At 33.7% G+C, this 57,671-nt stretch carries 69 protein-coding genes (1 of these 69 running past the window's edge); 8 read left to right on the forward strand and 61 right to left on the reverse strand.

The window, feature by feature from the left end; translation table 11 throughout:
* Positions 1-393: 393 nt before the first annotated feature.
* From BK821_RS00005 to BK821_RS00035, 7 genes are all read right to left on the reverse strand, one after another.
* The gene (locus tag BK821_RS00005; RefSeq protein ID WP_046835621.1) at positions 394-1,458 is read right to left on the reverse strand and encodes an Mrp/NBP35 family ATP-binding protein; all 1,065 of its coding nucleotides are present in this window, start codon (positions 1,456-1,458) and stop codon (positions 394-396) included.
* 172 nt (positions 1,459-1,630) lie between these two features.
* A complete protein-coding gene (locus BK821_RS00010) occupies positions 1,631-3,076 on the reverse strand; it encodes an MDR family MFS transporter (protein WP_046835622.1) in 1,446 nt (481 codons plus the stop codon).
* Between the two features lie 80 nt (positions 3,077-3,156).
* Positions 3,157-3,612 carry a SepA family multidrug efflux transporter gene (locus BK821_RS00015; protein WP_046835623.1) on the reverse strand — a complete coding sequence of 152 codons (456 nt, stop codon included), beginning with the start codon at positions 3,610-3,612 and terminating at the stop codon, positions 3,157-3,159.
* Between the two features lie 210 nt (positions 3,613-3,822).
* Positions 3,823-5,166, reverse strand: a complete 1,344-nt coding sequence (gene sdrM, locus BK821_RS00020) for a multidrug efflux MFS transporter SdrM (RefSeq protein WP_071330944.1) — start codon at positions 5,164-5,166, stop codon at positions 3,823-3,825.
* A 187-nt stretch (positions 5,167-5,353) separates the two neighbouring features.
* Positions 5,354-6,040: a PAQR family membrane homeostasis protein TrhA gene (gene trhA, locus BK821_RS00025; protein ID WP_046835625.1), complete on the reverse strand. Its 687-nt coding sequence runs from the start codon at positions 6,038-6,040 to the stop codon at positions 5,354-5,356.
* 18 nt (positions 6,041-6,058) lie between these two features.
* Complete coding sequence (locus BK821_RS00030; protein ID WP_071330945.1) at positions 6,059-7,246, reverse strand: UTP--glucose-1-phosphate uridylyltransferase; 1,188 nt, start codon at positions 7,244-7,246, stop codon at positions 6,059-6,061.
* A 114-nt stretch (positions 7,247-7,360) separates the two neighbouring features.
* Positions 7,361-7,864: a metal-dependent hydrolase gene (locus tag BK821_RS00035; protein ID WP_046835627.1), complete on the reverse strand. Its 504-nt coding sequence runs from the start codon at positions 7,862-7,864 to the stop codon at positions 7,361-7,363.
* Positions 7,865-8,040: 176 nt separating this feature from the next.
* Between BK821_RS00035 and BK821_RS00040 the strand changes: the two genes are divergently transcribed.
* Complete coding sequence (locus BK821_RS00040) at positions 8,041-8,301, forward strand: SunI/YnzG family protein (protein WP_046835628.1); 261 nt, start codon at positions 8,041-8,043, stop codon at positions 8,299-8,301.
* A gap of 169 nt (positions 8,302-8,470) precedes the next feature.
* On the opposite strand, the gene BK821_RS00045 is transcribed toward BK821_RS00040, so the two are convergent.
* The gene (locus tag BK821_RS00045; protein ID WP_046835629.1) at positions 8,471-9,796 is read right to left on the reverse strand and encodes an APC family permease; all 1,326 of its coding nucleotides are present in this window, start codon (positions 9,794-9,796) and stop codon (positions 8,471-8,473) included.
* 1 nt (position 9,797) lies between these two features.
* Entirely contained in the window at positions 9,798-10,598 is an 801-nt protein-coding gene (locus BK821_RS00050) for a carbon-nitrogen hydrolase family protein (protein WP_071330946.1), read from the reverse strand.
* 388 nt (positions 10,599-10,986) lie between these two features.
* On the opposite strand from BK821_RS00050, the gene BK821_RS00055 reads away from it, so the two are divergent.
* The gene (locus BK821_RS00055) at positions 10,987-11,301 is read left to right on the forward strand and encodes a heme oxygenase (RefSeq protein ID WP_046835630.1); all 315 of its coding nucleotides are present in this window, start codon (positions 10,987-10,989) and stop codon (positions 11,299-11,301) included.
* Positions 11,302-11,422: 121 nt separating this feature from the next.
* On the opposite strand, the gene BK821_RS00060 is transcribed toward BK821_RS00055, so the two are convergent.
* From BK821_RS00060 to BK821_RS00090, 7 genes are all read right to left on the reverse strand, one after another.
* A complete protein-coding gene (locus BK821_RS00060) occupies positions 11,423-12,796 on the reverse strand; it encodes a YjiH family protein (protein ID WP_046835631.1) in 1,374 nt (457 codons plus the stop codon).
* Between the two features lie 200 nt (positions 12,797-12,996).
* Positions 12,997-13,959: a FecCD family ABC transporter permease gene (locus BK821_RS00065; RefSeq protein ID WP_046835632.1), complete on the reverse strand. Its 963-nt coding sequence runs from the start codon at positions 13,957-13,959 to the stop codon at positions 12,997-12,999.
* Positions 13,956-14,990, reverse strand: a complete 1,035-nt coding sequence (locus BK821_RS00070) for a FecCD family ABC transporter permease (RefSeq protein ID WP_046835633.1) — start codon at positions 14,988-14,990, stop codon at positions 13,956-13,958. The genes BK821_RS00065 and BK821_RS00070 overlap by 4 nt, the downstream gene beginning before the upstream one ends.
* Positions 14,991-15,002: 12 nt before the next feature.
* Entirely contained in the window at positions 15,003-16,013 is a 1,011-nt protein-coding gene (locus BK821_RS00075; RefSeq protein ID WP_046835634.1) for an ABC transporter substrate-binding protein, read from the reverse strand.
* A 90-nt stretch (positions 16,014-16,103) separates the two neighbouring features.
* Positions 16,104-17,165, reverse strand: coding sequence for an alanine/ornithine racemase family PLP-dependent enzyme (locus BK821_RS00080; RefSeq protein WP_046835635.1), 1,062 nt, complete (start codon positions 17,163-17,165; stop codon positions 16,104-16,106).
* Positions 17,166-17,167: 2 nt separating this feature from the next.
* Positions 17,168-18,925 carry an IucA/IucC family protein gene (locus BK821_RS00085; RefSeq protein ID WP_071330947.1) on the reverse strand — a complete coding sequence of 586 codons (1,758 nt, stop codon included), beginning with the start codon at positions 18,923-18,925 and terminating at the stop codon, positions 17,168-17,170.
* A complete protein-coding gene (locus BK821_RS00090) occupies positions 18,922-20,097 on the reverse strand; it encodes an MFS transporter (RefSeq protein WP_046835637.1) in 1,176 nt (391 codons plus the stop codon). Before BK821_RS00090 ends, BK821_RS00085 begins: the two co-directional genes overlap by 4 nt.
* A gap of 104 nt (positions 20,098-20,201) precedes the next feature.
* Here BK821_RS00090 and BK821_RS00095 point away from each other — a divergent pair, with 104 nt between their 5' ends.
* Entirely contained in the window at positions 20,202-22,154 is a 1,953-nt protein-coding gene (locus BK821_RS00095; protein WP_071330948.1) for an IucA/IucC family protein, read from the forward strand.
* 69 nt (positions 22,155-22,223) lie between these two features.
* On the opposite strand, the gene BK821_RS00100 is transcribed toward BK821_RS00095, so the two are convergent.
* From BK821_RS00100 to BK821_RS00125, 6 genes are all read right to left on the reverse strand, one after another.
* Positions 22,224-22,739, reverse strand: a complete 516-nt coding sequence (locus tag BK821_RS00100) for an Asp23/Gls24 family envelope stress response protein (RefSeq protein WP_046835639.1) — start codon at positions 22,737-22,739, stop codon at positions 22,224-22,226.
* Positions 22,740-22,804: 65 nt separating this feature from the next.
* Positions 22,805-23,044 carry a DUF2273 domain-containing protein gene (locus BK821_RS00105; RefSeq protein ID WP_046835640.1) on the reverse strand — a complete coding sequence of 80 codons (240 nt, stop codon included), beginning with the start codon at positions 23,042-23,044 and terminating at the stop codon, positions 22,805-22,807.
* A 12-nt stretch (positions 23,045-23,056) separates the two neighbouring features.
* Complete coding sequence (amaP, locus tag BK821_RS00110; protein WP_046835641.1) at positions 23,057-23,593, reverse strand: alkaline shock response membrane anchor protein AmaP; 537 nt, start codon at positions 23,591-23,593, stop codon at positions 23,057-23,059.
* Positions 23,594-23,746: 153 nt separating this feature from the next.
* Positions 23,747-25,306, reverse strand: coding sequence for a BCCT family transporter (locus BK821_RS00115; protein WP_046835642.1), 1,560 nt, complete (start codon positions 25,304-25,306; stop codon positions 23,747-23,749).
* Positions 25,307-25,552: 246 nt separating this feature from the next.
* On the reverse strand, positions 25,553-26,560 hold the full coding sequence (locus tag BK821_RS00120) for a zinc-binding alcohol dehydrogenase family protein (protein ID WP_071330949.1): 1,008 nt from the start codon (positions 26,558-26,560) through the stop codon (positions 25,553-25,555).
* Positions 26,561-26,582: 22 nt separating this feature from the next.
* A complete protein-coding gene (locus tag BK821_RS00125) occupies positions 26,583-27,590 on the reverse strand; it encodes an NADP-dependent oxidoreductase (RefSeq protein ID WP_046835644.1) in 1,008 nt (335 codons plus the stop codon).
* A 148-nt stretch (positions 27,591-27,738) separates the two neighbouring features.
* Between BK821_RS00125 and BK821_RS00130 the strand changes: the two genes are divergently transcribed.
* On the forward strand, positions 27,739-28,740 hold the full coding sequence (locus BK821_RS00130; protein WP_071330950.1) for an LLM class flavin-dependent oxidoreductase: 1,002 nt from the start codon (positions 27,739-27,741) through the stop codon (positions 28,738-28,740).
* Between the two features lie 51 nt (positions 28,741-28,791).
* Here the strand turns inward: BK821_RS00130 and BK821_RS00135 are convergent, their stop codons facing one another.
* The 36 genes from BK821_RS00135 to rpsJ all read right to left on the reverse strand — a co-directional run bounded on the left by BK821_RS00135 (position 28,792) and on the right by rpsJ (position 49,611).
* Positions 28,792-29,664 carry an alpha/beta hydrolase gene (locus BK821_RS00135; RefSeq protein ID WP_083390141.1) on the reverse strand — a complete coding sequence of 291 codons (873 nt, stop codon included), beginning with the start codon at positions 29,662-29,664 and terminating at the stop codon, positions 28,792-28,794.
* Between the two features lie 549 nt (positions 29,665-30,213).
* Positions 30,214-30,606 (reverse strand): 30S ribosomal protein S9, encoded by a 393-nt coding sequence (gene rpsI / locus BK821_RS00140; RefSeq protein ID WP_046835646.1) that lies wholly within the window; start codon positions 30,604-30,606, stop codon positions 30,214-30,216.
* A 19-nt stretch (positions 30,607-30,625) separates the two neighbouring features.
* The gene (gene rplM, locus BK821_RS00145) at positions 30,626-31,063 is read right to left on the reverse strand and encodes a 50S ribosomal protein L13 (protein ID WP_046835647.1); all 438 of its coding nucleotides are present in this window, start codon (positions 31,061-31,063) and stop codon (positions 30,626-30,628) included.
* A gap of 205 nt (positions 31,064-31,268) precedes the next feature.
* Positions 31,269-32,072 carry a tRNA pseudouridine(38-40) synthase TruA gene (gene truA, locus BK821_RS00150; RefSeq protein ID WP_046835648.1) on the reverse strand — a complete coding sequence of 268 codons (804 nt, stop codon included), beginning with the start codon at positions 32,070-32,072 and terminating at the stop codon, positions 31,269-31,271.
* Between the two features lie 4 nt (positions 32,073-32,076).
* Positions 32,077-32,883 carry an energy-coupling factor transporter transmembrane component T family protein gene (locus BK821_RS00155; RefSeq protein WP_071330951.1) on the reverse strand — a complete coding sequence of 269 codons (807 nt, stop codon included), beginning with the start codon at positions 32,881-32,883 and terminating at the stop codon, positions 32,077-32,079.
* Positions 32,873-33,736 carry an energy-coupling factor transporter ATPase gene (locus BK821_RS00160; RefSeq protein ID WP_071330952.1) on the reverse strand — a complete coding sequence of 288 codons (864 nt, stop codon included), beginning with the start codon at positions 33,734-33,736 and terminating at the stop codon, positions 32,873-32,875. Before BK821_RS00160 ends, BK821_RS00155 begins: the two co-directional genes overlap by 11 nt.
* Positions 33,733-34,542: an energy-coupling factor transporter ATPase gene (locus tag BK821_RS00165; protein ID WP_046835651.1), complete on the reverse strand. Its 810-nt coding sequence runs from the start codon at positions 34,540-34,542 to the stop codon at positions 33,733-33,735. Before BK821_RS00165 ends, BK821_RS00160 begins: the two co-directional genes overlap by 4 nt.
* Before the next feature lie 1,164 nt (positions 34,543-35,706).
* Positions 35,707-36,075: a 50S ribosomal protein L17 gene (gene rplQ / locus BK821_RS00170; RefSeq protein ID WP_046835652.1), complete on the reverse strand. Its 369-nt coding sequence runs from the start codon at positions 36,073-36,075 to the stop codon at positions 35,707-35,709.
* A gap of 18 nt (positions 36,076-36,093) precedes the next feature.
* On the reverse strand, positions 36,094-37,038 hold the full coding sequence (locus BK821_RS00175) for a DNA-directed RNA polymerase subunit alpha (RefSeq protein WP_046835653.1): 945 nt from the start codon (positions 37,036-37,038) through the stop codon (positions 36,094-36,096).
* Between the two features lie 76 nt (positions 37,039-37,114).
* Positions 37,115-37,504: a 30S ribosomal protein S11 gene (gene rpsK / locus BK821_RS00180; RefSeq protein WP_046835654.1), complete on the reverse strand. Its 390-nt coding sequence runs from the start codon at positions 37,502-37,504 to the stop codon at positions 37,115-37,117.
* Positions 37,505-37,527: 23 nt separating this feature from the next.
* Entirely contained in the window at positions 37,528-37,893 is a 366-nt protein-coding gene (gene rpsM, locus BK821_RS00185) for a 30S ribosomal protein S13 (protein WP_029378523.1), read from the reverse strand.
* Between the two features lie 21 nt (positions 37,894-37,914).
* Positions 37,915-38,028, reverse strand: a complete 114-nt coding sequence (rpmJ, locus tag BK821_RS00190; protein ID WP_002482634.1) for a 50S ribosomal protein L36 — start codon at positions 38,026-38,028, stop codon at positions 37,915-37,917.
* Positions 38,029-38,059: 31 nt separating this feature from the next.
* On the reverse strand, positions 38,060-38,278 hold the full coding sequence (gene infA, locus BK821_RS00195; RefSeq protein ID WP_001118443.1) for a translation initiation factor IF-1: 219 nt from the start codon (positions 38,276-38,278) through the stop codon (positions 38,060-38,062).
* A gap of 174 nt (positions 38,279-38,452) precedes the next feature.
* Positions 38,453-39,103 (reverse strand): adenylate kinase, encoded by a 651-nt coding sequence (locus tag BK821_RS00200; RefSeq protein ID WP_046835655.1) that lies wholly within the window; start codon positions 39,101-39,103, stop codon positions 38,453-38,455.
* A gap of 17 nt (positions 39,104-39,120) precedes the next feature.
* A complete protein-coding gene (secY, locus tag BK821_RS00205) occupies positions 39,121-40,413 on the reverse strand; it encodes a preprotein translocase subunit SecY (RefSeq protein WP_046835656.1) in 1,293 nt (430 codons plus the stop codon).
* The gene (gene rplO, locus BK821_RS00210) at positions 40,413-40,853 is read right to left on the reverse strand and encodes a 50S ribosomal protein L15 (protein ID WP_046835657.1); all 441 of its coding nucleotides are present in this window, start codon (positions 40,851-40,853) and stop codon (positions 40,413-40,415) included. The genes secY and rplO overlap by 1 nt, the downstream gene beginning before the upstream one ends.
* Before the next feature lie 18 nt (positions 40,854-40,871).
* Positions 40,872-41,051, reverse strand: a complete 180-nt coding sequence (gene rpmD / locus BK821_RS13300; RefSeq protein ID WP_046835658.1) for a 50S ribosomal protein L30 — start codon at positions 41,049-41,051, stop codon at positions 40,872-40,874.
* A 16-nt stretch (positions 41,052-41,067) separates the two neighbouring features.
* Positions 41,068-41,568 carry a 30S ribosomal protein S5 gene (gene rpsE / locus BK821_RS00220; RefSeq protein WP_046835659.1) on the reverse strand — a complete coding sequence of 167 codons (501 nt, stop codon included), beginning with the start codon at positions 41,566-41,568 and terminating at the stop codon, positions 41,068-41,070.
* Positions 41,569-41,588: 20 nt separating this feature from the next.
* Complete coding sequence (gene rplR / locus BK821_RS00225) at positions 41,589-41,951, reverse strand: 50S ribosomal protein L18 (RefSeq protein ID WP_046835660.1); 363 nt, start codon at positions 41,949-41,951, stop codon at positions 41,589-41,591.
* A gap of 31 nt (positions 41,952-41,982) precedes the next feature.
* Positions 41,983-42,519, reverse strand: coding sequence for a 50S ribosomal protein L6 (rplF, locus tag BK821_RS00230; RefSeq protein WP_046835661.1), 537 nt, complete (start codon positions 42,517-42,519; stop codon positions 41,983-41,985).
* 24 nt (positions 42,520-42,543) lie between these two features.
* On the reverse strand, positions 42,544-42,942 hold the full coding sequence (gene rpsH / locus BK821_RS00235) for a 30S ribosomal protein S8 (RefSeq protein WP_046835662.1): 399 nt from the start codon (positions 42,940-42,942) through the stop codon (positions 42,544-42,546).
* Positions 42,943-42,973: 31 nt separating this feature from the next.
* Entirely contained in the window at positions 42,974-43,159 is a 186-nt protein-coding gene (locus tag BK821_RS00240) for a type Z 30S ribosomal protein S14 (RefSeq protein ID WP_002482625.1), read from the reverse strand.
* Between the two features lie 21 nt (positions 43,160-43,180).
* The gene (gene rplE, locus BK821_RS00245; protein ID WP_046835663.1) at positions 43,181-43,720 is read right to left on the reverse strand and encodes a 50S ribosomal protein L5; all 540 of its coding nucleotides are present in this window, start codon (positions 43,718-43,720) and stop codon (positions 43,181-43,183) included.
* Positions 43,721-43,745: 25 nt separating this feature from the next.
* The gene (gene rplX, locus BK821_RS00250) at positions 43,746-44,063 is read right to left on the reverse strand and encodes a 50S ribosomal protein L24 (RefSeq protein ID WP_046835664.1); all 318 of its coding nucleotides are present in this window, start codon (positions 44,061-44,063) and stop codon (positions 43,746-43,748) included.
* Between the two features lie 40 nt (positions 44,064-44,103).
* The gene (gene rplN, locus BK821_RS00255) at positions 44,104-44,472 is read right to left on the reverse strand and encodes a 50S ribosomal protein L14 (protein ID WP_002482622.1); all 369 of its coding nucleotides are present in this window, start codon (positions 44,470-44,472) and stop codon (positions 44,104-44,106) included.
* 30 nt (positions 44,473-44,502) lie between these two features.
* Complete coding sequence (rpsQ, locus tag BK821_RS00260; protein WP_046835665.1) at positions 44,503-44,766, reverse strand: 30S ribosomal protein S17; 264 nt, start codon at positions 44,764-44,766, stop codon at positions 44,503-44,505.
* Between the two features lie 25 nt (positions 44,767-44,791).
* A complete protein-coding gene (gene rpmC / locus BK821_RS00265) occupies positions 44,792-45,001 on the reverse strand; it encodes a 50S ribosomal protein L29 (protein ID WP_002482620.1) in 210 nt (69 codons plus the stop codon).
* Positions 44,991-45,425 (reverse strand): 50S ribosomal protein L16, encoded by a 435-nt coding sequence (gene rplP, locus BK821_RS00270; protein ID WP_046835666.1) that lies wholly within the window; start codon positions 45,423-45,425, stop codon positions 44,991-44,993. Before rplP ends, rpmC begins: the two co-directional genes overlap by 11 nt.
* A 2-nt stretch (positions 45,426-45,427) precedes the next feature.
* Entirely contained in the window at positions 45,428-46,081 is a 654-nt protein-coding gene (gene rpsC, locus BK821_RS00275) for a 30S ribosomal protein S3 (RefSeq protein WP_046835667.1), read from the reverse strand.
* 23 nt (positions 46,082-46,104) lie between these two features.
* The gene (rplV, locus tag BK821_RS00280; RefSeq protein ID WP_002482617.1) at positions 46,105-46,458 is read right to left on the reverse strand and encodes a 50S ribosomal protein L22; all 354 of its coding nucleotides are present in this window, start codon (positions 46,456-46,458) and stop codon (positions 46,105-46,107) included.
* A 27-nt stretch (positions 46,459-46,485) separates the two neighbouring features.
* Entirely contained in the window at positions 46,486-46,764 is a 279-nt protein-coding gene (gene rpsS, locus BK821_RS00285; protein ID WP_046835668.1) for a 30S ribosomal protein S19, read from the reverse strand.
* Between the two features lie 64 nt (positions 46,765-46,828).
* Positions 46,829-47,662, reverse strand: a complete 834-nt coding sequence (rplB, locus tag BK821_RS00290; RefSeq protein WP_046835669.1) for a 50S ribosomal protein L2 — start codon at positions 47,660-47,662, stop codon at positions 46,829-46,831.
* Positions 47,663-47,690: 28 nt separating this feature from the next.
* Positions 47,691-47,966: a 50S ribosomal protein L23 gene (gene rplW, locus BK821_RS00295; RefSeq protein WP_042739083.1), complete on the reverse strand. Its 276-nt coding sequence runs from the start codon at positions 47,964-47,966 to the stop codon at positions 47,691-47,693.
* On the reverse strand, positions 47,966-48,589 hold the full coding sequence (rplD, locus tag BK821_RS00300) for a 50S ribosomal protein L4 (protein WP_046835670.1): 624 nt from the start codon (positions 48,587-48,589) through the stop codon (positions 47,966-47,968). Before rplD ends, rplW begins: the two co-directional genes overlap by 1 nt.
* 26 nt (positions 48,590-48,615) lie before the next feature.
* Positions 48,616-49,275, reverse strand: a complete 660-nt coding sequence (rplC, locus tag BK821_RS00305) for a 50S ribosomal protein L3 (RefSeq protein ID WP_046835671.1) — start codon at positions 49,273-49,275, stop codon at positions 48,616-48,618.
* A gap of 27 nt (positions 49,276-49,302) precedes the next feature.
* Positions 49,303-49,611: a 30S ribosomal protein S10 gene (rpsJ, locus tag BK821_RS00310; protein WP_001118667.1), complete on the reverse strand. Its 309-nt coding sequence runs from the start codon at positions 49,609-49,611 to the stop codon at positions 49,303-49,305.
* 347 nt (positions 49,612-49,958) lie between these two features.
* Between rpsJ and BK821_RS00315 the strand changes: the two genes are divergently transcribed.
* Complete coding sequence (locus BK821_RS00315; RefSeq protein WP_046835672.1) at positions 49,959-50,348, forward strand: hypothetical protein; 390 nt, start codon at positions 49,959-49,961, stop codon at positions 50,346-50,348.
* Positions 50,349-50,666: 318 nt separating this feature from the next.
* Here the strand turns inward: BK821_RS00315 and BK821_RS00320 are convergent, their stop codons facing one another.
* Together BK821_RS00320 and BK821_RS00325 are read right to left on the reverse strand one after the other, a co-directional pair.
* Positions 50,667-52,001, reverse strand: coding sequence for an NCS2 family permease (locus BK821_RS00320; protein ID WP_046835673.1), 1,335 nt, complete (start codon positions 51,999-52,001; stop codon positions 50,667-50,669).
* Between the two features lie 110 nt (positions 52,002-52,111).
* Entirely contained in the window at positions 52,112-54,250 is a 2,139-nt protein-coding gene (locus tag BK821_RS00325) for a DNA topoisomerase III (RefSeq protein WP_071330953.1), read from the reverse strand.
* 122 nt (positions 54,251-54,372) lie between these two features.
* Here BK821_RS00325 and BK821_RS00330 point away from each other — a divergent pair, with 122 nt between their 5' ends.
* The 3 genes from BK821_RS00330 to BK821_RS00340 all read left to right on the forward strand — a co-directional run bounded on the left by BK821_RS00330 (position 54,373) and on the right by BK821_RS00340 (position 57,268).
* Positions 54,373-55,242: a GNAT family N-acetyltransferase gene (locus BK821_RS00330; protein ID WP_071330954.1), complete on the forward strand. Its 870-nt coding sequence runs from the start codon at positions 54,373-54,375 to the stop codon at positions 55,240-55,242.
* A 261-nt stretch (positions 55,243-55,503) separates the two neighbouring features.
* On the forward strand, positions 55,504-56,361 hold the full coding sequence (locus BK821_RS00335; protein ID WP_046835676.1) for a RhaT/GlcU family sugar-proton symporter: 858 nt from the start codon (positions 55,504-55,506) through the stop codon (positions 56,359-56,361).
* Between the two features lie 115 nt (positions 56,362-56,476).
* On the forward strand, positions 56,477-57,268 hold the full coding sequence (locus BK821_RS00340; RefSeq protein WP_046835677.1) for a glucose 1-dehydrogenase: 792 nt from the start codon (positions 56,477-56,479) through the stop codon (positions 57,266-57,268).
* A gap of 139 nt (positions 57,269-57,407) precedes the next feature.
* Here BK821_RS00340 and BK821_RS00345 read toward each other — a convergent pair whose 3' ends face one another.
* Positions 57,408-57,671 carry the end of an AEC family transporter gene (locus BK821_RS00345; RefSeq protein ID WP_046835678.1) on the reverse strand. Its footprint extends 645 nt past the window's final position, so the window shows 264 of its 909 coding nt (coding positions 646-909); the start codon falls outside the window, past its right edge — the gene reads right to left on this strand; it ends in the stop codon at positions 57,408-57,410.

A 57,671-nucleotide genomic window follows, 5' to 3' on the forward strand; every position in this document is an offset into this window, starting at 1 on the left:
TATTGCGATTCAGTTTTCAATGTTCATTTGAATAATTGCTTTATTATCATATCATTTCTTTCAACATTGTGTCAATAGAAAATTAATATTTCGTAACAATCATTTAACATTACTTTAATAATATTAATATATTATTTCGAAGATTACAAGTATATTTTTTACACTTTTTTTGAAATTGAATTAAATAATGTTTTTGTCGTTTTTGACGACTTTTATATAATATCAAGTTCGAAGTACAAAGTCAATACTTTATATCATCTTTTTTAATTTTGCTGTGCCGGTCTCAAAACATTTCTTTTGCGGTCACAAGAAACTATTTTACCATCATTTTAAATAATTGCAATAAAAAATGAAGAGAAATTAAATTAATTTCTCTTCATTTAATAAACAGCTCTATTTTGTAGTCTTATCTATGATCTTTTGTGCCATAGATTGATATATTTCACCAAGTCTATCGTCAGCTTGATAAATTGAAGGTGCAAAATCTTTAGGATTCCATGATGGTTGCTCTAATGGTAGATGACCTAACACGTCTGTTTGTAGTTCTTCTGCTAATTTTTCTCCGCCACCTGTTCCAAAAACGTATTCCTTATTCCCTGTTTCTTTACTTTGGAAATAAGACATATTTTCAATCACACCTAAAATAGAATGTTCTGTATGTTTAGCCATTGCACCAGCTCTTGCTGCTACAAATGCTGCTGTAGGATGTGGTGTTGTTACAATAATCTCTTTACTTGAAGGCAACATTGTATGTACATCTAGCGCAACATCCCCCGTGCCTGGAGGTAAATCTAAAATCAAATAATCTAATTCTCCCCATTTTACTTCAGTGAAAAAGTTAGTGAGCATTTTACCCAACATTGGCCCTCTCCATATTACTGGCGCATTCTCTTCAACAAAGAATGCCATTGAAATCACTTTTACACCATAGCGTTCTACAGGTATGATTTCTTTGCCTTGAACACCTGGCTTTTCATCAATACCCATCATATCTGGAACACTAAAGCCATAAATATCTGCATCTACTAAACCAACTTTTTTACCTTCTCTAGCTAATGATACTGCTAAGTTAACTGCGACAGTTGATTTACCGACGCCACCTTTACCAGACGCAATCGCTATAAATTCAACAGGATTATCTTTGGACAATAAACCTTCGATAGTTTGCGGTTGATCATCGCTTGAGCCCCTATAAGCTTCAACCTTTTCAGCTGGCAATTCTTCAAATCTAATTCCTACAGTGTTTGCACCATTTTCTTTTAATACCTCTACGATAGCCATTTGTAAATTTAATTGTGGCTGTCCACCTAATTGAGCCATAGCGACTTTAACACTTACGTGCTCAATTTCTTCTTTAATAGTAACATCTACTATTCCATCTGTTTCCTTCAATGGTACATCTATTATTGGATCTTTTACTTCACCAATAAGTGCTTTAACTTCCTCTATCGTTAACACAAAGCGTCCCCCTTAAAATTAAAACAATTATGATATATATTCTAACAAACAAAATCTATGTTTGCTTTAAATAGTTAATATTAAGTATAAATTGAATTTGTATAATAAAAAAGAAGTTAGCTCAATATTATCTCAGTATTGAGCTTATATCGAACTAACTTCTTAATAATAACTATACCTCACGTGTATTTATGGATGGATTCTCCTCTTTTTCTTTAATAAAGAAAGCTAAAATAAACCCAATAATAACCAATACACTCACAACAGCAAATGATAAATCTACACCAGCAGCAACAGCTTCTCTGTGTATTAAACTTTTACTTTCATTTGGAAAAGGTTTGGGCGCTAAGTTTTTAGCCCCAATAGACATAATTGTAACCATTAGTGCTGTACCTAATGAGCCGGCTGTCACTCTCCCAAAGTTACTAATTGCTGTACCATGTGATATATCTTTATTTTGTAACGAATTAATGCCTGCAGTATTTAAAGGCATCATCAACAGTGAAACAGAGAACATCCTCAATGCATAAACAATAATTAAATATGTGTAAGAGGTATCTGCTTTTAAGAAACATAACATAATTGTAAAAATAGTTAATAGAAAGAATCCAGTCAGTACAAGTGGTCTTGCGCCGTATTTATCATAGAACTTTCCTGTATAAATAGACATTACACCATTGATTATAGCGCCTGGCATTATAACCAAGCCAGATAATAACGCAGAAAGACCTAAAGCATTTTGAACATATAATGGTATCAATAATGCAGGACCGACCATCGCCATCATTACTATCATTGAAGAAACTGTAGTTAATGTAAAAACTTTATTTTTAAATACCGCTAAATTTAACAAAGGATTGGTAATATTAAATTGTCTTCTAATAAACGCACTAATGATAAACAAGCTTATAATGAGTGAAATAATCACAACCGGACTACTAAATCCTAAATTACCAGCACTACTGAAAGCATATAGCATCATGCCAAACCCTAAAGTAGAATAAACAACTGATCGCTTATCTAATTTGGTATCTTTGGTTTCGTTATAACTTCTAAGGAATATCGCACCGAATATAAAGCCAATCAGCGCAACGCCTACAACAATTACAAAAGGCATTCTCCAACTTGTGGTATCAACAATTAAACCTGACAACGTTGGTCCAATCGCTGGGGCAAATTGAATTACTAACCCTGCTAAACCCATAGCAAAACCGCGTTCATCTTTTGGGAAAAGCATAAACAATGTAAATTGCATTAGCGGCATAATCACACCCGCACCGATAGCTTGTATAACACGCGCTAACATTAACACTTCAAATGTTGGTGCAATGGCTGCAACTATAGAACCCACTAAAAATACGCCCATTGCCATTAAGAATAGAGGTCTCGTTTTAATTCTATCCATAAAATAGGCAGTGAGCGGAATCATTACACCATTAACTAACATAAATCCTGTCACTAACCATTGGGAAGTATTTTCAGTAATATTCAAACCTTTCATAATATGAGGCAAAGCTGTATTCAATAATGTTTGATTTAATATTGCGACAAATGCACTGACAATCATTACTGCAACAATCATATTTCTTTGAGATTTAGATAAATTTGCGTTCGTCATAAATTCACACCTTTTCTTTTATTCTCAATTTCATACTCAACCAAAATTCGTTAGAAAAGCACACTTTGTACTCACGAATTTTATCTCTTTTGATTTAAATCTTCGCTTTCTGGATAAAATATTTCTTTACATATAAATAAGATTCCCATGATTAAAACTATGACCCAAAAATCAATGTTGATATACGTATAATGAATATGAACAATAAAATAAAAAAGTAAGGTAGTTACAGTAAAAGTAATTAAATGGTAAGTTACTCCTTTAAAATAAGGACTTTCCGGTATTTTTTTTCTAAAATAGTCCATTAGATTTTCGATAGTAAATAAAGTGAAATATCCAAGCACAATGTAACTACCATAATAGACTAAATTATCATAAAAACTTTTATTATAACCAAAATAAGCAAGATGTAAGTATATAAGAATTCTACTTAATCCATATAAACCAAAACCTAAAAAGGCTAAAAATATAGCTCCTGAAACGATAAATACAGAAAGTACAATAAGCGTTGTAAATAAGTACCTAATATATTTCATTGCTTACTGTCCTCCCCTTAAACTTAACTTCAATTCGTTCACTTCGTAATTGTTCACTTCATATTTAAATGATAATTCCAAGTTATAATAGCATTTATATATTACCATTATAACAACTCACTACCAAATACAAATAAACAACTCTAAAATTAACATTTTCTTAATAATAAAATGCCTTACTATATTAAGCTATGTTTGTATAAAGCGCTGCTATACTTTTAGCGTATGCGTCTGTTGTCTATAACAGCAAATCCACATGGTTATTAATACGATTAAGATAATGAGGGTAAGTAAGATAACATTGTGTATATGGAATTTAATAAATGTAAAAGATAATGCATATGTGTAACCCATAATAGTGGCACCTATAGAATTTCCTAAACTTTTAGTTAATGTATAAAGAGACATCATCCGCTTCATATTTTCTGGTGCTGTTTCCTCTTGAGTAATAACACTATCTTTTGTATACACCGTACCAAAGCTCATACCTGCAAGCAATAAACTAAAACCAATAAATACTGGAGAGCTTGTTCCTACAAAAACTAAGATGCCACAAGCCATTAAAAGCGTAAAAGCGAATATATATAATCCTTTTCGACTCATTTTAGCTTCTATTTTATCTAATGAAAAATTCAAGGCCAACCATGCTAAAGAAATTGGGAAAATGACAAAACCACTTTGCAAAGGAGAAAGCCCTAAATCTTCTTGTAAGTAGACTGGCATATACAAATTATAGCCCATAAGAATCATCGCATAAGCAAAATCAGTTATAAATATTAATATTATAGTTTTATTAAACTCTTCTACTGGTACAAACGGCATTTTAATACCTTTTTCATTTTTATACAAAATATAAGCGACTACACAGGCTATCATAATAGCTATTAAATTTAAATATATTGCAGATTTATTCATGACTGCAAACATCAAAAAGAATACAAAGATATAGAATAACGTTAATCCTTTAATATCTAATTTGTTTTTTACATTTGTAACCTCTTGTTCAAAATGAAATGTACTGACGACTAATATCATCGCTAAAATTGCAATAGGTATGTTTACAAAGAATAACCAATGCCAAGAAGCTAATTCTAAAATACCGCCACCTAAAACCGGACCAATAATGCTCGATATTCCCCACACACTTCCAACAATGCCCATAATTTTATAACGTAATGGGATTGCAAAAGCTAATTTAGGTACAATTTGGCTAAGCGCCATCATAACCCCCGCACCTAAACCTTGAATAAAACGAGAAATTATCAGTATTACAAACGTACTACTTAATCCCGAGAGTAAACTTCCGATACTAAATAGCATTAAACCTACAAGTGTTATGTATATAATTTTTGTTCGATCTAAAAGCTCGCCTACTATAGGATTAGCAATAACGATAGCAATAAAATATACAGCAAAAACCAATGAAATTGATGTACCGACATTTAAATCAGCTTTTATCGTTGGTACTGCTAATGAAACAATAGATGTTTCTATTGCAGACATAAACATGATTAAAATCAGAGCTATTACAATGCTAAACGATTTAATATTCATAATTAACCTCCAACTTTCCTTATTTCCACTAATTAAACAACACTTATTATTCCTTAAATTCATATAAATTCAATACAATTTCACCAAAATAAGTCTATTGACCTATAAATATTTATTAAAAAAAGTACCTACACAGAACATGTAGATACCTATAATCATTTATATTTGAAATCATTTAGTCTTACAGTTACATAAAATACATAATAGCTATAAAATGAAATACTGATGCAGCTACTATGAAGAAATGCCATATCATATGAAAATACGGTCGATCTTTTTGAGCATAAAACCATGCACCGACAGTATAGGCAATACCACCAAACAATATAAACAACATAAATGTTACCGAGGTTTCATGAATGATTGTTGGTAAAAATAGCACCCCTATCCATCCCATAATAAGATACATTGCTAAACTTAATTTGTGACTTACATGATTTGCTAAAGATTTATAAAGGATACCCCAAATCGTTATACCCCAAAGTACAGCCATTGCCGTCCAACCTAACCAACCACCAACTAAAATGAGGCATATCGGTGTATATGTTCCAGCAATTGCGATGTATATCATACTATGATCAATAATTCTAAGAATAAACTTATGCGATGAATCGTTAGCCATAGCATGATACACCGTTGATGAAATAAACATCAAGAATATACTAATCACGTATACTGAAACACTGAACGAACCTAATACCCCATTTGTTAAGTAACTTTGAATCGCTGCATATGGTAATGCGATCAATGCTAGAAACGCAGCTACACCATGAGAAACAGAATTCCCTATTTCTTCACCAAATGTTAAAGGCATAATATTTTTAAATGTTTTTACAGCTTGTTTATTATTACCAGCTTCTACTGAATTAGCCATAAGTGTAACCACCCTCTATTAAATCATGTTCATGCGTTTCAAATCAGCAGTAGCTGTTTCAACGCTATCGTTACCTTCTTTGTTCTTTAATGGAGAAAATTCCTCTTCTCTTGGTACTTGTAGTGTGATAAAGCTATTAGCATATCGGAATATATCAAAATAGAACAATTCAAATTTAAGTGTCGGTTGCTCTATTACACCAAAGTCTTCATCTAACTGTTTTAAATTTTTCACAGCCAAATGATATGGTAATTCATTATCTACAACATTATTTATGAATAAAAGTTTAAATGAATGTATGCCGATATTAGCATTATTAAATTCATTAGCCACTTCTGCGTCTAACTCAGAATATTCATATACAGTATCTTTTTGTTGAGCATTAACTAATCGTCCAACACTTTCACCATCTTTAGGTTTAATAGACTTCGTAGTAATATCCATACTCTTTTGGAAAGTATAACCTGCAAATAATGGATCTAGTACTTTAACCAATACATTGTCAATATTATTTAGGAAAATATACTCCACACCATTTCCAGTCATTTCATCTAAATAACCAGATTTTTTAAGTGATTTAAATACGCCACCGTTACCGTTAGGTGTTTCTAATATATTGCCATCGACATCTAATACTAATTTACCTTCTTCAGATAGTGCAACAATATTTTCCTGTTTAAAAAAGTGAACATGGTCTGAATCATAGCCAAAGTAATTTTGTTCTTCAAAATATAGTTGTGTCTCTCTATCATTAACTTTACTCGTCATGATATACCAATCTACAAAAACACCCGTTCGTTCTTTCAATGCCAATAATTGTCTCGCTTGAATTTCAAATAGACTTACACCTTCAATTTCAAATGATCCTTTTGGTCCTTTAAAACCTAAACGTGTACCTTGACCACCAGCCATTAACAACACAGCAAATTTGCCTTTTTTAATCGCTTCATAGCCTACTTTTTCGTATTGTTCAATCTCTTCATCAGAGAAATTCTCTTTAATATCATATTTTACTTCACTTACCGAAGAAACATCATCAATAACTTTTTTATTCACGTACAAATCTTCGTATAAATCTTGAATATTAGATAAGTTTAATGAGTCGACTTTGGTAGCTAGTTGTTCTTTCTCGTTATTACTCATTAATTTTTCAAATTCAATTAAATGTTCTTGATTAAACTTTTCTAACCCTTTCTTGTCTAGCATATTTTCTCTCCTTAATATTCCAAGATTATATAAAAATAAAATCTTATTTTTGTCCCTAACATATAATTTCACTTTATGTACTTTATATTATTATATATCTATGTACAACTATTATCATAGCCATTTAGAAATTAGTTCAATAAAAAATGGTTGAAAAAGCACATATAATGCACCAAAAGTTAATGCGCTCGCTAATGCCCCATCAACGAGACCGCCAGTTTTAAATACCAAAGGGAACCTTACACTTATCGGGATAGGATAAAATAATTTAACGCCCCTAGGAGTTAACATATCTAGTATAACATGTGAAAGCAAACCAAATATAATAGTTACTAAATAATATATCGGAGATTGTATAAAATATAGTAATCCTGCAATGATGGCCATAAATAATATCGAATGGGTAAATGTCCTATGCCCAAATAGTTTTCTAACTATAAAACTTATTATTTTAAATCTTCTTCCTATCTTACTTTGTGCGTGACAAATATCAGGTAATAAACTTGAAATAACTGCCAGCGTTATAACTGTAATTGATGTAAATAAATCTGTTTGAAAGTATTCTATAGTTAATGCGCCTACTAATAAACCGCATGATGCGTGGGTTTTACCTGTCATTTTCACTTCTCCTTATCGGATTTTATTTTACCATATCTATACACCAAATGCGAACATACTTTCGTAAAAAATTACATGAGTATAACCTATTCAAAAAAAGTATCACACAATGGTTGAAAACGATTTCAATATATTGTATGATGTAGCTATAAATTACTTAAAGGATGTGTTCAGATATGGCAATGACAGTTAAAAAAGATAATAATGAAGTGAGAATTCAATGGAGAGTTGCAGATATCAAGATACCAACAAGTGATATTAAAAATATTTCACAAGATCAAAATATCCATGAAGTTCCTAAAGTAGATAGAGATAAAGTTTCACGTATTGGTTCTACTTTTGGTAAAACAAATCGTGTTATTATTGACACTAATGACCATGAATACATTATTTATACTCAGAACGATCAAAAAGTATACAATGAAGTAACGAAATAATAACTATTCACAATCTTTTAAAATATATAATATAAAACGAACAGACGACACTTCTTATTCAAAAGAATGCCGTCTGTTTTTTCTCTTTAATAAAACCATGAATAAGTTTTTAAATTACTCATGGTTTTCTATAATTAAGCTATTTTTATTCTGGTTCCTATCATCACGATTATATTGCAAGACTCGGTGGTAATTTTGAAAAACACTTTGTCAAATACATTAAGTATAAGAATCCGAGGCATGTCCAAACTCCACCTAATATCAACGCATGTTTATCTAAACTGAGAAATAGACTTACATCTAATATCACACCAATAACTGGTACGAGTAAATATGGTATCCACTTCAATCCTTTTCTTTTCTCTAGTTTTATAAAATAATAGGCAATAACAGAGATATTTACAAATGCGAAAGATATAAATGCTCCGAAATTAATAAATGATGTAGATGTACTTATACTCATAAACACCCCTACAATACCCACAACCCCGATAAATAATAAATTAAATATAGGCGTTTGACTTCTTCTTTCTATAAAGCCAAATATTTGTTTATTTAAAACGCCATCTCTTCCCATCGCATAAAGTAAACGCGCACCGCTCGTTTGAGCAGATAAACCTGATGCTAATTGGGCTAATACTAAACCACTTAAAAATAAAGCAGATAAAAAATTACCTCCTACAATTTTAGCAATTTCAAATGCAGCGGATTCAGTATTGTGTATAGCATTAAAATTAGGAATCGTTATCGATAATACATATGCAACTAAGACAAATAAGCATCCGCCAATAATCGTAATTAACATTATCGCTTTTGGTATCGTTTTTCTAGGGTTATTCGTTTCTTCTGCAAGTGTAGTTACCGCGTCAAATCCCAAAAATGAATAACATGCTATTGCAGCACCAGCTAGAATAGGTGATATATGATTACCTTTTAGCGACAAGATATGTTTACTAACTAGATGACCTTCCCCCATACCATGCATAACACTCCATATACATAAAATAATAAATATGATAATTACTAATAACTGGAAAATCATTATAAGTAAATTCATCGATGTAGTTGTATTTATTCCTATAATATTAACTAAGGTTGTAACTACTATAAAAATAATAATCCACGCCCAACTAGGAATCATCGGAAATGCAGTCGTTAGATATTCTGCTCCTATAAGCCAAATGACTAAGGGTAAAAACAGATAGTCTAAGAGGATCGTCCAACCAACCATAAATCCTAATGATGGATGTAAACTTTTACTTACAAATGTATACGCTGATCCTGCAGATGGAAATGCTTTAGCCATTTGTCCATAACTATATGCTGTAAATAACATTGCTATCGTAGCAAATAAATAAGCATAAGGTACAAAACCATTTGTCGTTTCGTACAAAGTACCATACGTACCAAATACTATCATTGGTGCCATATATGCTAAACCAAACATAATAACTTGATATAATGAGAGTGATTGCTTTAATTCACCTTGTTCCATACTACTCATCCTCCCCCATCGCATCACTCAATTGATGGTATATCGTAGGAAGAATCTGTTTTGTATATTCAAGTTGTGGATCTCTTTCAATTTGCATACTTATATCTACATATTTCGTTGAAACGCCTTTTTCAATATATAGTTGAAAATTACCGTTGTGATCAACGACTGCACTATGACCAAAAAACTGATGCGGGTCATTCATGCCATATTGATTGGCAATTGCTATTGGAAGTTCATTTTCTAATGCTCTACTTGCAATATAAACATTTTGATGTTTTTCATAAGGTGTCATATTTGCTGTCGAAATTAAAATTATTTCAGCACCTTTTAATTTTAATAATCTCGCGACTTCTGGAAACTCTAGGTCATAGCATATCATCATTCCGATATAGCCAAACTGAGTCTTTAAAATTGGAAAATCTTTACCCCTTGTAAATAATTCCTGTTCATTGGCAAACAAATGTGTTTTTCTATATTTTCCTAACACTTCTCCATTTTCATCAATATACATTGCCGTAATATAAAATTGGTGTTCATCCACTTCTGGAAAAGAAATCATTGTTTCAATTTTATAATCACTGCATGTTTTTTTAATCTGCGCTAATGTCCTTGAATATTCTGTAATTGCCACCTTATCCAATAATTCATGTGATTGTACATAGCCTGAAATAGAAAGTTCAGGAAATAATACCAATTGTGAACTTCTTGTACTTTCTTCAGCTAACGTATTACAAATATATTCTATATTTGCTTTCAAATCACCTAATACTGGCTCCATTTGTGCTATTGAAATCCTCATATAACATTTCCCCTTTGTTTAAAAAGTAAATTAAGCAAAAGTGCTAGCACATTCCATAAAACTAAACATGCTTCTTTATCGCGTACGAGCGCACAATCAGACGATGCTTAATTTAATTATCTGAATTTTACTATAATTCTGGATAGTTTAGAAAGAACCAGTTTTGTAACTCCAAGGGTACCAGATGCTGTTTTATATTTAGGTAATACCACTCTATCTCTACTTATTCAAATCAACTATTTCAAATATTACATAAGCATTAACAATATTTATTAACCTTACATGTAACTCTGCTATCTTTAAGATGTTACGCGACAATGTTATGAGTCTTTATCTATAGAAAATAATGCTATAATAATCGTATCATTAATGAAAGTAGGTGCACTTTATGTACGTTGTTACAAATAGAATAGAACTCAAAAAAGGGTTTGCCGAAAAAATGGCTCCTCACTTTACACAAGGTGGAAAGATTCAAGAATTAAAAGGATTCAAAAAAATTGAAGTTTGGCAAGTAGATGAAGATTCTGATCACGATCAAATGTACGTCAATACGTGGTGGGAAACTCAAGAAGATTTCAACGCCTGGTTAAAAAGTGATGCCTTTAAAGAAGCACATAGCGGAAAATCAAAATCCGAAGAAGGTGAATCGCCTGTAATTGGAAATAAAGTGGTTAAAGCAAATGTTTTATCAACACTGAATTAGTCATGCTGTAGCCTTATTGTTTAAAATAGATAAAAAAGCACACGTGATTTACCGATTTAATCGGCATCTCGTGTGCTTTTATTTCATCTTTTATTACATAGTTAATCATAATACAGACGCATTAATTAAAATATAAATGAGCCATCAAAGCAATGATTGGTAATGAAATAATCGTTCTGATCAAGAAAATTACAAATAACTTAAACATGCTTACTGGAATTTTCGAACCTAATATAACCCCACCGACTTCTGATAAATATATTAATTGACTAATACTTAAGGCACCAACTACAAATAATGTAATATTATTACCTACACCTTCAATTAAAATAGAAGGTAAGAACATATCAGCAAACCCTATCAATACTGTTTCAGATGCCTGTGCAGCTTCAGGTATTTGTAGTAACTCTAAGTATGGTACAAATGGTTTTCCTATAATCGCAAATAATGGCGTGTAATTAGCAACTATGGTAGCAATTGTACCAATACTCATAACAACTGGTAAAATCACAAACCACATATCAATAACTGTTTTAAAGCCTGATGCGAAAAAGGCTTTAACTCCTGGCGCTTTTATACCAGTTTCCGTTGCCATATCAAAACCATGTCCAAGTGCGGTTTTATTTTCAGGTAATTTTTCGGTACGTGTCTCTTCCGATACTTCTTTTGAATATTCATCCTTAATCGATCTCAATGGCCATATCCTAGGCAAAATAAAGGCACAAACTAAACATGAAATAATAACTGCCGAATAGAAGTAAAAGAAGTGTTTCTGCATGTGTACTGTTTCAGCTACGACAATCGCAAATGTTATAGATACAACACTAAAAGTTGTGGCAATAACAGTCGCCTCTCGTCGTGAGTAAAAGCCCTCTGCATATTGACGGCTTGTGATTAAGACACCCACTGTGCCATCACCAATAAATGACGCTAAATTATCTACAGTTGAACGACCTGGCAATGTAAACAATGGTCGCATAATTGGTCTAAACACTGGCCCTAATAGCTCCAATAAACCATATTCCATTAATAAAGGTAAAAAGAGTGCTGCAAAGAAGAATACGGTCACCAAGGTTGGTAGTAGGCCATCAAAGACTAGACCACCTGTATCTTCTGAATAAATCACTTTTGTACCTATTTTTAAATACGTCATCCACACAAATACTACTGCTAATATTCTCAAAATTAACCAAACAATTTTGACGTTAAATGCATTATATAAAAGTCCATCTGGATTTAATTTATTCTTTAATACTGTCGTGCATAGAATCGATAAGATGCCAGATATTGTTACAATAGCAACAATGATAATCGGCATGGCATTACCGAGTAAGTCCTTTAACACTCCCGCTAAAAATGCTACAGGTAAAGTGGTTTGTTTTTCACCATCTTGTGTCACAGAAATAGGTATCAAAAATAAAATAATACCAATTAACGACATGATAATGAATTTAAGTCTCCCTCGCTTGATTTGCGATTTGCTATATTGATTCATTTCATTCACCCCTCAGGTGTCTATATTTTTATATAAACTAAAAAAACAACAGCAATAATTATAACCTATTATGTATAAATATGTAAATCTATATTTTGTGTCAATTTTAGTAATACTAAAAAAATTGACTCTAACTTAATTAGAGTCAATTCCACTTTATATGAAAACGCTTACTATTTCAATGTTTTATATATTTTTCTCTATATTTTTCTTAATAGGAATAAAAAGTATGGTACACCTACGATAGCTACAACAACGCCTACCGGGATATCAATAGGTGGATGGATTCCTTTTGCTAAACAATCACTAATTGTCAGTAATAAAGCACCAATTAAACCAGACATTATCGTAATGTGTATATGTTTATGACCAACGATACGTCTAGCAATGTGTGGTGCAATTAATCCTAAAAAGCTCAATCCCCCAACTACTGAAATTGAAGCTCCAGCTAAGACAACTGCTAAAAACAATAATATCATTTTCACTTTTTTTACTTTAGAGCCTAATGCAGTAGCAACCTCATCACCAAGTGTTAAAATATCTAACTGATGACAATAATAGAATATAAGAGGTAATGCGATAACAAACCATGGTAATATCACCCATACATTAGACATATTATGACCATACAGACTCCCTGTAAGCCACACCAATGCCGTATTGGCGTCTAAGGGATTTCTTATTAATAAGTATTGTACAATTGCTGTACAAATTGCACCAATAGCTAAACCGATTAAAGCTAATTTTGAACCTTTTACATTAAATTTTGATATAAGTAACGTTAAAATTAAACTGATACATAGTGCACCTGCAAAAGATCCGAATGGCAAAACAAATAATGGCGCTGACGGAAATAACATAATAATTGTAACCGCTGATAAACTTGCACCTTTTGTTATACCAATTACATCAGGTGATGCGAGTGCATTTCTTACAACACCTTGTATTAACGCTCCAGAGATAGCCAAGCTACTACCTACAATCAATGCTAACCACATTCTAGGTAAACGATACTCATTTAATATAAAATTATCTTGCGAAAATACGCTTTTAATTGCTTCAATTGGGTTTATAAATACTGCACCTACCGATAATGTTGCAATAGATGAAAGAATAAGCAAAATAATAACAATACTATATCGAAACATTAGTCGTCTACTCATTGTCGATCCACTCCTTTAACCGTAATAGCTAGGAAGTAAAGTGCACCTATAAAGGATGTGACAATACCTACTGGCGATTCAAACGGAAATGCAATTAAACGACTCAATACATCCGACAATAGTAATAAGTCTGCACCTATAATCATTGTTAATGGGACCATTAACTTATAATCTGTACGTATATAATGTTTGACGATATGAGGTACAATCAATCCTACAAAACCTATCGGGCCAGCAATAGAGACTGAAGCCCCTGCCAAAACGATAACGAGTAAGCCCGTTGTAATTCTAATTACTTTTACATTTTGTCCTAATGCTTTAGCGAGGTCTTCCCCCAACTCCATGATCGTTAATTGTCTAGATATAATAATTGTGCCAATAAACGCCATGACTAGCCAAGGCAATATCCCCATAATTTGTGCCCATTTTATTGTAGATAGTGAACCTACAAGCCAGAACATTACTGTCGATGTTGCATCTTCATTCAGTAATATAATTCCTTGTGTCAAGCTAGAGAAGAATAAATGGATTGCCATACCGGCAAGCGCTAATTTAACTGGTGTCATACCTCTCGTAGAACCAGATAACATGTATACAGTTAACCCACCTATAAATGCTCCAATAAATGCTAATATCGTTGAATAAGCTGTCAGAGCAGGCACAACCATTGTAATAAATACAATCACAAAAGAAGCCCCTGAATTTACACCAAAAATTTGTGGTGATGCTAAGGGGTTTCTAGTCATTGCCTGCATAAGTAAACCTGCCAAGCCTAGTGCAGCACCTATAAGTAGCCCCGCTACCATTCTCGGCATACGCACATTATGTATTAAAAAAGTTTGTTTCGTATCTGTATGGCTCCAAAAATAATCTTTAAAATCTTGTATCGCAATATGCGATGAACCAACACTTAAATTGAAATATATAATGACAAAAAGCGCACATACACTCACAAAAAATGTGAGTGCTGTGCGTGTTTGCATTTTATTATCATTTGTATTGGTTTGACTAATGCGTTTTGATTTAGTCATCTACCATTCACCTTACTTTTGTTGTTTATCATTTTGCTTTTGTTTAGAAATTTCAACAAGTTCCTTAGCAATTTCTTCAGAAGAAATGATACCACGTGCACGTGCCCATGTATTTCTATCCACTACAGAAACTCGATCATTCTTAACTGCATCCAAATCATTCCAAACTGGATCTTTTTCTTGATTTTTTAGGTTTGGATCATTTTTCCCTTCATCAGCCATGATAAACATGCGTCCCGGATTAATGTCTGAAAGTACTTCAGAATTTAATTGAAGGTAAGGGCCTTTTAGATATTTAGATAGATGATCTGTTTTTGTTTTATTTAATGCGTTTTTGAACCCTAGTTCTTTTAAAAGTTCTCCAACATATGTGTTATCTGGATGTGCTAATAATCCAGATTTAGAAATTACAGCTGGTAAAACAGCTTCAGATTTATCCATTGTAATTTCCTTACTATATTTATCCATTAATTTATTATGCTCTTTTAATCTTTCTTTACCTTTATCTTCTTTTCCTACTGCTTTAGCAATAGTTTTAAAGGCTTCTATATTATCTTTATAATCACTATCAAAACTTGGTAACATGATTGTTGGTGCAATTTTTTCCAAGTCTTTTTGTATACCTTTATGTCTATTTGTATCTGCAATAATTAAATCTGGTTTTTGATTACTAATTTCTTCTAAGTTAGGTTGCTTACGCGCACCTACTGATTTATAGTTCCCAATGTCTTTGCGAATAGGTTCTAAAATTCTATTCTTATCGCCATCATCAGCAACTCCGACTGGTTTTACACCGAGTGCTGCAAGTGCATCAACAAATGAAAATTCTAATGCTACTACACGTTTAGGATTTTTAGCAATCTTAGTTGTTCCTGTATCATGCTTAATCGTTATGTCGTCTTTTCCTGATTTATTCTTTTTTGATTGGTCAGCATCATTGTTACTAACACTACCACAAGCTGTTAGCAAAACGACTGTCAACGTTAACAACAAGATACCCATAATTTTATAGCTATGCTTCATCGTCTTCACTCCTTAAGTATGTATGATTACATACTTAATTCTATTGATAATAATTATCAATGTCAACACTATTTTTCTTCAAAATTCTATTTAGTGTTTCTTTAATTTTGGTGTATTAAAATCGTACTTCACTTTTTGTACCGCTTCATCATAAACATAGGATTTAGCTAAATTAGGCATATACATACTTTGTGCTAACGCTTTATAACCTAAGCTAAATTGTATTTTATCACCAACTTGATAATGGTCGTGATTTAATAAGTCTAACATAACGTGATCACTTGTGGCTCCTAACACTTTAATCTGATGATGCAAGGGCTTGATTTCTGAAACATCTGTATCTAAATTGCCTATATCAATGATTGCTTGCAAATAATGTTGTCCCGTAGTGATATTAACTCTAGGTTTAATTTCAACAATTTCAGTTTCTAAAATGATTGCATCTTGGAATAATGAGGCAATTGGCTGACCTGTAGTCGTTTCTACCCCTCTAAACAAAGTTTCTCCAATTCTTAACTCATTAATTTTTCCTAAATCACTGTATAACATTTGAGGTAACATGCTAGAATTACCACCAGAAATAACTCTAAAACGGATACCTGTTTCTAACTCCACAGAACTAACAAATTGATTCACCATATCTACGTCTAAATCCGTAGGCACAATTGATTGAAAACACATAAAGTTAAATGATAGTCCAGCAATACTAATGTGGTGCATATTTAAAATTTCTTTAATATAATCTACTACGTCATAAGTTAAAATTCCTTCTCTAGCGTCTTTCCAATCTACCATGAGTAAAATTTGATGTTTTACTCGTTGTTGCTCAGCAATGTCATTGAGTTGGCGAATAGTCGACATTTCAGTTTGCATACTCATTTTAGTGTAACGTACAACATCTTCAAGTTCGTTTTGATTAGGTGTTCTTATCATTGTATATGTTAAATCTTTATCTAAACTCTTAGTAATATTATCAATTCTTGCATCAGCAAAATGGGTGATACCAATATTTTTCAAAGTATCTACGATTTGTTTGTCTCCTCCGACGCATTTAATCACTGGTGTAAATTGAATGTTGTGTTGATTGAATAATGCATATAACACCCTAGCGTTATATTGAATTTTAGATAGATTAATTTTTACTTTTGCCATATTTACACCTCTTTATATATCGGATTACTTATATCAATTGTGACATATTGTTTCACTTTGCTTTCCATGCGCATACGTAAAAGTGCTTTTACCGTGATGTATTTACCAAACAATACTTTTGATAAAATTTGAGCATGGGCCTTTGATGGATCAATTGCTTTATTTATAATGTCGCGTACGATATCAAAAAGTACTGCTTCATTAACTTGATCATACTGTGAAAAATGATGAATAAGTTCAGCAATTTGATTTTGTATTACTGCATGTTGAAATTTAGCGATAACCGCTTCAATATTTTCTGCAATTAAGCTTGTATTCGTAATATCAATATTGGGCAATTTACTTTTCAATGTTTCTAAATCAATTCTAGAACCACCTAAATCCCTAATAATGAACTTCATTTGATAATTAGGGCCGAGGTTTACGATAGTATTTTGCATATGTGCTTCTAAAGCAATACCATAATCCTGTATATATGCAATTAAAGGTTCGATTAAAGTTCTTGCGTAACTTATCATAAATTGTTTTATCGAATCTAATGTTGGACCTTCACCTACCCAATCTAAATAACTATCTACAATTGCTTTATTATCGACTGGATTCTTATTCACCAGACTTGCTGTCACAAGCGTAAGTCCGTTATCAGCTATCACAGGTTGATATCTTATAATACACCCCAGATGTCTTGCAATATCTGGATCTGCTTGAACGTGTATTCCGTATGGTTCCATGGAAACTTGTAATTGCGGATATATATCTAACATATCTTGTAATTCATAGCTTAGTTTAGGACCATCTACTGTGGTCACTGGTGAAACAGTTCTCACCGCACTCGTAGCTTGTACATTTATAGGTAATTTAATATGAAATGGCTTATGAACAAGTTCCATCGTTCTAAATGATAATGTTGCCTTTGATTCAATCTCAAAAGGCGTTGGTAATAAACGACTATCCTCAATCCAATCGGCAAATTGCTTAACAATGACATTATTATATTGCCATGGGTGCACAAGTAGTACTCTATAATTATTGAGCTCCAAACCATATGGATCTAAAAATGCTTTTAATTTATAACGATATTCAGGAATAATATAATCAAGGATATATTGCGCATCATCCTCCATTGAAGTTGTTACACAATTATTTTCATGAATAAGCATAACTTTTAATGGAATGATTTTTTCAAATTCTGGCGCATATTTTTTCACTTCATCATTTGTCAGAGGTAATTTTGTCTTAGATAAAGGATGCGTAGGATGACCTTCTACAACTAAACTTTCTGAATAACTCAAGTCATCCATTTGGCCTGAATCTGTCATATGTTGTAACCAGGAAAAGAAATTAATTGTCTCTGGCATTCTAGAAAACTTTAATGTCGCATCAATTAAAGCCTGTCTATTACTGAAATGTTCATAAGTTAATACAAATCCATCTCTACTAGAAAGTAATTCTTCTTTTAACCTCTCACTAACTGGAATATTAAATTGATTATGCAGAATATCAAGTAATTGTTCTACTGAGTTAATCTCCGTTATAACGTCACCCTTCATATATTGAATTGCGCCGTTAAATACGTATCTTGCCATTGCACTTTTTCTCGTTGTTTCAACTTTTAAAAGTTGCCCTTCATACTGTATTTCCACTGAATTTTTATATTCATTAAATAACGTTTTCTCAGGGTATATGTGTTCTTTTATAATCGCATTAAAAATACGATACTGTACATTTTTATCGGCTAACTGCCATGTTTGACGCATCATATCACATTGCCTCCATCTTTCCTTTGTCTACTTAATAAACCAAATAATAATGCAATAACTATTGTACTTACGCCCATAGCGATAAACGTTTCTATTATACCCAATAGTTCTGCTGAAAAACTCATCAACATCGCACCTAATGGAATCATACCTCTATCCATCATGACAACACTTAATACTTTCCCCCTATGTTCAGATTCTACACGGTGCTGAAAGTAAATTCTATTTGTTGTACGCGCCCATTGACTGAATAAACCGATGAAAAATATAGATAAAAAGAGTAAGAATGTATTGCTACTAATCGTCCCTAATAATGAGATTCCGAAAAGTGCAGAACTCATATAGTACATTTTTACCATTGAAATTTTATCTAGTATATTTGGTAATATAATTGTTGCGATAATACCACCTATAGCACAACACGTCATAGCAGTACCAAATATTTGTACTTGGTCTGGGAATGTTTTATCTGTCAATACTGGTAATAAAGTTGTATATGAAAAGCCTGTTGCCATAATCAAAAGTGATGTTATAAATATTCTTGCACCTACATTATTTTCTTTAAAATAATCGACAACAATCTTTATGTTCATTTCCGTTTCAGCTTTAGGTTGTTTATTTACTTTAAATTTTAACGGTAAACAAAATAGTATTGAAATCAAATAACATAATGCCTGTAATGCAAAAGCCATTTGTGCACTATAAGCTGCCATAATAAATCCTGCGACAGCCGGACCTATTGACCGACAAATATTTATGATAAATGAGTGATAAGATACCGTCTGTGTTGTCGTAAGTCTTTGTGTTAAATCAGGCAATACCGCCTGACGCACAGGTGTTTCGATTGCACTCATAATGCCTCTCCCTAATGCGTATAACAAAAATATAATTATAGGCAATTGTTTACTTTGAAATGTTAAAATACAAAGTATAGTTGTTAATATAAATGATGATGTGATTGTGATTTTTAATAATTTTCCTCTATCGCATCGATCTGCCAATGCGCCAGCCCATACACTAATAAGTAAAATGGGGACAAGACGGAAAAAATTAATCAATCCTAAATAAATTGCATTATGATATAAATTAAACACATACCAATTCAATGCAATTTGTCCTATCCAATTCCCTAAAAATAAAAGAAAGGAACTAGAAAAAAAATACTTAGCCATGAAAATCCACCCGTCTTTTTAATTGATAATAATTATCATTATCGTTATTATAGATTATACAAATATATTATGTTTTTGTAAAATAATTTTTTAGAGGTGCTTTTATGAATTCGAAAAGAAACAACCACAACTTAATTAGAAATCTCACTATTGATGAAAAACATGCTTTTGAACATTTATCTTCTATCGATAATGAATGGGCAGACTATTTTAATACGATGTTATTAGTGAGTAGAGATAAAGTTTCACAACGTCTCATCACCTCATTACATAGGGAGAACTTAGTCTATAGCCGTGCGCATAGCGAGATTATAACAACACAATCATTGCACTTCCCATTTGAAACAGAACAAAAAAAATTACTCAAAATTCAATTCCCAAAATCTCAAAAAACTTTATTCGCCCCAATTACAGGCGAACATGCTTTTGACAGAATTGATGTAGAAGGACCATTTTATTTTGAAGACAAGAATGAAATTGAAAGAATATATCATCCGGATGAAATTTTATCGTGTATTTTAACTGAAGCACCTGAGCTTAACAATGAAGCAAGTGCACAGTTTTCATCTGATATCAATAACAGTGTTGCTAATATGGCAATTGCGCTTAGTTTTCAAGCGTATGCTTTAGCCAATGAATATGCGCCACTATGGCAATTAATTGCCAATGATACTGATAGCTATTTACGGTCTGAGCAGGCTGTTGTAGAAGGTCACCCTCTCCACCCAGGTGCCAAACTACGCAAAGGAATGACACCAAAAACAGCCATAGATTATTCATCTGAATTTGGTCATGCGATTGGGATGAAATTTATATTAATCCAAAAAGATATTGCCAAAGTAAAATCTTTATCACCAGATTATAATGAGTTGATTTATACATTATTTGAAGGGCTATATGATGCAGTTGTTAATACAGTAGGAGTTAAGGAGATGCAGCAATATTATGTAATGGTCGTCCATCCTTGGCAGTATAATGAAATATTAGGAAAAGACTATGATAATGAATTACAATCAAATCAAATTATTCCGATTGATTATCAACTTGATTATTATGCAGGACTTTCTTTCAGAACGTTAATGCCAAAGAAACCAGTAACATCACCGCATATTAAATTATCAACTAATGTGCACATCACTGGCGAAATTAGAACCTTATCAGAACAAACAACAATAAATGGACCACTGGTGACAAATATACTTAACGATATAAAATATCAAGATCTTTTATTTCAACAAATCAATGCCGATACAATTGATGAGGTCGCGGGTATACATTTCTACAATTCCAATGACTCAGATGAGATACAGACAACTAGAAGTGAACAGTTAGGAACGTTATTTAGAACAAATATCTATGAGTTAGTACAACAGAATGCTACACCTGTGATTCCATCAAGCTTAGTAGCAAATTATCCTAATAACCAGGAAACACCTTTAACAACTTTAATTCGTACATATGAAGCAACGCATCATTTTGATAGTTACGAAAAAGCATGTATAGCCTGGTTTGAACGTTATAGCCAAGCAATGATAGATATTGCTTTACCATTATATGTAAAATACGGTATAGCATTAGAAGCACATTTACAAAATACAATAGCTGCATTTAACAAAGATGGTTCACTAAACAAATTATATATTCGTGATTTTGAAGGGTTACGTATCGAAGAAGCTTATTTAAACGAAATGGGCTATAGCACAAATGAATTTCATGAAAAATCATTAATATTAACCGATCAAGCACAAACTGTATTTAATAAAGTCTTTTACTCCAGTATACAAAATCATTTAGGAGAACTTATTGTAAATATTGCTAAATCTAGTACTGCATTAGATTTAGAACAAACAATTTGGTCGCTAATTAGTGATAACTTAAACCAGAAATTAATCGAAATCGCTCAGACTATGGAGAATCCTCAAAGGATATCTCAAATACGCTCGATTCTATTTGCGCCTAAGATTGATTATAAATGTGTGACAACAATGCGCCTTGAAGATGAAGCGGATTACTATACTTATATACAAGTTTCTAATCCTTTGTACCGAAAACAATAATAAACAACAAAAAACTACCGATAAAGCATTATGCTTTATCGGTAGTTTTTTAAGTTATGAACAGATTGCTTATTGTAAGCCTTTTTGTTCGCTACTTGATCCTTCATTTTTTTCATTCTTTTGATTTTTTTGTGACCATTCTTTTTTAGTCATTACATCTTCAACACGCATGTTAACTTCAACTACTTCTAAACCAGTGATATATTTCACTTGTTCTTTAACTAAGTCAGTAACTTTGCGGAAGATTTTAGGTGCTGATTCACCATATTCTAATACTACTTTTAAGTCAACAGCAGCTTGTTTTTCGCCAACTTCAACGCTAACACCTTGAGTTACGTTATTGCTGCTACCAAATGAACTTGAGATATTATCTACAAATCCACCTTTCATTTCTAAAATACCATTTACTTCACGCGCAGCGATGCCCGCGATTTTTTCTATTACTTCGTCAGAAAAAGTTAATTTGTTTGAGAATTCAGGTTCTTGATTTTGTTGTTGCTGTTGTTGTTGCTCTTGAACTTCTTGTTCTTTAACTCCAGTTTGGTTGTTATATGCTTGTTTTGCTTTGTTATTATCTACTGCCATAATAAATTCTCCTTTTTGTTATCAAATTTATTTGCCTAAATCATCATTTTTTTATTTTAAACTTCTTAACTCCATCGATTTAAGAAGTTTAAAAAGTCTTGTGTACGGTCTTTAGTATACCCAATTCCAATTCCAATCAAACATAATACAATGATTAAAATTGTGCTCCAGAAACCAAGTGTTAAGAATAGTATTGCTATAATTAAAAATGCTAAAAAGCCAATGATTCTCCATTTAAACGTCTTGAAAAAATCAATAAGTTGTTGCGTAGAATCTTGTCCATTTTGGTTATTATTGTTAGCCATGATAACCCTCCCTTACAACACGCGTTTGCCTGAGCTTTTTTGATCTCTAACATTAATTTCTAATTTGGATACTGGCAACTCCGTAAAATGCTCTACATTTTGTTTAACTTCATTGCGTATTTCTTCTGTCAGTGATTTTACCTGGACATCTCCAGGAACGAAAAAGTCAGCTTTTAAAGCAATGTGTGATTTCTTTTTCTTGTTATACAATTTTGCAATAACATTGGGTTGACGTACCTCGTCATACTGAACAATCGTATCGTAGGCAGATTTTTCAACTGCTTTTCTTGATACATAAATATGACCATCCTCGAAATCTTTATAAAGTCCAGGTTTTCTATACGTAGGTTTAAACAAGCTAAATACTAGTATTAGGCCTATTAAGATGAGTAAAGCTGATAACGCAATTAATGTTGGTATAAACCAGTTAAATTGTAATAAGTAATCTTGATACTTACTTATTCGTGAATCTTTGATAAACATAAATAATAAAAAACCAACGATTACTACAATCAATAATCCTAAGATAAAATTCTTAAGTCGCTTCACCTCGTATGACACCTCCTATGCTTCTATATTATGTACTTGTCATATCAGACTAATACCCTCAAAAAAAATATTGGAAACATTTTTATTCAATTTTCTTTTAATTTTCTTTGATAAAATAAATTCATTCATTTTATTTTGTTGTTTTCTTTACTTTTAATGTTTTTCTTGTTTATTTGATTTGCGATATTGTAACAATTTATCATCTGAGACAAAAAGCTTATTACTCGGTCTTGGCTTTTCGATTGCCAATGATTTAAATAACGACCATATCATTAGAATGATTACGATTGAAAATGGTAGTGCCGCAATAATTAATAAATTTTGAATCGATTGCGTACCTCCCGTATATATCATAATAACTGCAAATAACGCTAAAATAATACCCCAACTTACTTTTACAATACCAGATGGATGTATACTCCCATTAGAACTTAACATGCCTAAAACATATGTCGCTGAATCTGCAGAAGTAACAAAAAATATCATAATTACGATTAGAGTCAAAATACTGAGCAAGAAGCCTAATGGGAAATGTTCCAGTGTAGCGAAAGTAGCTGTTTCTGTTGCTTCTTTAGCAATATGAGCGATACCATTTTGTTGCAAATAGATAGCTGAAGCACCAAACACTGCAAAAAACATGAAACAAACTAACGATGGGACAAATAGGACGCCCAAGATAAATTCCTTAATTGTCCTACCACGTGATACACGTGCAATAAAAATGCCTACAAATGGCGCCCATGAAATCCACCATGCCCAATAGAATATCGTCCATTGTTGTAACCATTGGTACTTTTCTCCGCCCGATTGCGGTATACGTAAACTCATTTTAAAGAAGTTAGCAACATAATCACCAAGTGAATTGGTAAATGTATTTAATATGCTCAGTGTTGGACCGACACAAAATAATATGATAAGTACGATAAATGCTAAAATCATATTTATATTACTTAAATGTTTAATTCCTTTATCAATACCCGACCAGGCTGACCACGTAAACAATAACGTGGCAACAACAATAATAATCACTTGTGTGCCAAAATTTGAAGGAATATCAAATAAAAAGTTTAGACCTTCATTTATTTGTAATGCTCCAAATCCTAATGTAGCTGCCACACCAGTTACTGTTGCAATGATTGCCAGTACGTCAATTGCACCACCAACAGGCCCCCTCATCATTTTGGTACCTAGTATAGGTGTTAAGGTAGCACTTACCAATCCAGGATAGCCTTTGTGGAAACTAAAGTATGCAAATACCAAACCTACGATACCGTAGACAGCCCAAGCATGAATCCCCCAATGAAAGAATGAAAATTGCATCGCCTCATTTATAGCTGTCTGTGTGCCAGCTTTATGTAATGGTGTTAATGTGAAAGCATGACTAATAGGTTCTGCAGTTGTCCAAAAAACTAATCCTATACCCATACCAGCACTAAATAACATTGCAAACCATGATTTTAATGAAAACTCAGGATCTTCTCCCTCCTCACCTAAAACAATAGATGAATATCTAGAAAATAGTAAGTAAATACATACAATTAAAATAACTAATACTAGAAGGAGATAATACCAGCCAAAATTAACTGCAATAAAATTTGTGATGTTTTGTGTACCTGCTTCCAATTGTTTCGGTGCAATTGCTCCATAAATAACAAATAAGGTACAGATAAACAACGCAAGCCAAAACACCATAGTCATTTTAGTTAAACGCATATCTAAATCCCACTCTCCCTTTACTTTATGTAAAGTACATACCCTCTCTTTTCCAAAGTATTCGTTTCAAATAATTGATGGCTTCTATTTTGATTTAGCACGTCACAACTAATGTTCAAAGTCATTATTCCCTCTTATATAAAACCAAATACTTAAATATTTATTTGGAATTTCTATACTAAAATATAAAACCCTACAATACTATCTTAATAGAGATAGTATTGTAGGGTTTTGAGTTATCTTAATTTATAATTGAATCACTAATTTTCCAATCATACTTTGCTTTTCTATTTTTTGATGTGCTTTAAATAAATGGTCAGCCGTTAAACCTTCTATCACTTCATTTAATGTCGTTTGATAGACGCCCGCTTCTATTTTTTCTGTAATATCAGTAAGGTATTGGCGATGCGTATGCATATCTTCTGTGTTGTACAATGGTCTCGAGTACATATATTCATGTGTAAAAGTAATGCTTTTTTGCTTCAATAAGTTTAAATCTTGCTTTTCTTTAAAAGCTACTATTGTAGCAATGATTCCTCGTGGTTTTACTAATTCAATCATTTTTTCAAAATAAAGATCTGTATTAAATGTACAAAAGATATAATCCACTTCACTAATTTCATATTTTTTAAATTCATCAGTTAAATCATTTTTATGATTAAGTACAATATCTGCACCCATATTTTTTGACCATTCATGCGTTTCGTCTCTAGACGCTGTCGTAATCACATGTAATCCGTGGTGTTTTGCAATTTGTGTCGCTATACTGCCTACACCACCCGCGCCATTGATTATTAATATAGATTTTCCTCTATTTTCATCTGGCTTATGTGAAATTTGAAATACATCAAATAGTGTTTCAGAAGCAGTTAGACCTGTTAATGGTATGCTTGCTGCTTCGACGGCATTAATATTTTGTGGTTTCTTGGCAACTAGCCTTTCATCCACAAGCTGATACGTCTGATTTGAACCTTGATATGAAGGAGAACCAGAATAATAAACCTCATCTCCAACTTTAAAATGCTTTACTTCTTCACCTACAGCTTCAACCACACCTACTGCGTCAAATCCTAATACACGTGGTGCTTGAGTAACTGGAGATTGTCTTATCTTAGTATCTACTGGGTTGATACTTATTGCTTGTACACGAATGAGTAAGTCATATTGTTTCGGTTGAGGTTGATCGATATCGAACTCATAGAATTTGTTCCCATCTTCTAAAGCAAAACCATCATCTGCACCAATCGCTTTCATAATACACAGCTCCTTTATTTAATTAGGTATGATCTGAAACTTTAACTACTTGTTTACCAAAATTATCACCAGTAAATAAATTTCTAAAAGCATTTGGGATATTTTCAAATCCATCCATTACAGATGTTTTTGTTTTAATTTTATCTTCTTGAACCCATTGTGCTAATTGTTTACTTGCGGCTGAAAAATCATCGGCATAATTAGCTACAACAAATCCTTTCATTAGTGCTTGTGCTTTAATCAAAGTTGGTTGTATTCTAGGGCCATAATCAACTGTTGTATCATTATATCCAGATATAGCACCACACACAGGGATTCTCGCAAATTGATTTAAGTGTTTCATAACTTCATCTGCAATGGCGCCACCAACATTTTCGAAATAGACATCTACTCCTTTGGGCACCGCATTAGCAAGCTGTTCAGAAAACTGCTCATCTTTATAATCAATTCCCACATCAAATCCTAACTCATCAGTTAAATAAGCTGTTTTTTCAGGACCTCCAGCTATACCCACTACGTATGCCCCTTTTAGCTTGGCAATTTGGCCTACGACAGATCCAACTGCACCTGAAGCAGCTGAGACCACTACTGTTTCTCCCGCTTCAGGTTGCCCAATTTTCAGTAATCCATGATAGGCTGTTTGACCAGTCATTCCCAATACACTTAAATATAAATATAAAGGAATATCTTGATTTGATACTTTAATAACATGTTTGGCTGGTATATTAGTTATTTTTTGCCATGGTAATTGTCCAGTGACAATATCACCTTTTTCGAATTGCTCTACATTGGATGCTAATACTTTACCAACCACATGACCTGACAATGGTTGGTCTATTTGGAATGGTTGAATATAAGAATCACTATCGTCCATACGACCTCTCATGTATGGATCAACTGAAATGTACAGGGCTTCAACTTGAATCTCATCTTTTTTGAGCTCATTTAGTTCAGTAGTTTCATATCTAAATACATCATCTGAAGGAACACCTTCTGGTCTTTTGGCTAACACGATTTGTTCTGTTTTCATTATATTGCCTCCATTCTTTCTTTTCTCTTATTTTATAGTTATAGTCATGTGCATTCAAACAAATCGCTTATTCGATTATTTATGAACGTGTTATGATTGTTTTAAATTAGCGCTATGGCTAATCTTAAAGTGATAAGGAGAATTTTTTGTGAAACTAAGTATTTTAGATTATGTCCCTATTTTCGAAGGCCAAAATGCAGCACAAGCCTTAAATCATACAATAGAATTAGCACAATTAGCAGAACGCTTAGGTTTCCATCGTTATTGGGTAGCTGAGCATCACCAAGTATTTTCAGTAGCATCAAGTGCCCCAGAAATGGTCATGATGTCACTGTTAGAAAATACTTCAACAATTCATATTGGCAGTGGTGGGGTTATGTTACCGCATTATAGTGCTTATAAAGTAGCTGAACAATTTAAAATAATGGAAGCTAGGCATCCTGGTAGAGTTAATTTAGGTACTGGACATTCCCCCAGTTTTAAAAACGTAAATCATGCATTAAATGAGCATAAATCTAAACCAGTCGATTACGATACACAAATCTCTGATTTAGTTCATTATTTCAATGATGACACTAGCGACCAAACACGTTTTACAGATTTGTATGCAACCCCCATCATAAACTCTAAACCTATAATGTATATTCTAGGTATGAGTATGAAGAGTGCTACATTAGCAGCTCAACAAGGATTATCTTTTGTCATTGCTTTAATGGGTCAAAGTAATGACAATGTCTCTAATGTCATCGAACATTACCGTAATTTATTTAAACAACTTCATCATGATAAACAGCCTTATGTCATCATTTCTACATTTGTCATTACCGCTTCAACAAGCGAACAATTATCTAGTTTAGAACGCGCATTTCATTTATGGCTATTGCGTATAAACTATTTAGATCAACCCAAATCTTATCCATCTATCCAATATGCCAAGGCTAGAGATTTTTCAGATAGAGAGCTATTAAAAGTAGAAAAAAATAAACGCCGTGTAATTAGTGGTATGCCTGCTGAAATCATTAAGCAATTAAAAGCTATACGTTCTTCTTATGAGGTAGATGAAATAATGATACAACCACATATATTCGGAGAAGAAAACAGAAAAAATATGTTGGATTTAATAGCGAGAGAGATCGATTTAACCATTTAAAAAGCACTGTAATGCGTCAATCCAATCATTGACCCAATTACAGTGCTTTTTTTATTCATTCCATAAGAATGCATTAACTTCCTCTGCTACTACATTATAATCATGCAATGCGCTATGCTCTCCATGTTCACCTTCAACTTTGAACGTTCTATATGATTTTACATAACCATCTAATAAATACTTTAATGATAATGAAGATTGCGTGGTTACCTTACCATCTGAATGCGTACCATCTAATAAATCACCATAGATATTTAATACTTCCACTGATTGTTGAGGATAATTATACTTCATTTGTTGCAACTCTTTATATTCATCAGTCATTTTATCTGGCTTACTATTTTCATCTAATTTAACACGATTCGGCTTATCATCTCTACCTAATATGCCATTCAACGGCGCACCAGTATCCACTTGCTTATTAAGTTGTGGTAATGAATTATCATCACCGTAATTAAGCATATAATAACTTAACGTCAAATTACCCATTGAATGTGCCACCATATTAAACTTATTAAATTCCATATGTTTATTTGTTTCAGTTATGACATTTTTTAACCATACAGCGTTTTGCTCGTAATCCCAATTTTTATTATCTTCTAATATAATTTGAACAATAGGGTGTGGATCGTTCGCATTTATATCTCCTTCAAATGTTACATTTCCATCAGCTGAAACATGCGCTTTAATGACATTTTTTGTCACACCTTTGTTAACAGCAGATTGAATTAAGTATCGCATAGATTTTTCAGAACCACTGTGACCATGTAAATAAAATGTCGGTACACTTTGTTGCTCAGGTTTTTCAGCAGCCTTAATATCGTTATTTGCATCAACAAAAAGTAATAGTGACATTACAGTTAACGTTGCTATCGTGACGATTGTGACCATTCGCATTAAAATATTTTTGCTATGTAGTTTCAATTGCACTTCACCTCTTATAAAAATATTAAGTTAGTAAGCATGTATATAAATGATGCTACATACTATTCTTTGCTTACCCTTGTATTTTATGAGTATGCTTTCAAAAAACGTTATTTATACAAACAACATAAAGTTAATATTAAGTTTATAAAACATTAAAAAACTTTATTGATAACTGTTAAAATCTTAGAAGTAATGCTCAATTCCAATAAAATTATTCATAGAAAAATACAATTGCGCGCTATTAAAGACAACTCTACCTTTTCTTTTTAGCAAATATGTTTAGTTCTAGTCCAAATCTTATAAGTGACATTAGCTAATAGAATTTAGATCATTTACTTTACACATAAATCACCTGTCACCATTCAAATATTGTGCCTTAGTTCCATTTAGTTTTACTGTTGTTTGATCCTAATTATTTTTTCACGCAAAAAAACACCCCTCGAATAAATTCGAGGAGTGCTTTTGAAGTCTCTTAAGGTTAAGTCATATGCTATGCATACTCGTATACGGAAGCTGCAAACACGTTTGCAACAAATCCAGTAATTCTTAACGTTTTGAGAATTGTGGTGAACGACGTGCTTTTTTAAGACCTGGTTTTTTACGTTCTTTCATACGTGGGTCACGAGTAAGTAATCCAGCGCGTTTTAAAGAACCTCTGTATTCAGGATCAGCTTCTAATAATGCACGAGAAATACCGTGACGGATAGCTTGAGCTTGTCCAGTGAAACCGCCACCTTTAACGTTAACTAATACATCATAGTTACCTTTAGTTTCTGTTACATCGAATGCTTGGTTTATATCTAAAATTAATGATTCAAATGGTAAGTAGCTACGTACGTCACGGTCATTAACTGTGATGTTACCTTCACCTGGTACTAAACGTACACGTGCTACTGAGTTTTTACGACGGCCTGTACCTCTATATTCAACTTGTGCCAATGTAATTTCCTCCTTCTAATTAACCACGTAACTCGTAGTTTTCTGGTTGTTGTGCAGCGTGTGGATGTTCAGCGCCACCATATACAAATAATTTTTTACCTTGTTTTTCGCCTAAACGAGTACTTGGTAACATACCTTTAATTGAGTTTTCAATTAAACGTTCTGGGTTAGTTGCTTTTAACTCACCAGCAGAAATTGATTTAATTCCACCTGGATGGTTTGAGTGACGGTAATACATTTTATCTTGCTCTTTATTACCTGTGAACTGAATGTTTGAAGCATTGATGATGATTACATAATCACCACTATCAACGTGTGGTGTAAAAGTTACTTTATTTTTACCGCGTAAAATAGATGCTACTTCTGATGATAAACGACCAAGTGTTTGACCGTCAGCATCAATAACATACCATTTGCGCTCAATGTTTGATTCATTTGCCATAAATGTTTGACGCATAATAATTGTCCTCCTAGAGTAAATAAATAAATATTTCTTGTTTAATAGTTATTACTTTTAAATCATAAATTTCATTTATTTTTTAATTGTTGTTCTACGTGCTTCTATATCTTGTAACACAATAAGATTCCGGGGCTTATCGTGGGTGATATAAAACAATACCGTTAGTAATCGTATAATTTTTATGTCGTTTTGTCAATGTAATTTAGATATTTTTCGATGAATTTTTTTGATGTATTTCTATATCATGGCCATAATCATTTTTTAGTTCTTCAGAAGTAAAATATATTTTTTCTAAATATAATCCTTCTGCCGGCGCTGTGAACGGAATTTGATTACGATCTTTCAATTCTAATAAATATGGTACTTCTTCAGGTTCCCGTTTTCCTTTGCCAACTTCTATTAGAAAAGCCATTAACACACGTACCATATTATATAGGAAACCAGAGCCAGTTACAATATAATCAAAGCCATCTGTTGTTTTTTTAATTCTACTATTATATAATGTGCGCACTTTACTTTCTATCTCTGTTTTTTGAGAACAAAAACCAGTAAAATCATGTGTACCTATAAATAATTGCGCTGCACGGTCCATTTTATCAATATCTAATGTATCTGGTATATATGTTTTTAACCCACTTTGAAATGGATCCTTATGTGGCGATTGATAAACTTTATAGCGATAGGATTTTCCTACACAATCATATCTACAATGAAAAGCTTCATCAACAAACCTGACGTCTTTGACATATACATCATCTGGCAAAGCACGATTCATAACATATTTCCATTGTTGCTCAGAAATATTTAATTCTGAATCAAAGTGAAAATATTGTTGTATGGCATGTACGCCTCTATCTGTGCGACTTGTGGCCTGTATACGAACATGATGTTTGTGCATTCTTTTTAATATTCTTTCGAATTGTTGTTGTACTGTTCTACCATTTTGCTGTATTTGAAAACCAAGAAACTGGCTTCCTTGATACGAAATATTTACCAAAACGCGCATTAACTTACACTCCTATTAATTTCAAAGCAAATAATATAACTATTATGGGTAATAGTAATACCAATAACAAACTATCCGGCCATTGCCATTTTAGCTTTCGATAACTCGTTCTTTGCTTATTTGTTTCATAGCCTCTTACTTCCATAGCAATGGCTAAATCTTCTGCCCTTTGAAATGCAGAAATAAATAGTGGAATCAATAATGGAATAAATGCCTTTATACGATTCGCTAAACCACCAGAACTAATTTCTGAGCCACGTGACTTTTGAGCTAAAATAATCTTATCTAACTCATTCATCAATGTGGGGATAAAACGCAATGCGATTGACATCATCATACTCAGCTGATGTACAGGTATTTTAATCATTTTTAACGGTGATAATAAACGTTCAAACGCATCTGTTAAGTCTATAGGGCTTGTAGTCAACGTCATAATAGTTGATATCATAATAATAAACATCAGTCTTAAAACAATATAGATACCTTCTAATATCCCTTGTGTGTCAATTGAAATAAAGCTCAATTCAACTAATCGTGTTCCACCTTTAGTTAAAAACAAGTGCATAAGCAATGTAAACACTAGGAAAATCCAAATGGGTGTTAAGCCTTTAAATAAGAACCAAAGTTTGATATGAGCTAGCTTCACAAATAAAAGAATTAAAATAAACAACCATAAATAAGTAGCAAATGAATGTGCAAAAAAGATTAAAATGATAAAGAAGAACACAAATATTAATTTTGCGCGTGGATCTAAACGATGCACTAATGTGTCTAAGGGTAAGTAACGTCCAATAATAAACTTATCTTTCATCTTGGCGCCACTCCTTATACATCGCGATGAACTCTGCTTCTGTTAACGCAATTTTACTGAAATCGTATTGATATTTATCTTCTATATCTCTCTGTAATTTCACAATATCTGGCACATCTAAATGAAGTTGATTCACATAATTAGTATCACTAAATAACTTGCGTGGTGAGCATGATTCAATCAGTTTCCCACGTTTCATAATTTTAACTTCATCTACATACTTAGCTACGTCATTCATTTCATGTGTCACAAGTATAATGGTTTTATTTTGTTCTATTTGTAACTTTTTAATTAACTCCATAATTTGTTTTCTACTTTTTGGATCTAAACCAGCTGTAGGTTCATCAAGAATAACAACATCAGGATCCATAGCTAAAATCGATGTAATAGCTATTTTTCTCATTTGTCCCCCTGACATTTGAAAAGGAGACTGCTGTAGTATATCTCTATTGAAACCAAAGTCTAAAAGTAAATGGAACGCTCTATCTTTCACTTCATCTAAAGGCATGTCAAAATTCTTAGGGCCAAACATAATTTCTCGTTCTACAGAATCCTCAAATAATTGAGACTCAGGAAATTGAAACACAACACCTACACGCTTACGTAACTGCTTTAATTGCTTATCCTTTGTCTTATGAGTGATCGTTACATCATCGACTTGTAACGCGCCTTTAGATGGCTTTAACAAGCCATTAAAGTGCTGTATCAATGTTGATTTACCTGACCCTGTTTGACCTATAATAGCGTAGTATTTACCTTGTTCAAAGGACGTTACCACATCTCTTAATGCAAGATGCTCAAATGGTGTACCTCTTTGATAAACATAACTGACTTTGTTAAAGTTGACTGTCATAGCTTTTTCAACAACCCTTCATAAGTTATGTATTCAGTAGTATCAGATAGATATTGATTCATACGTATTGAAAACGGCAGGTCTAATCCAATATCCGTTAATCTATCTGCATAATTAAAAATACTTTGAGGTAAACCAGTTTGAAATACTGTACCTTCATTCAAAACTACTAAATGGTCTGCTTCTGCTGCCTCACTTAAGTCATGCGTAATAGAAATAATAGTTACATCATTATCAGCCTTAAGCTGATGAATTAATGTCAATAATTCTTTTCTACCCGCAGGATCTAACATTGATGTCGCCTCATCTAAAATTATAATGTCTGTATTTAACGCAAGTACACCCGCTATAGCTACACGTTGCTTTTGACCACCAGATAAGGACTGTGGTTCATATTCTGCTCTATCTAACATATCTACATCTAATAAAGCTTTAGGAACAAGTTCACGCATTTTCTCATAAGTAACTGCATGATTTTCGAGACCAAAAGCCACGTCATATTCTACTGTAGAACCAACAAATTGATTTTCTGGATTTTGAAAAACGATACCGATATGTTTTCTTAAATAATTCAAATCTTCTTTATTAATACACTTATCTTTAAAGTAAATATGACCTTCAGCAGGTGATTCAATACCAATCATCAATTTTGCTATAGTAGATTTACCAGATCCATTGTGACCAACAATGGATGTCCATTTACCTTTTGGAATATCAAAAGATACGTCACTTAACGCAAGTGGTTCATCACTATTATATTTAAATGAAACATGATTAAATTTAATGATATTTTCTTGCGTATCCATATCAATTGCCTCCAAAAGTTTTTGATTCTCACTTTATATACCTTTTCTATTTTACATGAAATATTGAGTGAATGCATGTTAAAGAAGTACTAATAAACTTTTTTTAGCTTTAGTACTTTTTATGCATTTGCTAGTAAATACATAACTTTATGTCACCAACGCCCCTAAGCTCTTAAGAGTCAAGGGCTTAATGGGTTCGCTATTGCTTTGCAATTGCATAAGTCCCCCTAAGCTCTTAAGAGTCAAGGGCTTAATGGGTTCGCTATTGCTTTGCAATTGCATAAGTCCCCCTAAGCTCTTAAGAGTCAAGGGCTTAATGGGTTAGCTATTGCTTTGCAATTGCATAAGTCCCCCTAAGCTCTTAAGAGTCAAGGGCTTAATGGGTTCGCTATTGCTTTGCAATTGCATAAGTCCCCCTAAGCTCTTAAGAGTCAAGGGCTTAATGGGTTAGCTATTGCTTTGCAATTGCATAAGTCCCCCTAAGCTCTTAAGAGTCAAGGGCTTAATGGGTTCGCTATTGCTTTGCAATTGCATAAGTCCCCCTAAGCTCTTAAGAGTCAAGGGCTTAATGGGTTAGCTATTGCTTTGCAATTGCATAAGTCCCCCTAAGCTCTTAAGAGTCAAGGGCTTAATGGGTTCGCTATTGCTTTGCAATTGCATAAGTCCCCCTAAGCTCTTAAGAGTCAAGGGCTTAATGGGTTAGCTATTGCTTTGCAATTGCATAAGTCCCCCTAAGCTCTTAAGAGTCAAGGGCTTAATGGGTTCGCTATTGCTTTGCAATTGCATAAGTCCCCCTAAGCTCTTAAGAGTCAAGGGCTTAATGGGTTAGCTATTGCTTTGCAATTGCATAAGTCCCCCTAAGCTCTTAAGAGTCAAGGGCATAATGGTTCGCTATTGCTTTGCAATTGCATAAGTCCCCCTAAGCTCTTATGAGTCAAGGGCTTAATGGGTTCGCTATTGCTTTGCAATTGCATAAGTCCCCCTAAGCTCTTAAGAGTCAAGGGGGACTAAAAATAAAAAAAGCGCGCACCCCATCATTGTTTTTGAGTTCACGCTTTAAAGTTTATTTAGTTGATGGGGCACTCTGAGCTAGACAATATTTGTATGTGGCAAACATTATCATTGCACTCATTTGCTTTATATATAGTAGTACGCATATTTAAATTAAACTAATTCGATAATAACTGATTCAGCACCGTCGCCGCGACGAGGACCTACTTTAAGAATACGAGTGTAACCACCTTGACGTTCTGTATAACGTTCAGCAATTTCACCGAATAATTTTTGTAGCGCAGTTTGAATCGTTTCATCTTCATTTAAGATTTCTACATTACGTAAAGTTTTAGCAGCTTGACGACGTGAAGCTAAATCTCCTTTTTTACCTAAAGTGATTAATTTTTCAACAACACTACGTAATTCTTTTGCACGAGCTTCTGTAGTTTCAACACGCTCACTAACGATAAGTGAAGTAGCTAAATCGCGTAACATAGCTTTACGTTGATCAGAAGTACGACCTAATTTTCTGTAACCCATGAGTTAACCTCCTTTATATTAATCTTCTTTTCTTAAGCCTAAACCTAAGTCTTCAAGTTTATATTTAACTTCTTCTAAAGATTTACGACCTAAATTACGCACTTTCATCATATCTGCTTCTGATTTATCAGCTAATTCTTGAACAGAGTTGATACCTGCGCGTTTTAAACAATTATAAGAACGGACAGATAAGTCTAATTCTTCAATTGACATTTCAAGTACTTTTTCTTTTTGATCTTCTTCTTTTTCAATCATGATTTCAGCATTTTGAGCTTCATCAGTTAATCCAACGAAGATATTCAAGTGTTCAGTTAAGATTTTTGCAGCTAATGAAACAGATTCTTGTGGCGTAATAGAACCATTAGTCCAAACATCCAAAGTTAATTTATCAAAATCACTACTTTGACCTACGCGCGTGTTTTCTACTGTATAGTTAACACGTTCAACAGGTGAATAAAGTGAATCCACTGGAATTACACCAATTGGTAAATCACTAGTATTATTTTGTTCTGCTAATGCGTAACCTCTACCCTTATTGGCAACTAGACGGATTTTTAAATGTCCACCTTTTGAAACTGTTGCGATTTTAATCTCAGGATTTAAAATCTCTACATCACTATCATGAGTAATGTCACTCGCAGTTACTTCGCCTTCATCTTTAACATCGATTTCTAAAGTTTTATCTTCTTCAGAATAGATTTTTAATGCTAATTTTTTGATGTTCATAATAATCGTAGAAACATCTTCAACAACATTATCTATAGCTGAGAATTCGTGTAAAACGCCTTCGATTTCAATGTACTTAACGGCTGCACCTGGTAATGAAGATAGTAGGATACGACGTAAGGAGTTTCCTAGTGTAGTACCGTAGCCACGTTCTAGTGGTTCAACAACGAACTTACCGAATTTAGCATCATCACTAATTTCAATTGTTTCAATTCTAGGTTTTTCGATTTCAATCATTTACAAATATCCTCCTTGATTACGTCGACTTGATTTGTACTGTATTTCTCAGTGACCTGCGACAATAACAATAAAATTATACGCGACGACGTTTTGGTGGACGACAACCATTGTGTGGAACTGGAGTAACGTCACGAATAGCAGTTACTTCTAATCCAGCTGATTGTAATGCACGGATAGCTGATTCACGACCAGGGCCTGGACCTTTTACAGTTACTTCAACAGTTTTCAAGCCATGTTCCATAGCTGTTTTTGAAGCAGTTTCTGCTGCCATTTGTGCTGCAAATGGAGTTGATTTTTTTGATCCTCTAAATCCAAGTGCACCTGCTGATGACCATGATAAAGCATTACCGAATTCATCAGTGATTGTTACGATTGTATTGTTAAATGTTGAACGGATGTGTGCCACACCATTTTCAATATTCTTTTTCACTCTACGTTTACGAGATACTTGTTTACGTGCCATTTAAATTTTGCCTCCTTTACCTATTATTTTTTCTTGTTAGCTACAGTTTTAACTGGGCCTTTACGAGTACGAGCATTGTTTTTAGTCTTTTGTCCGCGTACTGGTAAGCCACGACGGTGACGGATACCACGGTATGATGAGATTTCCATTAAACGTTTAATGTTTAAATTTTGCTCACGACGTAAGTCACCTTCTACTTTATAGCTGTCAACAACTTCACGGATACGACCTAATTCATCATCTGTTAAATCTTTAACGCGAGTTTCTGGTGATACATTTGCTTCTTCAGCAATTTTATTTGCTGTAGTTGTACCGATACCATATACATATGTTAATGAAATAACAATACGTTTTTCACGTGGAATATCTACTCCTGCAATACGTGCCATAATTATTTACACCTCTCTTTTTTAGCCTTGTCTTTGTTTATGCTTAGGATTGCTACAAATTACCATTACTTTACCTTTACGTTTAATGACTTTACATTTTTCGCAAATTGGTTTTACTGATGGTCTTACTTTCATTTTAATACCTCCCTATATTATGGAGTGACAACTATTTATAACGATAAGTAATTCTGCCGCGTGTTAAGTCATACGGAGACATTTCTACTGTTACTTTGTCGCCAGGTAGAATACGAATATAATTCATTCTGATTTTACCACTAACGTGAGCTAAAATCTCATGACCATTTTCTAATTCTACTTTAAACATTGCATTTGGTAAAGTATCTAATACAGTACCTTCTAATTCAATTACATCTTGTTTAGCCATTTATTAACTTCCCCCTTCTTGCAATAGTTGGTTATCGTCGACAATCAACTCTAACCATACGAGTCTATAAGTGTTGTTAATAAGTTTAACAAAATTAAAATGAATTACTTAATCGCATTGTCACTCTTATTCAATTATACTTTTTAGCATTACATAGACCGTACAAAGTTGATTTTATTTTAAGTCTTCTAAGATACTAATAACGTCTTCAGTAACGACTTTAATATCTCTAGAACCATCAATGTTATTTAATACTTGTTTATTATCATAGAATTCCAAGATAGGTTTAGATTGTTTAACATTGACGTTTAAACGATTAGCAACTGTTTCTGGATTGTCGTCTTCACGTTGATATAATTTACCACCGTCAAGATCACAAATACCATCAACTTTTGGAGGATTGAATACAAGATGATAAGTAGTTCCGCATTTTTCACAGATTCTACGACCAGTAAGGCGGTTCATTAATTCTTCTTCAGGTACCTCTATATTGATAACAGCATCAATTTTTCTATCTAATTCTTGCATGATTTCACTTAATGCTTCAGCTTGTTCAATAGTACGAGGAAAACCATCTAATAAGAATCCTTTTTTCGCATCGTCTTCAGAAATTCTTTCTTTAACGATACCCACAGTAACTTCATCAGGGACTAATTCTCCACGATCCATGTATGATTTAGCTTCTTTGCCTAAATCAGTTTCATCTTTAATCGCTTTTCTGAACATGTCGCCAGTAGATATGTGTGGAATTGGGAATTTCTTTACAATTTCACTCGCTTGAGTTCCTTTACCTGCTCCAGGTAAACCCATTAAAATGATATTCATAAGTGCCCTCCTACAATTTATCTACCACCAAAGCCTCTATAGTCTTTTTGACTCACTTGAGCCTCAAGACTCTTCATCGTTTCAATTGCAACACCAATTACGATTAGTAAGCTAGTACCGCCTACTTGAATCGATTGAGGCAAGCTCATTACTTTAGTTGCAATAATTGGAAGAATCGCAATTACAGCTAAGAATATTGATCCAACAAATGTTAAACGATAGAGTACTCTAGTAATATATTTTTTTGTTTGCTCGCCAGGTCTAATGCCCGGAACATAACTTCCTTGTTTCTTAAGGTTATCTGCCATCTTTTCAGGATTAACTTGCACAAATGCATAGAAGTATGCGAAAGCAATAATCAGTACTACGTATACGATCATACCGATATTATTCGATGGATTTGCAACATCTGAAATCTTTTGCGCCCAACTAGCGTCAGGGAAGAACAATGTTAATGTTCTTGGTAACAAGAAGAACGCCATTGAAAAGATAACTGGGATAACCCCTGCAGAGTTAACTTTCAAAGGTAAATACGTTGCTTGTGAACCTAATCGCTGTGTTGATTGTTTCTTGGCATATTGAATTGGAATTTTACGAACAGCTTGTAATACGTAAATTGCTCCAACAGTTAATAATATCATTCCCACAACTAATCCAAGTACTTTCAACCACGCCATAGTGACATCATCTTGCCCTACAAACGCTTGTTGATAGAATTGAATTAAGGATGAAGGTAATGAAGACAAAATGCCTGCAAAGATAATTATTGAAATACCATTACCAACACCAAACTGAGTGATTTGTTCACCTAACCAAATTAAGAATGCCGTTCCAGCTGTTAAAACAACAGCAATTAATAAATAACTGAAAATCGATTGATCCATGATCAACTGACCTTTCAAATAATTATTAAATTGGAAAGCCATACCAATTGATTGGATAAATGCAAGAATAATTGCAAAATAACGCGTTACGTTATTAAGTTTTTTTCTACCTGCATCACCTTGTTTTGCCCACTCTGTAAACTTCGGAATAATATCCATTTGTAATAACTGCATAACTATGGATGCAGTTATATAAGGCATTATACCCATGGCAAAGATAGAAAAGTTCTTCAAGGCTCCGCCACCAAATGTATTTAACAAATCAGTGACACCTTGAGAACCTTGTTGACTGTCAAAGGCAGCTGGGTTCACCCCAGGCGCTGGAATATAAGTACCTATCTTAAAAATAACTAACATTGCGAGAGTAAAAAAGATCTTGTTACGAACTTCTTTAGTTTTAAAGAAGTTCACAAGCGTTTCTACCATTAGATCACCTCGTGTGCTCCACCTTTAGCATCAATAGCTTCTGCTGCAGATGCAGAGAATTTGTGAGCTTTCACTGATAACTTTTTGTCAAGTGAGCCATTACCTAGTACTTTAATACCAGATTTTTCACTCTTCACTACACCAGATTCTACTAATAAAGCAGGAGTTACTTCAGTACCATCCTCAAATTTATTAAGTTGGTCTAAGTTAACAATAGCATATTCTTTACGGTTGATGTTAGTAAAACCTCGTTTTGGCAAGCGACGGAATAATGGTAATTGACCACCTTCGAAGCCTGGTCTTACACTACCACCTGAACGAGCTTTTTGACCTTTTTGTCCACGACCACTAGTTTTACCGTTACCAGTAGCTGCACCACGTCCAACGCGGTTACGAACTTTACGAGAACCTTCTGCCGGTTTTAACTCATGTAATTTCATTTCGGCACCTCCTTATAATTATTTTTCTTCTACTGTCACTAAGTGACTTACTTTGTTGATTTGCCCGCGAATAGCTGGGTTATCTTCAACAACTACTGAAGAATTCGTTTTTTTCAAACCTAAAGCTTCAACAGTTTTACGTTGTGTTTCTGGACGACCTATAACACTACGACTGAGGGTAATTTGTAATTTAGCCATAACTTATTTTCCCTCCTTAATTGTATAATTCTTCTACTGATTTGCCACGTAATTTTGCAACTTCTTCAGCATTTTTAAGGTTTTTTAATCCATTAAGTGTTGCACGAACCATGTTGATTGGTGTATTTGAACCTAATGATTTACTTAAGATATCAGTGATACCTGCTAATTCTAATACGGCACGAACAGGGCCACCTGCGATAACACCTGTACCAGGTGCAGCTGGTTTCATAAATACGCTACCTGAACTGAAACGTCCAGTAACTGTGTGAGGTGTAGTACCTTCAACACGTGGAACTACGACTAGATCTTTTTTAGCTGCTTCAACAGCTTTTTTGATTGCTTCAGGTACCTCTTGAGCTTTACCAGTACCGAATCCAACGCGACCATTTCTATCTCCAACTACTACTAAAGCAGTGAAACGGAAACGACGACCACCTTTTACAACTTTTGCGACACGGTTAATTGTAACAACGCGTTCTTCAAATTCTTTCGCTTCTTCTTCTCTACGAGCCATGTAAATGTCCCTCCTTTAAATTAAAATTCTAAACCATTTTCACGAGCTGCATCTGCTAAGGCTTTAACACGGCCATGGTATAAATATCCTCCACGGTCAAATACGATTGCTTTAACGCCTTTTTCGCTAGCTCTTTTAGCTACTGTTTCGCCGACTTTTGCTGACAATTCAACTTTTGAACCTGTTTCATTAGCTAATTCTGTTTCTTGTGTAGAAGCTTGAGCTAATGTTTTGCCATTAATATCATCGATAACTTGTGCATAGATATGCTTGTTTGAACGATAGATGTTTAAGCGTGGTTTTTCAGCTGTGCCAGATAACTTAGTACGGACACGTGCATGTCTTTTTAAACGCACTTTGTTTTTATCAATTTTGCTGATCATTTTATTACTCCTTTCTTCTGAAAGTTATTTATTATTTACCAGTTTTACCTTCTTTACGGCGAACGTGTTCACCTTGGTAACGAATTCCTTTACCTTTATAAGGTTCTGGAGGTCTTACTGAACGGATGTTAGAAGCTATTCCTCCAACTTGTTCTTTAGAAATACCAGCTACTGTTACTGTTGTGTTTTTCTCAACTGAGAAAGTGATACCGTCTTCAGCTTTAAATTCAACTGGATGAGAGTAACCAACGTTTAAGATTAAGTCGTTACCTTGCATTTGAGCACGGTAACCAACACCAACAAGTTCAAGCGTTTTTTGGTATCCTTTTGAAACACCTTGTATCATATTGTTGAGTAAAGCACGAGTTGTACCATGTACTGTTCTATCATCTTTAGAATCAGTTGGTCTTACAACTTCAATAGTACTTTCATCTTGTTTATATGTCATTCTTTCATTAAATGTTCTAGATAATTCACCTTTAGGACCTTTAACAGTTATTGTATGTTTTTCAATACTTACTGTTACGTCACTAGGAATGTCAATAATTTTTTTACCAACACGACTCATGTTATCGCACCTCCTTATTTATTATTACCAAACGTATCCTAAAATTTCTCCACCGACATTACGTTTTCTAGCTTCTTTATCAGTGATAACACCTTCTGAAGTAGATACTAATGCAATTCCTAAACCGTTAAGTACTTTAGGTACTTCGTTAGCTTTTGCATAAACACGTAAACCAGGTTTAGAGATACGTTTTAATCCAGTGATAACACGTTCATTGTTTTGACCATATTTAAGGAATAAACGGATTACCCCTTGTTTATCGTCTTCAACAAATTCTACGTTTTTAATGAAACCTTCACTTTTTAAAATTTCAGCAATTTCTTTTTTAATGTTTGAAGCAGGTAATTCTAATTTATCGTGACGCACCATGTTTGCGTTTCTTACACGAGTTAGCATATCTGCAATTGGATCGTTGATTGTCATTGATTGTTGCCTCCTTTCAGACTATTTTGTATTACCAGCTAGCTTTACGTACGCCAGGGATTTGGCCTTTATAAGCTAATTCACGGAAACAAATACGGCATAATTTAAATTTACGGTATACGGAATGTGGACGACCACAGCGTTCACAACGAGTGTATTCACGTACTTGGAACTTTTGTTTTTTTTGTTGCTTAGCAACCATTGAAGTTTTAGCCACTTAATTAGCCTCCTTTAGAGATTATTTTTGAAATGGCATACCGAATTGTGTTAACAATTCACGAGCTTCCTCGTCAGTGTTAGCAGTTGTTACGATAACGATATCCATTCCTCGTATTTTACTTACTCGGTCATAATCGATTTCTGGGAAAATTAATTGTTCTTTAACACCTAAAGTGTAGTTACCTCTACCGTCGAATGCAGATTTTGATACACCGCGGAAATCACGTACACGTGGTAGTGAAACTGAGATTAATTTATCAATAAAGTCATACATTCTTTCTCCGCGAAGTGTTACTTTCGCACCGATTGGCATACCTTCACGTAAACGGAATGTAGCTACTGATTTTTTAGCTTTTGTTACTAATGGTTTTTGACCAGTGATTGCTTGTAATTCTTCAACAGCATCATCTAGTACTTTAGTGTTTTGAACAGCGTCACCAACACCCATATTCACAACTATTTTTTCTATTTTTGGTACTTCCATTACTGAACTATAGTCAAATTGTTTAACTAAGTTTTGAGCAACTTCAGTGTTGTATTTTTCTTTTAAACGGTTCACAGTGGATCCTCCTTTCAATTAGTTATTAATTATTAGATTTAATTTCTTCGCCTGATTTTTTAGCGATACGAACTTTTTTACCATCTTCGAATTTATATCCAACACGAGTTGGTTCATTCGTTTTAGGGTCTAATAATTGTACGTTAGAAACATGGATTGCTGCCTCTGTTTCTAAGATTCCACCTTCAGGATTAAATTGAGTTGGTTTTTGGTGCTTTTTAATAAAATTGACACCTTCCACAACGACACGGTCTTTTTTAGGTTCAGTTGAAACAACTTTACCTTCTTTACCTTTGTCTTTACCTGCGATAACTTTTACGTTGTCACCTTTTTTGATATGCATGTGTGGCACCTCCTTAAATTTATATATTTATAAATGATTATTAAAGTACTTCTGGAGCTAATGATACAATTTTCATGAAGTTACCTTCACGTAATTCACGAGCAACTGGTCCAAAGATACGAGTACCGCGTGGGCCTTTGTCGTCACGAATAATGACACATGCATTTTCATCAAATTTGATGTATGAACCATCGTTACGACGTACGCCTGATTTAGTACGTACGACAACAGCTTTAACTACTTCACCTTTTTTGACAACGCCACCTGGTGTAGCATTTTTAACACTTACTACGATAACGTCACCAATATTAGCTGTTTTACGACCAGATCCACCTAATACTTTGATTGTAAGAACTTCACGTGCACCAGAGTTATCTGCTACTTTCAAACGTGTTTCTTGTTGGATCATGAGTTAAACCTCCTTTATCTTCACTATTTATTAAATAATAACTGATTCTTCAACAATTTCTACCAAACGGAAACGTTTAGTTGCTGATAAAGGACGTGTTTCTTGAATCTTAACTGTGTCCCCTAATTTAGCTGAGTTGTTTTCATCATGAGTTTTGTATTTTTTAGAGTATTTTACTCGTTTACCATATAATTTGTGCGTTTTGTATGTTTCAACAAGTACAGTTACAGTTTTGTCCATTTTATCGGAAACGACTCTACCTACATAAACTTTACGATCATTTCTTTCGCTCACTTTTGTAACCTCCTCTTTCAATTAATTATTGATTAGCTTTACCTTGTTCAATTTCTCTTTCACGAGCAACAGTTTTTAGACGTGCAATCGTTTTTCTTACTGTGCGAATACGTGCAGTCTCTTCTAATTGACCTGTAGCTAACTGAAAGCGTAGGTTAAAAAGCTCTTCTTTAGAAGATTTAATTTGTTCTTCTATCTCTGAAGTGGTTAAGTCTCTAATTTCCTTAGCTTTCATTTGTTTCACCACCCAATTCTTCACGTTTTACAAACTTAGTTTTCACTGGAAGTTTGTGACTTGCTAAACGTAATGCTTCGCGCGCTGTTTCTTCATCAACGCCTGCGATTTCAAATAAAATTCTACCTGGTTTTGCTACAGCAATCCAGCCTTCAACGGCACCTTTACCAGCACCCATACGTACTTCTAGAGGTTTTTTAGTGTAAGGTGTATGTGGGAAGATTTTAATCCAAACTTTCCCGCCACGCTTCATGAAACGTGTCATTGCAATACGAGCTGATTCGATTTGACGAGATGTGATCCAAGATGTTGTAGTAGCTTGTAAACCATACTCACCAAATGTTACATAGTTACCGCCTTTAGAACGACCAGTTGTTTTAGGACGATGTTGACGACGATATTTTACACGTTTTGGTAGTAACATTATTATTTTCCTCCTTCACTAGTGTTCTTAGTAGGAAGAACTTCTCCACGATAGATCCATACTTTGACACCTAATTTACCATAAGTTGTGTCAGCTTCTGCATGTGCATAACTAATGTCAGCACGTAGTGTATGAAGTGGAACAGTTCCTTCTGAATATTGCTCAGCACGAGCGATGTCAGCTCCGCCTAAACGACCTGAAACTTGAGTTTTGATACCTTTAGCACCAATCTTCATAGCTCTTGTAATAGCTTGTTTTTGTACACGACGGAATGATGCACGGTTTTCTAATTGACGTGCAATGTTTTCTGCAACAAGTTTAGCATCTAAATCAACTTTTTTGATTTCAATTACATTGATGTGTACTTTTTTGCTTGTTAATGTATTTAATTTGTTACGTAATTTTTCAATTTCTGAACCGCCTTTACCAATTACCATACCTGGCTTACCAGTATGAATAGCGATGTTGATACGATTAGCAGCACGTTCAATGTCAACGTGAGAAACTGATGCTTCATTTAATGCGTTATCAATAAACTTACGGATTTTTAAATCTTCGTGTAATAATGATGCGAAGTCTTTTTCTGCATACCATTTAGCTTCCCAATCACGGATTACACCAACACGAAGTCCGATTGGATTAATTTTTTGACCCACAGTGTTCCCTCCTTAAAAAATGATTAAGCTTCTTTAGCTTCTTCTTTACCGTCACTTACGACGATTGTAATGTGGCTTGTACGTTTGTTTATCGCACTTGCACGACCTTGTGCACGTGGACGGAAACGTTTTAATGTTGGTCCTTCATTAGCATAAGCTTCTTTAACTATTAATTCATCAGTGTTCATGTCATAGTTATGTTCAGCATTTGCTAGAGCGGACATTAGTAATTTTTCAACTACTGGTGATGAAGCTTTGTTTTTTAATTTTAAAATCGCAATCGCTTCACCAGCGCTTTTGCCTCTAATTAGATCTAATACTAATCTAACTTTACGAGGTGCGATTCTTATTGTTTTAGCAACCGCTTTTGCTTCCATTCAGAGTTCCTCCTCTACCTGTTAGAATTATCTTCTAGTTTTTTTGTCATCTGCTACGTGACCTTTGAATGTACGTGTCGGAGCAAATTCTCCTAATTTATGACCAACCATATCTTCAGTAACGAATACTGGAACATGTTTACGACCATCATATACAGCGAATGTATGTCCGATGAAATCAGGGAAAATAGTTGAACGACGTGACCAAGTTTTAATTACTTGTTTTTTCTCGCTTCCGCTTTGCGCTTCAACTTTTTTCTTTAGATGATCGTCAGCGAAAGGTCCTTTTTTAATACTACGAGCCATAGTGGCGCCTCCCTTCTTATTGTGTGCGTGCAGCAATTATGCCGCACACGCAAATAAGTTATTTTTATTTTTTCTTACGACCACGAACGATAAGTTTGTCTGATGATTTTTTACCACGACGAGTTTTCTTACCAAGCGTAGGTTTACCCCAAGGTGACATTGGAGATGGTCTACCGATAGGTGCACGACCTTCACCACCACCGTGTGGGTGATCGTTAGGGTTCATTACAGAACCACGAACTGTAGGGCGAATGCCTTTCCATCTTGAACGTCCTGCTTTACCAACGTTTACAAGTTCATGTTGGATGTTACCAACTTGACCAATAGTAGCTCGGCAAGTTGAAAGAATCATACGTACTTCACCAGATCTCAATCTGATTAACACATATTTTCCTTCTTTACCAAGTACTTGTGCACTAGCACCAGCTGAACGAGCGATTTGTCCACCTTTACCAGGTTTCAACTCGATGTTGTGAACTACTGTACCTACTGGAATGAATTGTAATGGTAATGCATTACCTAATTTGATATCTGCTTCTTCACCACTCTCAAGTACTTGACCTACTTTTAGGTTTTTTGGAGCGATGATATAGCGTTTTTCTCCATCAGCGTAAACTAATAAAGCAATGTTTGCTGAACGGTTTGGATCATATTGAATTGAATCAACTTTAGCGTTGATGCCATCTTTATTACGTTTGAAATCAATAACACGGTATTGACGTTTATGTCCTCCACCATGATGGCGAACTGTCAATTTACCTTGGTTATTTCGTCCCGCTTTTTTCGGTAGCGGTTGTAATAATGACTTTTCTGGTGTAGTTTTCGTAATTTCTGCGAAATCTAACGAAGTCATATTACGACGACCATTAGTAATTGGCTTATATTTTTTTAGAGCCATTGTCGTTTACCTCCTTATTGGTAATATTTTAGTTGAATAGATCGATTGATCCTTCTTTTAATTTAACAATTGCTACGCGTCTTTTGTTTGTATAGCCTTGGTAACGGCCCATACGTTTTTTCTTTGGTTTGTAGTTGATGATGTTTACTTTATCAACTTTTACGTCAAAGATTTCTTCAACGGCGATTTTAACTTGTGTTTTGTTAGCACGAGTATCAACGTCGAATGTATATTTGTCTTCAGCCATAGCGACTGAAGATTTTTCAGTGATTACGGGGCGCTTAAGAACGTCTCTTGCTTCCATTATCCTAGCACCTCCTCAACTTTTTTAGCAGCTGATTCTGTGATTATTACACTGTCAGCGCTTGTGATATCTAGAACATTTAAACCTTGAGCTGTAGTAACTTGTACACCAGGAATGTTACGTGCTGATAAAGCAACGTTCACATCTTCTGATTCTGTAACTACTAATACTTTTTTAGGTTGTTCTAAATTAGAAAGTACAGATTTGAACTCTTTAGTTTTTGGAGCTTCTAAGTTTAATGTATCAACAACAGTTAAACCTTTTTCTTGTACTTTGAATGATAATGCTGAGCGTAATGCTAAACGGCGCATTTTCTTAGGCATTTTGTATGAGTAGCTTCTTGGTGTTGGTCCGAATACGACACCACCACCACGCCATTGTGGAGCACGGATTGTACCTTGACGCGCACGTCCTGTACCTTTTTGTCTCCATGGTTTACGTCCACCACCACGTACTGCTGAGCGATTCTTAACAGCATGTGTACCTTGGCGTAATGAAGCACGTTGTAAAGTGATTGCTTCAAAAAGAACGTTGTTGTTTGGTTCGATTGCAAATACTGCATCGCTTAATTCAACTGAACCTGATTTAGATCCGTCTACTTTAAATACATCATAATTAGCCATTATGCATTTCCTCCTTTCGCTATATATTATTTATTACCTTTGATTGATGATGAGATTTCTAAAAATCCTTTTTTAGGTCCAGGTACATTACCTTTTACTAAAATAACATTGTTTTCTACGTCAGTTTGAACTACTTCTAAGTTTTGAACTGTAACAGTGTTACCACCCATACGTCCAGGCATTTTTTGTCCTTTAAAGACTTTTGAAGCATCTGATGCCATACCAATTGAACCTGGTGATCTATGGAAATGAGAACCATGTGACATTGGACCACGTGCTTGATTATGACGTTTAATGGCACCTTGGAAACCTTTACCTTTAGATACGCCAGTTACATCAATTACGTCGCCAGCTTCAAATGTATCAACTGAGACTTCTTGACCTACTTCGTATTCATCAACATTAACGTTTCTGAATTCACGAATGAAGCGCTTAGGTGCTGTGTCAGCTTTTTTAGCATGTCCTTCAGCTGGTTTGTTAGCGTATTTGTTTGTTTTACTATTTTTTTTGTAAGCTTTTTTATCTTCGTAGCCTACTTGAATAGCGTTGTATCCGTCAACTTCTTCAGTTTTCTTTTGTAATACAACGTTTTGGCTTGCTTCTACTACTGTTACTGGAATTAAATCACCGTTTTCTCCGAAAACTTGTGTCATCCCGATTTTTCTTCCTAAGATTCCTTTGGTCATCGAAAGTCCACCTCCTAATTTTTTCTATTATAATTTGATTTCGATGTCTACGCCTGATGGTAAGTTTAAGCCCATAAGAGCATCAACTGTTTTTGGTGTAGGGTTAACAATATCGATTAAACGTTTATGTGTACGTTGTTCGAATTGTTCACGTGAATCTTTGTACTTATGCACGGCACGGATAATCGTGTAAACTGATTTTTCAGTCGGTAACGGAATTGGTCCAGATACATCTGCACCAGAACGTTTCGCTGTTTCAACAATTTTTTCTGCTGATTGATCAATTACTCTGTGATCATAAGCTTTTAATCTGATTCTGATTTTTTGTTTTGCCATAATTTTCCCTCCTTATTCGTCTACATTTAAGTGATAGACTTCTCCACGAAAACTATCTCACACAGCGCCATGGCAAAGCGGCCGGGTGTGTCAGTAACCTTTCGCTTCATCGCGTGTTCTTAAAGTCCAACATTAGATATGTTACATGAAAAGACGTGATTTATCAAGCTTTTCTTTAAAAGTTTTTTAACTTTTGTCTAACACATACTTTGTTATTGTACTTGAATTCACTTTATAGTTCAACCTCTTTTCAGATATTCCTCAAATTTCTTTGTGATATTGCTATTTTTTTATTATAGAATTTCTTTTCGATATACTATAATAGATAAATAAGGTGGTGATATGGTATGAAAAGTGGTATTCGTACTGCGCTCATTATATTAAGTATTGTTTTGCTAATCGGTGAATTTGTTTATGGTATTCCTTTCTTAGGTGGAAGTATAATTCTTAGTTTTGGATGGCAACCACTATTAATTAATGCACTACTATACTTAATTACGATGATTATATTAATAGTAGATAAACAAAATTCCATTAAACCAATGATGATTATTCCTCTATTAGGAATCATTGGATCTTTCATTGCGTTTATTCCTGTTATTGGGATGGTAGTACATTGGGTTTTATTCTTTTTAATGTTGTTCTTGATTTTTATTTTGTTTTCTACGCCTTTATATGTTCCGAACAAACATGCTAAGGTTGTTTATACAGAAGACAGACGTAAAGATCATATTTAATATTTATATAATATAACAAAATCGATAATGCAGAATTTATTATAACCCCAGTTTCAATTGTTACATCACAAGCTTATTATAATTCTGTACTTACATTTGAATTGAAAGTCTTTAATTAGTTCATTCCAACCAATTCATTTCATGTTATATTATCTACCCTTTTAATTTCACTATATAATGAAGAAACTGGTTTTGTTATTTTTTAACTATATTCAACTTTCATGGGTACACTAGTTGTTTTATTTTTCATTATAATATATCTATACTAATAAAAAAACACTGATCCGAGTCATCACGACTTCGATCAGTGTTTTTTTATTATCCGTGAACAAACACGAAGTAAAGTATAAATAATACCATAAGTCCGTACATGATTGGATGTACTTCTTTATGTCTTTTAGAAATCAGCATCGTAATTGGATAGAATATAAAGCCACATGCAATACCCGTTGCAATAGAGTATGATAAAGGCATCATAATGATTGTAATAAATGCTGGTACTGCTACTTCAAATTTCTTCCAATCAATTTCTGCAAAATTAGCAGCCATTAATACACCAACTACTACTAATGCAGGGGTAGTGACTGCACTCGTTACAATCTCCATCAATGGGCTAAAAAATACTGCTAACAAGAAGCAGAACCCAGTGACGACGCTGGCAAAACCTGTTCTTGCACCTACCGCCACGCCTGACGTTGATTCAATATATGATGTTGTCGTCGTTGTACCAAAGATTGCACCAACAATTGTTGCTAATGAATCTGAAAATAACGCTCGACCTGCTCTTGGTAATTTGTTGTCTTTCATGATTCCTGCTTGTGATGCAACAGCTACTAGTGTACCTGCAGTATCGAAGAAATCAATAAATAAAAATGTTAATATTACGATTAAAAATTGTACTGTAAATAGTTGACTAGGGTCTTTAAAAGCATCAAACGCTGCACCAAATGTTGGTTCGATACTTGGCACATTCCCTACGATGCCACTAGGCGTATGTATAAGTCCTGTTAACATCCCAAGTATTGATGTTAACACCATACCTATAAATATAGCGCCTGGTACTCTTCTAGCATAGAGTATTACAGTAACTAGAATACCGAAAATTGTTAGCAATACAGGACCATCTGTTATATGGCCTAATGTAACAAGTGTTGAGTCATTTTTAACAATAATTCCTGAGCTTTGTAACCCTACAAATGTTATAAAGAGCCCTATACCTGCTGAAACTGCCATTTTCATTTGATAGGGAATAGCATTTATAATGGTTTCCCTCAATCCGGTCATTGTTAGTATCGCAAAGACTATCCCTGAAAATAGTACCCCTGTTAATCCAACCTGCCATGGTATACCCATAGTTAATACGACTGTAAATGCAAAGAATGCATTTAAGCCCATTCCAGGCGCTAATGCAATTGGATATCTAGCAATCAGCCCCATAAATAAAGATCCTACGAATGCTGCAAGTGCTGTAGCGACAAATATAGCGCCTTGGTCCATCTTCATGTCGTCAGACACACCATCTACGCCTGCTAAACTGAGTACTTGTGGATTAACAGCTAAAATATATGCCATAGACAAGAAAGTTGTAAGCCCACCAAGTATCTCTTTCTTATAGTTTGTTCCATGTTTATCAAACTTGAAATACTTTTTCACGGTTAGTTCTCCTTTTTTTAAAATACCTTAATATTCTAATACCAATCACACTATTTTACAATAGCAAACACGAACTTTGTGATATTTCAAGAATTCTTTGTTCGATAAAATTAGAATTTAAGGCCTTTTAAAGCATCTTGAAATGGATTGTTTTCTAACCCCTCATCATTATTCATATATTTCTTCATATCTTTTTTATTCACTTTTCCTGTTTTTTTACTTTGATGACGTTTATCCATTTGTGCTTGTGTTTCTGTGTGTCCACATACACAGCGATATACAGCATCTTTCCCTCTACCGAAAAGCGTCATTTTTTTATGACAATTTGGACAACGTGCATTCGTTTTTCGTTGGACATTTTTTTTAGTTTTACATGTAGGATCTTGGCAGACCAACATTTGACCATTTTTAGTTTTTACTTTAATCATAAATTTTCCACATGTTGGACATTCAGTGGTCGTTAAATTATCATGTTTATAATTTTGTTCACTTTCTTTAATCTCATTAACTACATTGTTTGTAAACTGCTTCATTTCAGCAATAAACTGTTTTGGATTATATTGTCCCTTTTCAATTAACGATAATTTTTCTTCCCATTCTGCTGTTAATAATGGAGAAGTTAGTTTTTGTGGTGACAATTCTAGTATTTGTTTTCCTTTTGATGTTACTTTTATTTTACCATCGCGACTCTCAATTGCATTCATATTAAATAATTTTTCGATGATATCTGCTCTTGTCGCAACGGTACCGATGCCACCGGTTTCTTTTAACGTTTCATTGTGTTTTTTATCATCTAATTTAAAGAATTTTTGTGGGCTTTCCATCGCTTTTAGTAAAGTTCCTTCATTAAAGTATGCAGGTGGCGTTGTTTCATGTTGTTCAATATTTACACGACTAACTTTGAGTTTGGCGTCTTTTTCTAAATGTGCAATATATTCATTCACTTTATCTTGATGATCAAATATTGCTTTATATCCTAATTTAGTAGTTACTTTATCTTTAAACGCAAATATATTATCCCCGACTTTTAAATCTATCGATATCGCTTCATATTCATGTGGTGGCATAAGATTCTCAAGATATCTTTGTGCAATCATCATATATACTTTTGTTTCACGTTGACTTAGTTGACTCATATCTGGTCGTACTTCTGTTGGAATAATAGCGTGATGATCTGAAACCTTACCGTTATTTATGAATCTTTGTTTCACAGAAAATGATTGGTTCATTTGTGTTTTGGCAATGTCTTTTAATGAAGTAGCCATTATCGCACGCAGTCTATCTTTTAGAGTGTCGACCATATCGTCAGTTAAGTAATTTGAATCCGTACGTGGATAGGTTACAATTTTATGTCTCTCATATAGTGCCTGTAATGTATTTAATGTTTCCTTTGGACCAAGGTGATAACGTTTATATGCTTCTTGCTGTAAATCAGTTAAACTAAACAATTGCTGTGGATATGATTTCTTGTGACTCTTAGTAATAGATTGGATCACACCCTCTTGCCCTTCAATTGCTTTTTTTATATCTTCAAAAACTTTTTTCTCATGAGTTGATTGCGGCTTTATACTTTGGAATGTTAATCCTCCCGCAGTTAAGTTCATCGTATAATAAGTTTGAGGTTTGAACTGATTTATTTCATTTTGTCTCAATTGTACTAGTTGAATGGTTGGTGTTTGAACACGTCCTAGCGAAAGTTGTGCATCATATTTAGTAGTTAGTGCACGTGTCGCATTAATACCTACAATCCAATCTGCTTCACTACGCGCTAATGCTGCATAATATAAATTATTGAATTGCTTACCATCTTTAAGTTTATTAAAGCCGTCTTTTATTGCTTTATTAGTTACTGAACTAATCCATAAGCGCTGAATAGGTTTCTTATTATGCGCTTTGTCTAAAATTAAGCGTGCAACAAGTTCTCCCTCTCTCCCAGCATCCGTTGCAATAATAATATCCTTTACTTTATTGTTATTTATTAATGCTTGTACTGTGGAAAATTGTTTTTTAGTCTTACTAATAACAACTGTTTTCATTTTATTTGGTATAATAGGTAAATCATTAAGTTTCCATTCTTTATAATTATTATCATATTGTTCTGGAGTCGCATTCGTAACTAAATGCCCTAACGCCCATGTAACAATGTATTTATTATTTTCAAAATAGCCATTGCGCTTTTCATTGATATTCAACGTATTTGCAATATCACGACCTACTGAAGGTTTTTCTGCTATAATCAGTGATTTCATAATTTCGTCCTTTCAAATTCAATATGGTATTTATTGTAACATGTATATAGCACATCTAAACTTCCATTTATTGCCAAAAGTTCATATAATTAAGTTAATAGTTCATCAGACGGAGGTATGTTATGAAAACTATCAAATTAAATGACTATAATCAAATTGCGGATTTTATAAATAATGCAGATTATCACTCTGCTTCTTATTTATACAAATTACCCCAAGCACATGAAGATGTTGAAGATAAAATTCGACAAGCCATCGTTGACCCTGGCGTATTCGCACATGTAGATGATCAAGAGCAAATTATCATGTTGATATTAGCCTTTAAATATGAAGAAGAAAAGTACAAAGTTGTTGGTCCATTCCTTAGAACAGATGTAACTCCAAACGTGACAGAATTTCAATCTTTATTCGAATCCCTGGCACAAAGTAAACCTAAAACTACTAATTTCAACTTTTCATTTGAAGAAACAGAGCAAACTTTTTTACAATTTATGAAAGACATCCAATCATCTTACAGTTTCACTGATTACCACCTCATCACTACTCAGGATGTTGGAGAAATTGAACATGCACAAAATATCACCAATTATCATCCAGCCTATTATCGCTCTTTTTGTAAATTACATGAGAATACATTTAAACATGATGTCATGACTGCCGACGAAATTATAGATTCTCTAGATGAAAATAATCATCTATTTGTATTTATGTCGGAAGGCTTACTTAAAGGTTATGTTTATCTCCAAGTATATGAGCATAAAAAAAATGCAGAAATTAAATATTTTTCTTCTCATTCAGATTATAGATTAATGGGTATAGCCTTTGATTTACTTACTCATGCATTACATTTCGCGTTTAGCACTTATGATATTAACAAAATATATTTTAAAATACGTAGTAAAAATACTACATTAGTAGAACGTTTTAATGAACTTGGATTTAATATCAATTACGAATACAAAAAATTCAAATATGTCGCGAGTCACATTTAGCAATTAACAAGTTAATTTTAAAAAAGAATGGAAAATCAATGGTTTTCTATTCTTTTTTTATTCAATTAAGTCCTTTTCATTATCTGCAAAAACACTGATATAGAAAGAATTCATGCAACATAATTAAAAAAAAATGTCAAATATTAAACAATTATTTTTACTATCTTCTTATTTTGGTTTAAAATGGTTTATTAAAGGCAATCATTAGGATTGTTTTTTAGGAAGTAAGTAAAAATAAATAGAGAAAGAGTGAGTAATTGTATGGATTTATTAATTGCCCTGTTACCTGCACTATTTTGGGGTAGTGTAGTATTAATTAATGTTCTTGTAGGAGGAGGACCTTATAACCAAATTAGAGGGACTACTTTTGGTGCATTAATTATTGGTGTGATCTTGTTATTAACTGGTAACGCCAAATTCGATGACTTTACCGTTATCATTGTTGGTTTAATCTCAGGTGCTTTCTGGGCGCTTGGTCAAGGATACCAATTAAAATCAGTAAGTTTGATAGGTGTATCTAAGACAATGCCTATTTCTACAGGATTACAATTAGTAGGAACGACATTATTTAGTGCCATTTTCTTAGGAGAATGGAGTACTGGTACACAAGTTGTATTAGGCTTAACTGCCATGGTCTTACTTGTTATTGGTATTACTATGACTTCAATGAAAGGTAAGAATGAAGCGAGCGAAAGTTCTAAGAACTTTGGTAAAGCTATGCCTATCTTACTTATTTCTACTGTAGGTTATGTTGTATATGTAGTTATCGCACAAATTTTTGGAGTAGATGGTACAAGTGCCTTATTCTTCCAATCTATTGGTATGGCTATTGGTGGTTTAATCTTATCAGCAAAACACGAAACTTCAGCGAAAAGTACATTATGGAACTTAATTCCAGGTGTTGTTTGGGGTATCGGTAACTTATTTATGTTCTACTCACAACCAAAAGTTGGTGTAGCAACAAGCTTTTCATTTTCACAATTACTAGTAATCGTTTCTACACTTGGTGGTATCTTCCTATTAGGCGAACGTAAAGACAAGCGTCAAATGGTTGGCATTTGGGCAGGTATTGTTTTAATTATCGTTGCAGCCTTCCTTTTAGGTAATATTAAAGGATAGATAATCGCGATTCTTAATCATAGCTTTCAATTAATGAAAGTGATATCGTATTATGGGACAAATTTTAAGTTTAAGAGATGTTTAATGTGTTTTATATTTAAGGAGGAGTCAAACAATGTTTGCAGATTTAGAAGGAAAAGTAGTAGTAATTACAGGTGCCGGAAGTGGTATTGGTAAGTCATTCGCAGAATCATTTGGTCAAGCAAAAGCAAAAGTAGTCATGAACTATCGTTCTGAAGGTCATATAGCAGATGTAGATAAATCTATCCAACTTATCGAAGAAGCTGGCGGCCAAGCTATTAAAGTTCAAGCTGACGTTTCAGTAGAAGACGACGTAAATAGATTGGTTCAAACAGCCGTAGATCATTTTGGTACACTTGATATCATGATCAACAATGCTGGATTTGAAAAACCAATCCCTACGCATGAAATGCCTTTAGAAGAATGGAAAAGAGTCATTGATATTAACTTAACTGGTGCTTTTATTGGTTCAAAAGCTGCAGTTAACCAATTCTTCAAAGAAGATAAAAAAGGTGTAATCCTTAATACTTCAAGTGTTCATGACACAATTCCATGGCCTAACTATGCAAACTACGCAGCAAGTAAAGGCGGATTAAAATTAATGATGGAAACAATGTCAATGGAGTACGCTCAATACGGTATCCGCATCAATAACATTTCACCAGGGGCAATTGTTACTGAACATACAAGAGAAAAATTCTCTGATCCAGCTACACGTGCAGAAACAATTGAAATGATTCCATCAAAAGAAATTGGCGAAGCTGATCAAGTTTCAAATGTTGCTTTATTCTTAGCATCAGATTTAGCAAGTTATATTCACGGTACAACGATTTATGTTGATGGTGGTATGACGAACTATCCAGCATTTATGGGTGGAAAAGGCTAATAACTATAATATTATTACTTAATATTGAAAAAAGCGTTCCTGTTCTTAAACAGGAACGCTTTTTTTATATTTAATTTAATCATCACGGATTTGTGAAATTTCCATCTTAAATATCTTTAGTCATCAATATTAAATCATGTTATACAAACAATGCTTGGTATATATACAATATAACAATACTTATCACTATCGTTAAGTTTGTGACCATCCCAACAAGTGGCAATGTTTTATATTTAAATTGAATAGAATATGGAATAATTGCTACACCTACCGGTAATAACCATGCAACTTGCAATGTTGTTTTAATCATTTGATTGTCCACAGGTAAAAAGAAATGAACAAGTAAACCTATCGTAATACCCAGCCCATAATGAATAGCTAAATATTTCATTGCAATAGGTAA

Origin of the sequence: Staphylococcus sp. LCT-H4, from assembly GCF_001866145.1 — a bacterium.
GTDB lineage: Bacteria > Bacillota > Bacilli > Staphylococcales > Staphylococcaceae > Staphylococcus > Staphylococcus succinus.

Excerpts from the sequence above, each read along its gene's own strand:
- trhA (WP_046835625.1), bottom strand. The coding sequence starts at position 6,040 with ATGGCTAATTCAGTAGAAGCTGGTAATAATAAACAAGCTGTAAAAACA.
- BK821_RS00120 (WP_071330949.1), bottom strand. The coding sequence starts at position 26,560 with ATGAAAGCGATTGGTGCAGATGATGGTTTTGCTTTAGAAGATGGGAAC.
- rplD (WP_046835670.1), bottom strand. The coding sequence starts at position 48,589 with ATGGCTAATTATGATGTATTTAAAGTAGACGGATCTAAATCAGGTTCA.
- rplR (WP_046835660.1), bottom strand. The coding sequence starts at position 41,951 with ATGATCAGCAAAATTGATAAAAACAAAGTGCGTTTAAAAAGACATGCA.
- BK821_RS00095 (WP_071330948.1), top strand. The coding sequence starts at position 20,202 with ATGAATTCGAAAAGAAACAACCACAACTTAATTAGAAATCTCACTATT.
- BK821_RS00165 (WP_046835651.1), bottom strand. The coding sequence starts at position 34,542 with ATGGATACGCAAGAAAATATCATTAAATTTAATCATGTTTCATTTAAA.
- BK821_RS00040 (WP_046835628.1), top strand. The coding sequence starts at position 8,041 with ATGGCAATGACAGTTAAAAAAGATAATAATGAAGTGAGAATTCAATGG.
- rplB (WP_046835669.1), bottom strand. The coding sequence starts at position 47,662 with ATGGCTCTAAAAAAATATAAGCCAATTACTAATGGTCGTCGTAATATG.
- BK821_RS00115 (WP_046835642.1), bottom strand. The coding sequence starts at position 25,306 with ATGCGTTTAACTAAAATGACTATGGTGTTTTGGCTTGCGTTGTTTATC.
- rplP (WP_046835666.1), bottom strand. The coding sequence starts at position 45,425 with ATGTTACTACCAAAACGTGTAAAATATCGTCGTCAACATCGTCCTAAA.
- BK821_RS00330 (WP_071330954.1), top strand. The coding sequence starts at position 54,373 with ATGAAAACTATCAAATTAAATGACTATAATCAAATTGCGGATTTTATA.
- BK821_RS00105 (WP_046835640.1), bottom strand. The coding sequence starts at position 23,044 with ATGGCTAACAATAATAACCAAAATGGACAAGATTCTACGCAACAACTT.
- BK821_RS00125 (WP_046835644.1), bottom strand. The coding sequence starts at position 27,590 with ATGAAAACAGAACAAATCGTGTTAGCCAAAAGACCAGAAGGTGTTCCT.
- BK821_RS00050 (WP_071330946.1), bottom strand. The coding sequence starts at position 10,598 with ATGAGGATTTCAATAGCACAAATGGAGCCAGTATTAGGTGATTTGAAA.
- BK821_RS00030 (WP_071330945.1), bottom strand. The coding sequence starts at position 7,246 with ATGCTAGACAAGAAAGGGTTAGAAAAGTTTAATCAAGAACATTTAATT.
- BK821_RS00060 (WP_046835631.1), bottom strand. The coding sequence starts at position 12,796 with ATGAATCAATATAGCAAATCGCAAATCAAGCGAGGGAGACTTAAATTC.
- rpmJ (WP_002482634.1), bottom strand. The coding sequence starts at position 38,028 with ATGAAAGTAAGACCATCAGTAAAACCAATTTGCGAAAAATGTAAAGTC.
- BK821_RS00070 (WP_046835633.1), bottom strand. The coding sequence starts at position 14,990 with ATGACTAAATCAAAACGCATTAGTCAAACCAATACAAATGATAATAAA.
- rplX (WP_046835664.1), bottom strand. The coding sequence starts at position 44,063 with ATGCATATCAAAAAAGGTGACAACGTAAAAGTTATCGCAGGTAAAGAC.
- truA (WP_046835648.1), bottom strand. The coding sequence starts at position 32,072 with ATGCGCGTTTTGGTAAATATTTCGTATCAAGGAAGCCAGTTTCTTGGT.
- rplO (WP_046835657.1), bottom strand. The coding sequence starts at position 40,853 with ATGAAATTACATGAGTTAAAACCGGCAGAAGGTTCTCGTAAAGTTCGT.
- rpmD (WP_046835658.1), bottom strand. The coding sequence starts at position 41,051 with ATGGCTAAATTACAAATTACCCTCAGTCGTAGTGTTATAGGTCGTCCA.
- rplF (WP_046835661.1), bottom strand. The coding sequence starts at position 42,519 with ATGAGTCGTGTTGGTAAAAAAATTATTGACATTCCTAGTGACGTAACA.
- rplQ (WP_046835652.1), bottom strand. The coding sequence starts at position 36,075 with ATGGGTTACAGAAAATTAGGTCGTACTTCTGATCAACGTAAAGCTATG.
- BK821_RS00015 (WP_046835623.1), bottom strand. The coding sequence starts at position 3,612 with ATGAAATATATTAGGTACTTATTTACAACGCTTATTGTACTTTCTGTA.
- rpsE (WP_046835659.1), bottom strand. The coding sequence starts at position 41,568 with ATGGCTCGTAGAGAAGAAGAAGCGAAAGAATTTGAAGAACGCGTTGTT.
- BK821_RS00010 (WP_046835622.1), bottom strand. The coding sequence starts at position 3,076 with ATGACGAACGCAAATTTATCTAAATCTCAAAGAAATATGATTGTTGCA.
- rpsS (WP_046835668.1), bottom strand. The coding sequence starts at position 46,764 with ATGGCTCGTAGTATTAAAAAAGGACCTTTCGCTGACGATCATCTAAAG.
- BK821_RS00340 (WP_046835677.1), top strand. The coding sequence starts at position 56,477 with ATGTTTGCAGATTTAGAAGGAAAAGTAGTAGTAATTACAGGTGCCGGA.
- BK821_RS00175 (WP_046835653.1), bottom strand. The coding sequence starts at position 37,038 with ATGATTGAAATCGAAAAACCTAGAATTGAAACAATTGAAATTAGTGAT.
- BK821_RS00160 (WP_071330952.1), bottom strand. The coding sequence starts at position 33,736 with ATGACAGTCAACTTTAACAAAGTCAGTTATGTTTATCAAAGAGGTACA.
- BK821_RS00155 (WP_071330951.1), bottom strand. The coding sequence starts at position 32,883 with ATGAAAGATAAGTTTATTATTGGACGTTACTTACCCTTAGACACATTA.
- BK821_RS00080 (WP_046835635.1), bottom strand. The coding sequence starts at position 17,165 with ATGGCAAAAGTAAAAATTAATCTATCTAAAATTCAATATAACGCTAGG.
- BK821_RS00045 (WP_046835629.1), bottom strand. The coding sequence starts at position 9,796 with ATGGAACAAGGTGAATTAAAGCAATCACTCTCATTATATCAAGTTATT.
- rpsH (WP_046835662.1), bottom strand. The coding sequence starts at position 42,942 with ATGACAATCAACGATCCAATTGCAGATATGCTAACTCGTGTAAGAAAC.
- rpsJ (WP_001118667.1), bottom strand. The coding sequence starts at position 49,611 with ATGGCAAAACAAAAAATCAGAATCAGATTAAAAGCTTATGATCACAGA.
- secY (WP_046835656.1), bottom strand. The coding sequence starts at position 40,413 with ATGGTAGAAACGCTTGTGAACTTCTTTAAAACTAAAGAAGTTCGTAAC.
- BK821_RS00035 (WP_046835627.1), bottom strand. The coding sequence starts at position 7,864 with ATGACAGGTAAAACCCACGCATCATGCGGTTTATTAGTAGGCGCATTA.
- BK821_RS00315 (WP_046835672.1), top strand. The coding sequence starts at position 49,959 with ATGAAAAGTGGTATTCGTACTGCGCTCATTATATTAAGTATTGTTTTG.
- BK821_RS00065 (WP_046835632.1), bottom strand. The coding sequence starts at position 13,959 with ATGAGTAGACGACTAATGTTTCGATATAGTATTGTTATTATTTTGCTT.
- BK821_RS00100 (WP_046835639.1), bottom strand. The coding sequence starts at position 22,739 with ATGGCAGTAGATAATAACAAAGCAAAACAAGCATATAACAACCAAACT.
- rplW (WP_042739083.1), bottom strand. The coding sequence starts at position 47,966 with ATGGAAGCAAGAGACGTTCTTAAGCGCCCCGTAATCACTGAAAAATCT.
- rplN (WP_002482622.1), bottom strand. The coding sequence starts at position 44,472 with ATGATCCAACAAGAAACACGTTTGAAAGTAGCAGATAACTCTGGTGCA.
- rplC (WP_046835671.1), bottom strand. The coding sequence starts at position 49,275 with ATGACCAAAGGAATCTTAGGAAGAAAAATCGGGATGACACAAGTTTTC.
- BK821_RS00325 (WP_071330953.1), bottom strand. The coding sequence starts at position 54,250 with ATGAAATCACTGATTATAGCAGAAAAACCTTCAGTAGGTCGTGATATT.
- BK821_RS00335 (WP_046835676.1), top strand. The coding sequence starts at position 55,504 with ATGGATTTATTAATTGCCCTGTTACCTGCACTATTTTGGGGTAGTGTA.
- BK821_RS00085 (WP_071330947.1), bottom strand. The coding sequence starts at position 18,925 with ATGATGCGTCAAACATGGCAGTTAGCCGATAAAAATGTACAGTATCGT.
- BK821_RS00200 (WP_046835655.1), bottom strand. The coding sequence starts at position 39,103 with ATGAATATCATTTTAATGGGTTTACCTGGAGCAGGTAAAGGAACTCAA.
- rplV (WP_002482617.1), bottom strand. The coding sequence starts at position 46,458 with ATGGAAGCAAAAGCGGTTGCTAAAACAATAAGAATCGCACCTCGTAAA.
- BK821_RS00055 (WP_046835630.1), top strand. The coding sequence starts at position 10,987 with ATGTACGTTGTTACAAATAGAATAGAACTCAAAAAAGGGTTTGCCGAA.
- rpsM (WP_029378523.1), bottom strand. The coding sequence starts at position 37,893 with ATGGCACGTATTGCAGGAGTAGATATTCCACGTGAAAAACGTATTGTT.
- sdrM (WP_071330944.1), bottom strand. The coding sequence starts at position 5,166 with ATGAATATTAAATCGTTTAGCATTGTAATAGCTCTGATTTTAATCATG.
- rpmC (WP_002482620.1), bottom strand. The coding sequence starts at position 45,001 with ATGAAAGCTAAGGAAATTAGAGACTTAACCACTTCAGAGATAGAAGAA.
- rpsK (WP_046835654.1), bottom strand. The coding sequence starts at position 37,504 with ATGGCACGTAAACAAGTATCTCGTAAACGTAGAGTGAAAAAGAATATT.
- infA (WP_001118443.1), bottom strand. The coding sequence starts at position 38,278 with ATGGCTAAACAAGATGTAATTGAATTAGAAGGTACTGTATTAGATACT.
- BK821_RS00090 (WP_046835637.1), bottom strand. The coding sequence starts at position 20,097 with ATGGCTAAGTATTTTTTTTCTAGTTCCTTTCTTTTATTTTTAGGGAAT.
- rplM (WP_046835647.1), bottom strand. The coding sequence starts at position 31,063 with ATGCGTCAAACATTTATGGCAAATGAATCAAACATTGAGCGCAAATGG.
- BK821_RS00075 (WP_046835634.1), bottom strand. The coding sequence starts at position 16,013 with ATGAAGCATAGCTATAAAATTATGGGTATCTTGTTGTTAACGTTGACA.